The following is a 57,671-nucleotide window of genomic DNA, read 5'->3' as shown; positions in this document are numbered from 1 at the left end:
TTTTTCTGGCGTTCACCAGCATGCCGAAGTAGCCGCCTTCACTTACCTGTACCAAAACGCCATTTTCTTCATTGACTGCCATAGCTTCGCCAGGCACACGATTCGAGCGAAACACTAACCATTTTCCATCCGCCGTCCACTGGGCATGAGTGGGATAAATTTTCGAATCGCCAACCGGTTGACTGGTGAGGAAGGCGATTTTCACTCCGGTTACCGGATCGTTTATCACCTTCCTCTCCGATGGGAATGTGTTACCGATAGACGCTTCAGCTGCAGGGGATAAGAGCGTAAACAGAATAAATATGTTTATCAGGATAAGGGCTTGTTTGGCAGTCACGAAAAGCTCACGTTTTCTTGTTATTAGAATGTAAAGGTGAGCAAAACACAGAGAGAAGACGGAAGCGAGGCATTCCGTCAATTTAGGTTAAATATGAAACTGACAGCCTAAATAGGCTAATCGCTTTCATTTTGCCGGAAGACTGGAAAGCCTTCCGCATCCCAAATAATAATGCGAGCTCGTGCATGGCGATTAGGGTCGGAAAGGGCTGAACCTCGTAACTTTTGATAGTCGAGGCTATGGTAAATCATCAGATCGGTTACGCCGTCTTCAGCTTTAACAAAACTGTTGTGACCTGGTCCGTAGCGGCCTAACTCAGCGCAAGTGGGAAATACAGGTTCCTGTTTTTTTTGCCAGCTAGCAGGGTTTAATAAATCCGCGTTTTCATCTGCCCAGAGTAATCCCATTGCATAGCGATCATCGGTTGCGCTGCACAACAATGGGATTATCTATGGGGGGCATAGCGGCAGCCATAGTTGAGAAGGCGCAGCCAAAAAGTAGGGTGCCCAAGACAGCAGACATAAACGGTGTCATCACTTTCCCTGTTAAATGTCATGTTTTAAAGTAATGTAAACTAGCACGACAGACATGAGCGCACACTATCTCACCGTTATCATTCAGCTGTGAGTTTACGATGTGAAACTTTAGTGGGAAAGAACTTCTATCAGGTTGCCTGGATCGGCGAGAATAAATTCAAAACATTGTCCGTCTTTCAATGTAATTTTCACTGCTTCCTGCGATAGTGGGATTAGGCCACCCCCTCTGGCTGTAGTTCCTTCTACTGAGGTAATATCGGTTTTCGGAAACCGGTAAGGGCCAGGAGCAAAGCTCTGGTTATACGGCGTAAACTGGAAACTATCCTCAGTGATAACCAGCTCACCATCGGCATGCACGACACCTTTTTGTAAGGTAACGGTTAAAGATTTCAGAATTCGGGTCATGGATTTTCTCCCTGTTGCGCAACTGCAATAAAGCTACAAAACAGGCGAGGGTCGGTTAACGGCATTCTGATTTGCAGCGCGACATCAAACAGTACGATATATGTACAGAGGTATCAAGCTGAAGTCTTTTCTGTCCATCGTGCTGCATATGGATCTGAATACCGGTAAAGAGAGGTCATGGCAGGCATAGCGATAACCAGCCAGCAGAGCACAGCGATAAACCTGAGAAGCACTTCATTACTGGATACGCTGAAAATCATATATCCGGAAAACAAATAAGCGGCGGTAAAGGCGATAGTAAGCAACCAGAAAAGGGTACGCCAAAACTGCGGATCCAGAAGGGGCTTATTACGCTTTTCAATTAATTCGATAACTGTCAGCAGGATAGCCACAATCAACGGGCTGTAGCGACTTAAAAAGCCGCCAGCGTCTGCTGTAATTTTGAGCTGGAGATAATATAACGCGGGAATGATAAGTGCGGCACCATAAACCAGCACACCAGTTACATTTACTATACGTGGCATGGCTGTTACACCAGCAGGTTGTTAAACAGCAATCCCGGCATGAAAAAGCCGGAAGCGAACACAACAGAGCCGGTAAGCATAAGCGCAGTCACGCAGAATACAGCCTGGCAGCCGAAAACAGCAGGCCGTGCGCTGGCACTGTGTTTTAACGTGATTATAGCGAGCGTTAAAGCTCCCTGTGCAATACGATAATAATGGTCAAGCCACACCAGCGCTGGTTTAAAGAAAAACAGCAGGAAAGCGAATGCGACTTCTATACCGCCAAACTGCACCAGCATGGCTATTTCCGGTGCGAAAATGCCAATGGCAAGAATGCCCAGTCCCACCGCCAATTTTTGCAACAGCGATAAATCTTCCCAGTTTCTCATAACGTTCCCTCGTAAATAAAAGGCAGCCTGAATCCTATAGTCTGCCCGTTTGCGATTTTATTACAGTAATTGAGTCAAAAATTGTGTCAGCTAAAAATCGGCGCTTAGCGTTGACGCTGCCGATTCTGCTTTTTCATTCGCTTGCTTTGTTCTTCCCGCTTTTCGTTGCGACGCTCTTTACGATCCTGCCGCTCTGGCGTGGCGGACCCCTGTTTGAATTTTTCCTTGCGTTTAGCCTTATCGGCCGCTTTTTTAGCGGCCGCTTCTGCCATCTCAATTTTCTCTTTTTCAAGCATCGCAGGGGTTTCCAGGGTGATGCGCCCCAGTTTACCGGCTTGCAATTCGGTGAGCAGAATTTCGCAAATTTTATGAAGATTCACGCGGCCACCAGCCATGATAGCGCCACGAGTACGCGCTGCTGCTTCCAGAAATTCAATTTCGGTATCGGGTAATTCGTCCAGCTTGAAACGGGCTTTCATTTCTTCCGGATAAGCTTTAATCAAATAATCGGCAGCATAGAAACCCACATCATCAAATTCCATGGCGGTATTTTTTACCGCGCCAGATGCCGCAAGGCGATAAATGGAGTTCGGGTTTTCTTGTTTCGGCCACAGTACGCCAGGGGTATCGAACAGAATAATACCGTTACCCAAATTAATGCGCTGCTGCATTTTGGTTACCGCCGGTTCGTTACCGGTTTTGGCGATAGTGCGGTCTGCCAGAATATTGATCAGCGTCGATTTTCCCACGTTAGGAATACCGGTGATCATGGCGTGAATGGCTTTGCCTGGCCCGGCTTTCTGCGGAAACATGTCTTTCACAATGCTCGCAATATGTTTGGCGTTACCAGGATTATCTGTAGAGGTAGTAATGGTGCGCACACCACGTTCGCTTTCAAGGTGCGCTTGCCATTCGGCCACTAATTCAGGGTCGGCTAAATCAAACTTATTCAGAATTTTTAGCGCAGGTTTATCACCACGGATTTTCGCAATTTCCGGGTTTTCACTGGAATAAGGGATGCGGGCATCCAGTACTTCAATCAGCACATCTACATCACTGAGTGATTCTTTAATTTCTTTAAGGGCCTTGTGCATATGCCCCGGAAACCAGTGTAACGCCACGGTCTTCTTTCCTGTCAATCTTTAATGGCGGTAGTTTACTTTATTGAGAAAAATTTGCTCGGGGAATTCACGCAGCATTCACTTAATGCTTTCTTTATCGCGCTCAGATAACCGGGAAAAGGTGTTTTTCAGCAGAAAACTGATGGTGAAGTATTGTGTTGTTATTATCAGGCTAAAAATGGATTATCAGACGTGACGAAGAAAAAATGAATTAGCCCTGAGCGAAAGAGCTAATTCATTTTTATAAACAACAGCAGCTTAGCTACGCTTTCTCAGCGCCATCACTACTGTCATCTGTACCGTCACTTACACGCATGGCGACCAGTGCCAGTATGAAGTAAGCAAGGGTTAAAGCTATTGCGGTGTAGAAGTAATCCTGCTTCATCACGCTCATTGTGAGCACGTCAGGTGAGGTATAAACCAGTCGCACCGCGCCCATTACCATAAATACGAGAATTGCTCCGGCACCTATGAGTAGCATTTTTGCTGTCCGGGCAGTGTGCAACTGTTCAGGGTCCAGCTCTTCAAACGTTGCTTCGGCACTTTCGGCCAGTCTGTTCAATTCAAAATCAACCAACAGTTTGTCTCGTTCTGCTTGTCGGGTTTCATCAACTGGGTAAGAATCCTTCGCCCCCAACATCCGCGCAATGGGCGGGTATAACACCAGCGCGATAAGGTATTCGGGAAGGAATATGTAATAAAAGCTCATCGCATGGGTAAGTACCATTGCTACAGCAAAAGCAAGCGAGATACCCCAGACAATCAGGGCAGCATAGTTAAGCGGCTGACCCAGATACCGGGACCAGTAACGGGTTAACCCCATCCTGGGTAATATATAGTGCTCTGCAATCGTAATGGCACCAATAGGGCATAAAAGAATTGCACCGTACACCGTGAGTGGCATTACTGACTGTGCGACGAAGGGGAAACAGGCGGCGACAGCAATAACGGCACCAGTAATAGCGGTAACCTTGCTTCTTGAGGTTTTCGGCATTAGTGAATTGGCAGCGAGGCCTGCACGGTATAAACAGGCGTTGGCAGTAGTCCAGCCCGCACAGATTACCGCGAGTAAACCAATGTACCCCAGTGTATGAAACGCCACGTCAGCAGAATCCAGATTCACCAGAGACTTACCGAGGATGATTGCAGCTCCGGCCCCCATCAGCCCCGCGCAAATCCAGCCTAAATAGTGGCCGAGGAACATACCAATACCGGAAAAAACGCCATACCATTTGCGGTGTGCAAAACGGAATGTGGCCATATCAATGAGGCCAAGATGCACCATTGCGCCATTGGCCCACGCAAATGCGGCCACTTCCCACATTGAAATACCGGCTTCGCCTTCGGGGGTTGTGCCCGTCCAGATTGTCTCTTTGGCGATCATAATAAACTCGTCGAAACCTGAAATGCCGCTGCCACCCGTGACATTCAGGCTTAGTGAAGGTAGTGCGATTGCGGCACCACAAACAAAGCAGGTCAGCATCCATGGCGCACAAATCGTAGCGAAATTTGCCATTGCCTCAAAACCGCGAGCGGCAACAAAAACAACAACAGCACTTAATAAAAGGGTAACTACGATAAAAGCAAAGGAGGTGGGGTAAGCTTCGAGCTGTACGGGCAAATCTAACGCAAACCGGACTGCATAGGCTGAGACGGTTATCATTGCAGCCGCAAGGGAGCCGTAAAACAGCAAAATAGCGGTGTTGTATATTTTACTGAAATAAGGACCTGTTATCTGTTCAAGATAGCTGAATAAAGTTCGCCGGGTTTCAACGGCAATGGGGGTGGTTACCAGTGTCCAGCTGATTACCGCCAGCAAATTACCGATTAGCAGCCCCATCAGCAGTTCCATGGTGCCTACGCCCATGGTGACAAAGGTAATACCGATAACAAATTCGGTGGCCGCGATGTGCTCACCACCGAAGAGGCCGGCGAAGTAACGCCATTCCCGTACATAGTGAGCGGCGGGCGGAATAGCGCCTCTGAGATGACCTGGGCGTTTAGGTTTTGCAGTACTGATAGTTTTGGACATAACTTACTTGTACTTTTCCTTGTAGTGGTGACCTTTTATATTTCACTTTACAGCAGAAAAGTTATCCAACGTTTTCATCGACCATGCGATACGGCATAAATCGTTAAGCAGACTAATGCGAACGCAGGAATATTACACTTTTGCTGCACACGAAATCAGGCGTTGTTTTAATTTTGTTAATATACTTCTCTTTGTTACGAATGAAAATACTGTTTCGCTTAGATTTAATTTTGAAATGTATTTGCCGAAATTAGGCGTAGCCCTTAATTGCACAAATCTTCTGTTCTGAATGAACGCTTCACGGTTCATCCGAACACCATAGAAAACCAGAAAGCTAAGGCGAGGTGCGCTAACCTCGCCTTATACTATTATTCAGCCTGAACCAGTTTATTCCGGGCTTTGAGCTTTTCTCGCACGTCGGCAACCGATGATTCCGTTACCGGAATAGCAGCGTTACCCCAGCTATTGCGAATGTAGTTGAGAATATCTGCTATTTCACGGTTATTCATTTTCCAGGCGAAGGACGGCATGCCTGCCGCAGTGGGTTTCATCTCTGTAGATGGGGCGCGAGCCCCTAATAACATGGCATGCAGCAGATTGGTCGGGTCATCATTCAGGATGCTGCCATTATGTATGAAAGAGGGCACCATTCCTTTTATACCTTCACCTTCAACACCATGGCATGCCGCGCAGTTTATCTCATAGGTTAGTTCCCCGCCGGATGTGGTGAGTGACGGTGCGCTTTCAGAAACTGACTTTCCAGAAGGTGGCTTTCCGGAAGGTGCTTGGGCCTGAAGATATGTAACAAGCGAGTCAATATCGTCGCCCCTGAGGTACTGCAAAGAGAATTCGATGGCTTCCGCCATGGGACCTGCCGCTACTGCGTGGCCGTTAGTACCGGTGTGCAGATAAGCAGCTAATTCATCTGCACTGCCACCAACCAGCGTGCCAGGATTTGGTGTGATATCCGGCGCATACCAGTCGCCCATATTGTAGCCTTGAAAATACTGGTCGTTCTGTTCCGCGCCAAGCAGATTTCGCGGTGTATGGCACGTTCCGCAGTGGGCAGGGCCCTCTGCTAAATAAGCACCTCTGTTATACGCCTCAGACTGATTTGGATTATGGGCGAATCCTTCGTTTTCGAAAAACAGCAGGTCCCAGCCAGCCATGGCCAGACGAATATTGAAAGGAAAACTCATTCCTTCGGTTTCGTTAATTTCGTGACGGACAGGTGTAATGGTGGACATATATGCCCAGAGTGCATGCATGTCGTCGTCAGACATTTTGCGGTAGGCAGTAAAAGGCATCGCCGGATAAAGTAACCCGTGTGAGCCAATACCCTGACGTATCGCATTATAAAAATCCCGCTCTGTCATATCACCAATGCCCGTTTGAGGGTCGGGAGTAATATTCGAACTTGTCAGTGAGCCAAAATTTGTGGTGATTTCGTAACCCCCGGCAAAGTCACCGTTTGATTCAGTGTGGCAAGCCACACAATCCCCGGTGCGCATCACATATTCACCCCGGGAAATTAACGCCTTGTCATCGAATACTACATCTTTAAGTGGTGTTGTATCATCAGCCACGTCAGACGCGCTCGTATCCAGCGCGTTATAAAGCAATATTCCCGAAACGGCAGCAATTACCACCATAACAGCGGCTATTCCTTTTAGTTTTGAAGACATATCAGGCCCCTATTAATTTGCCGGTTCGTTGCATATATTGTTCGTGAATAGCTCTGGCCGCTTTCACGGCCAATGCTCCGACAGTAAGAGTAGGGTTGTAGCCACCATTATTCGGAAAGGCTGATGCTCCAACTACAAACACGTTAGGAACGTCCCAGCTTTGCAGATGAGTATTGACTGCTGATGTAGCGGGATCTGCGCCCATTACCGCACCGCCACAGGTATGAGAGCTGCGCTGCATGTAAGGATTCCAGCTGGTATCTGTCTGCTTATTAACCTCAATATGCTGACCACCGGCTTCGACCATAATTTCTCTGGCTTTGTCGGTGACGTGTTTTATCATCTGCGTATCATTTTTATTCCAGTCAAAAGTCACCCTCATTAATGGCTGGCCGTGGCGGTCCTGATAATTTGTGTCGAGGTCCAGGTATGCTCGCTGAACCGGCATCGACGTGCCCTGGCAAAAAATAGTCGCGGAGGTTTGGTAGTGTTGTGAATACGCTTTCTTCCACTCGGAGCCCCAGCGTTTAGTCCCTTTTGGCAATTCATCCATATGCGCAATCGGGCGGCCGTCGGTGCTATAGCCCATGACGCCTGCACCGCCGATAAAGCCAAGTCCACTGTGATCAAAATTGTCCCCGTTGAAGTCATCTATCTGCACGCCGAGCGCACCCGCTCCGATAAACGGATTCATTTTCTCATCAGGGAAAAAAGCCTTAACTGTAGAGCCGGTTTGATAGTTGTAGTTGCGCCCAACCGTGCCTTCCCCGGTTTTTACATCGTAAGGTTTGCCAATTTTTGACAGCAGCATCAACCTCACATTATCCATCTGGTACGCCGTAATACACACCACGTCAGCAGGTTGAAAGCCAACCTCACCATCACGGGTAATGAAGCTTACTCCCCGCGCCATTTTGCCGTCATCATGTTTAACAGCATGAAGGACTTCAGTTTCGGTCAGTAATGTAAAATTCTTTCGGCGCATCAGAACCGGAAGAATACACGCTTGTGGAGACGACTTTGAAAAGTTGCCGCAGCCGTGGAAATCACAGAAACCACAATAGGTGCAGGGCCCCATCGTAACTCCCAGATCATTAGTATAAGCTTCTGACAAATTTCCTGCTGGAACGGTAAAAGGGTGATAGCCCATTTTCTGAGTGGTGCTGCGGAATTTGTCCATCCAGTGAGAATCTTTGAGTGGAGGCGTCGGATAATCCCTTGACCGCGGTCCTTCGAAAATATTGCCGCCGGTTTGTTTAGCGCCATTAATGTTACCCGCTTTACCAGAAGTGCCAGCAATCCGTTCGAATCGATCATAAAATGGCTGCATGTCGTTGTAGGTAACGCCCCAATCCTGCAACTGCAATCCCTGCGTGTACTTTTCACCATAGCGTTCACGGGTCTTTGAAGCGACTTCAAAATCCCACGGCAGGAAGCGCCAGCTCATGCCTGCCCAGTGGGTTCCTGCACCACCTACGTTCCAGCCAAACTGGTACGCTGACCAGTTGCGAACCGGCGCTGCTGTTTGGCTAGGGTTGTTGCGGAATGTTGTTGTCTCAACACTCATTGGCTGAAGTAGTTCTCGCCGGGTGTGCCATTTCAGCTCATCAGGATCGACGGCCGGGGGAAAATCGGTAGAGGTGTCGCGCCAGGCTCCGCGTTCAATACCTACAACACTGAGCCCGGCGCGGGTAAGTTCTTCGGCCATAATGGAACCTGCCCAGCCCATTCCCACGATAACGACATCTGCTTTTGCTCTGTTATTCATGCGATCCTCCAGATTATTCGCCGGGGATCAGGCTTACAGGGATTAACTGCAAATCCTGATTTCGTTTATCAACATACTTTCGATAGTCATACCGGGCGCCCGGAAATCCAATCATCTTCCAGCCTGCCATTGCCTGGTTTCCACCATACACAGGATCAGCAAGATAACTTTCCCTCACGTTCTGTAGCATCAGCTCGAAAAAGGCTTGTCCATGCACACCGTTATCCAGCGAAATTTCACCAGCTTCAAGTTGTGTAAGTACAATATCTAAACGCGCATGCTCCAGTTCTGCGATATCTTTTCCTTCGGTTCTGGCAACATAATTACGCAACGCGCGAATCCCTGATGCGTAGCGTTCTCTCGGCGTAGAGAGAAATTGCGGAGAGCCCATGATGGCTTCTTCGTTTTCAGGCTTTAGTGGCTTATCGAGATAAAGGGCTTTTCCAGCGCCGTAGTCGCCGGCAAGTTGATTATCCAGAAAGCGTAACGCACCTGACTGAGAAGCTGACGGGCCATGTTCATCAGCGGGGATAAGGCGGTCGAACACAGCTGCGAGAGCGTTTCTGTCACCTTCATCAGTGAGTACATGCCAGCGCGAGGTATCAGCGGGGTGGGGAAGGTGATCGCTACTTTGCTGGGTTTTATCAGGAAAACTTTTGAGTTCTTTCGCATTAGCGCTGGACAGTGATACTACAGCCGCAACTTTCCCCATAGAGAGGAGTGCGTCCCGACGATCCATAATGTCTCCTTACGGACAAAAGGCCAAGTCACTGCAGTGCAACCAGTCGCGACGCAGAGATTCAGCACAAAGTCTGGTGTGAAAATAGAGTAGATAGCGGGAAGGCTGCAATTTTCGCAAAGGGAAATTTGAGTTTATCCCGCCTATCAGGGTGGTTTTGAAACTTTTATGTCAAATTGGAGGTTTTGGATTTTTTATTTCATGCACTTGCAGTCAACTAACAGATTTTGTAGATGAATAACTAATCCTGTGTTGCTGCTGCCTGGTTAGGATGATGCAGCAGCTTTTACAGTGGCAGGCTGTTTTTGCTTTCTGAACGGGTCGGTGTAGTAAAGTGCAATCCATATCACAACACCCGCCAGTGAAAGCGCGATGGCAACATAGCCACAAGCCGCCCAGCCCAAACGTGTGCCTGTTACCGCCATACCGGCGAGCCAAGGGCCAATTGCATTGGCAACGTTGAATGCGGCCTGATTTGCAGCACCGGCCAGAGACTGGGCGTTGCCGGCAACATCCATTAAACGGGTTTGCAGTGGTACTGTCATACCGCCACCAAAACCTACCAGAAATAGCGCTAGCCCCATCAGCAGGCCATTATGTACAGATACCGCATACACGCCGCCGGCGATGCCCAGTACCAATTGAAAGCCTAATGCGGCAATAAGTAATCGCCCACCGGCAACTTTACCCGCAAGATAATTACCCAGCGTGATCCCGAGTCCATAACACAACAGAATAATGTTGACGCCCCATTCCGGGTTACCGATGTTTTCCAGATAAGTAGCACTGGCAAATGAATAAACGGAGAACATGCCACCAAAACCGATGGCACTCATTAGCAGTACCAGAAGCACATTTTTGTTTTTCAGTGCCCCCAGTTCTGTCAGCGGATTAGCGTCTCTGTTCCAGCCTCTGTAAGGTGCTGTCTTCCAGACCATAATGAAGGTTATCGCCGCCAGCGCAGTGATCAGATAAAACCCGCTTCGCCAGCCCAGGTATTGTCCAATCGCGTTAATAACAGGTACACCGATTACGTTTGCGATGGCTAATCCCAATAAAATATGACTGACAGCTTCTGCCCTTTTTGCTCGTCCGGCAATGTCGGCAGCAAACAACATAGCAATGCCAAAGTAGGCGCCGTGGGGTAGCCCGCTGATGAAGCGCGCAAGGTTCATGAAGGTAATGTCTGTGGCGAAAGCCGTTAAAAGATTGCCACAGGTGTAAGCCAGCATCAGTGCCACCAGCATATATTTTCGTGGAAAACGGGAACAGAAAACGGTGATTAGCGGTGCACCAACCACAACACCAAGGGCATAGGCACTGATTGCTGTGCCAGCTACATCCTCAGAAATATTGAAATCATTAGCGAAGTAGGGGAGCAAGCCCATTGCAGCAAATTCGCTGGCACCAATGGCGAATCCGCCAAATGCGAGCCAGAAAGTAACTGCGAGCAGACTGTATTCTTTTTTATGCGACATAAATAAATTCCGTGAAAATGGTCACGACAGACCTTGCGAAATAATGAAAGCTGGCGGCATCGTCAACGCTAATAAAACAAGCACTGACTGCAGTCAGAAGCAGGCTTACTCTCACACATACCCGTTAATGCGACAGAATACGATTTTTTTGGAATTATTATTTTAGAGTACGTGTTTTCGAAAAGTAATTTTCATATGTCGTCGTTACGACGAGCGCAGAAAATAGTTCAGATTTAACCTGAAAAAGAATTTTATTAGCAAATTCATAACAACAGGTGATGCTAATGAACCGTTAGGTTAGTCTTTAGCTTGGTTTTCTGATTTAGATTGCTTAATCTGCTCAATCAAAGGCACCAGATCATTCACGTTAAGGGGTTTGACAAGATGGTGATGAAAACCAGATTCTTTGGAGCGTTGAATGTGGTCTGGCTGACCCCATCCCGTTTGTGCCACAAATGTCGCATTTTTCAGCGTAGGTATTTTTTGAAGCGCGATGCATAAATCATAGCCATTCATACCCGGCATACCAATATCCAGTAAAAATAAATCCGGCGTCAGCTGTTCTACCGCTGCCAGCGCTGAAGGACCATCTTCAACAACGATGACATCGCAACCCTTGGCTTCGAGTATCCATCCCATCGTGATAGCGGCGTCCTGATTATCGTCAGCAATAAGCACAGAAAGCGAGGATTCAGCAGCATCCGGTGACTTCGTATCAAAAACCGGAGAATGGGGGGCGATTTGATTATCAGCAGCTACCTGCGGAAAGGAGACGGTAAAACAGGTTCCGTTGCTGTCACTCTGTACCGTAATATCACCGTCGTGGAGCTCCACAAGTCGCTTAACCAATGTCAGACCAATTCCCAGCCCGCCCTGAGAGCGCTCCAGCACACCTACAATCTGTGAAAACATATCAAATATATCAGGTAGCTTTTCCTGCGGGATACCAACGCCGTTGTCGCTGATTTTCACAACTATGGTACTGCCGGTTGCAATTACCTCAATTTTAATTTTACCGCCATCCGGGGTGTATTTTGCCGCATTGTTAAGAATGTTAGTGAATATCTGCGCGAGCCGGATGTGGTCTCCATAAACCCACGCCCCGTCAGGGAGACTAACAGTAACGGTATGCTGGTTTTCATCGATCAATGGCTGGGCTGTTTCGATGGCATCCTGAACAGCTTCACAGATATTTAATGAAGCCCGGTTCAAACGAATTTTCCCACGGGTAATGCGGGAGACATCCATCAAATCATCAACCAGGCGCACCATTTGTAAAACCTGACGTTCGACCAGTCTGAACGCTTCCTGTTTCTGGTTTGATGAAAAAGAATCCGTCCGGATAATTTCCAGTGAATTGCGGATTGGCGCGAGCGGATTTCGAAGTTCGTGTGCCAGCGTTGCCAGAAATTCATCTTTACGTCTGTCGGCTTCCTGCAGCGCGTTCAGTGCATTCTGTTCTGCCGTGATGTCTACGCCAACGCCAGGGAAACTAACAGCCTCGCCGTTATCGTCATAGATAGCTTTGCCACGAAACGCCCCCCACCGGATACTGCCGTCTTGCTGTAAGACTCGATAGCGGTGATCGTAGAACTTGCCGTTGGTAATACTTTCCTGAATCCTCTTATTAACGTCATCGATATCATCCGGATGGATAGATTCCTGTGGACGCTCAATCGGTACGCCTTGCTCAGCCTCTTCAGGTGTCAGGTTGAAAATTTCACCCAAACGCTGGTCACAAACAAAGAGGTTATTTTTGATATCCCAGTTCCAGATACCAAAACTGTGTGATGCCTCAAGAGCCAGGCGCTGTCGTGACTCTGCCTCCCTTGCTATTTTTTCTGCCTCATAGCGCTCTGTAATATCCCGGGTTGAACCAGTAATCGCTTCCACATTGCAGTCGGCATCAAATACAGGGACAAATTTATATTCATACACCCGTAGACCATGCATACCATGATAGGGCACATCACCTCTCAGTGGCTTTTTCGTCGTGATAACCTGTTTAATCTCACGCATGTGCATGTCAGCTTGCCACTTTTCATAATTTAACTCATACAGGCTTTTGCCAATGGCTTGTTCCCACGTTATTCCCCAGATATCCAGTAACGCATTGTTCACGTAGGTGAAACGTCCTTCAAGATCAAAGGTATAAACGGGATCAGGGTTATGGGAGAGGGCTGCTTCATAAAGACGCTGTTGTTTGAGAAGACATGCTAACGCCTCGCTAGAGACTTGAAGTTGGCTTTCAGCACTGTGTGGTGTTAGTAATTCTAGAATACGACTAACCGGGAGTTCTGCACTTGAGTTTTTCAAGTATTTCTCGACTTTTCTGCAGCTTAGAACTCTATCCTAGTGCAGAACGCAATAGTGTGCGACATATTTCATCACTTATTTAGCCGTGAACCTGAGATTTCTGGTAAGGAACAAATCTGCTTAGCAGCAGTACCAGTGCAAGCAGCAGTACCAGTGCAAGCAGCGGAATTAGCAGTAAAAGCGCAGTGGACAGGCTAGAATGCTCAGCAACTACGCCGATACTCGCAGGTCCTAAAAGCACTCCGGAAAATCCGAGAGTGGATACGGCGGGCACGGCGGTACTCTGGGGCATGGCAGTCTGGTTAGCAATGGCGGTGAACATCACCGGCACCACATTTGCTGCACCTAGGCCAATCAAGAAATAGCCCGCAATTGATGTAACTGAATAAGGCATCGCCAGCAGTATTACAAGACCAATTGCGGAAGTCAGCGTGCCTGCAATCACCACACGAACCCCGCCAAATTTCGACACCACGGTATCACCAGTGAACCTGCCGGCGGTCATCGCAATGGAAAAGGCGGCAAACCCGAGGCCACCAAGATTGATTGGCAACGACCGGTATTCAGTGAGGAACAGACTGCTCCAGTCGAGCACAGCGCCTTCTGCAAGAAAGAAACAAAAACAAATGGTACCGATGGCTAACACGGCGCCTCGCGGTAACGCGAAAGCCGGGCCAGTTTGTTGCTCGCTTTTAAGCCTGCAAGGACGATGATGCTGGCTGATTTATCCGGCGAAGTTCTGTCGGCATCATACTATGTAGTACTACCTTTAAAAAATTCTATAACTCTCGTATCTTAATGTTGCGGAAATAAATGGGGGAGGTCCATTCTTGCAGCACAATATGGCCTTTGCTTGTCGCACCGAATTGCGGCAGTTCTTTAAAACGGGATTGCGCCAGCCAATTTTTCCATTCACTACTTTTGAAGTCGACTGAAGCGGTGAGGGTACCATTCAGGTAGAACTCAACTTTGCCGTTGTTCTGTTTGATCACCGAGTGATTCCATTGACCGTCGCTGTGCACTTTTGCCGTTGTCAGTGGAGAGGTGTATCCAAAAATATCCCCGGAACGCTTAGCCGGGTCGTCGTTATCTTTATGAGCAGTGCCTAATAGCTGGTACTCAGGGCCAGTTTGCCAGGCAATTTGATGTTCCGGCGTTTCCTGCACATTAATAAACACACCGCTATTACCATTAACCGGTGATTTCCATTCAAACTGTAGCTCGTAGTTTTCAAATACTTTGTCGGTTGCCAAATCACCGTGTTGAACATCGCTGGCTTTCAGGTTCACGGTTAATACGCCGTAGTGTACTTCCCAGGCGGATTTTGCATCAGGATGCTGAAACGGGTGCCAGCCATTTGTTGTATTGCCATCGAATAACAGCTGCCAACCTTGCGCTTCTTCAGCTGGGGTAAGGGCATTTATTTCGCCAAAGGCATTAAAGCTGGAAGCAGAAAGTGTGAGGGTTACTGCTATGCCAAACCAAGAAGCACGGGACATCATATTGTTACCTTAATCAAATTTTTAACAAGAATGCCACAATTAGTAAAACCAGGCTATTAGGGTAAGCTCAATTGTCGATTGTTAAAGTGCAATGGATTTTCCACAAAGTACTGGCGCTTTTTCGCAATACTCTTGAAGTATTTCAACTAAATCTCGTGAAAGTTTGGGCAAGGGGTTAAACGGCCAAAGCGCTGAGATGGGGCGGGTGAATAGCACATCCGATAAATAGCAGACCCTGGTTTCGGATCCTGAACCCAAATGTTGGATCTCTGTCATTGGCAGAAGCGCTGCTCCATGCCCAGCCGCTACAAATTTCCTGGCCAAGGTGATGTCGCCAACATAAGAAACCTGGCCATATTCCGCTAAAGCCGAATCAACAGCTGTCAGGCCAGCAAGTTGAGCCGAAGTATAGGGCAGAAACAAATGCTGCTTCTTGTGTGTTGCTGAGCCTACAACGCGTACTGCAATACTACCAAGCCGTTTGTGGAAATATGCGGAGTCGGTCAGTTCACCCACTCTTATGGCCAAATCAAACTGTTTTTGACTCAGCAAGTGATTTGCATTGCCTGGCTCGATGTTAAAAGTGACTTTCGGATGGGTTTTATGAAAGTCACTGAGCGTTGAAAACAGTTCGTCGACCATTAGGTTCTGCGGGCAAAGCATCGTCAAAGAGTGGGATGTTTGATCACTGCTTCGTGTCACGCCATCGCGGATAACTTGCAGGCTGGTGGCATAATCATTGTGCAACTGCAAACCGAAAGCGGTTAATTGAATGCCCCGCGCTGAGCGTTTCATCAACGGCTTGCCCAGTTTGTTTTCCAGTGCTGTGATACGTTTTGACAATGTTGAAGGGGAGAGTTTGAGATCCTCCGCTGCCTTTGCAAAACTGCCTCTTTCTACTATTTCTGCAAATAACAGTAAATCGTCCAGCACAGTAAATCCTTCATGTTTAGCTTTCCCAAATCGATATTCTATGGTGATTCGGCTTACGTACAATTGCAATGAATTCACAAAGGAGAATCACTATGGAACGTTTAGTTTTTACCGGCATTTTTTCATTTTGTTTGTCGGGCATGATGTCAGGCTGGGTCACTTACATTAATCTCGGGCTCAGTGCTACGTTTTTGCATTCCTGGTCGCTGGCATTTGTTAACGCATGGCCCGCGGCGTTTGTGGCGGCGTGGCTGATTAATCCGCTGGTGCGTGTCTTAACGGCCAAAATCATGAGAGGTGCATCATGAAATCTGCTGAAAGCAAACTGCACATCGTGGCAAGAATAACGCCCAAACCAGAATGTTATGCTGAAGGGCTGTTAGCTATTCGTGGAATATTAGCCCCAACCTGGAAAGAACCGGGGTGCATTCAATTTGACGTTTTCGAAGACCGGGAAAATGGCGAATATGTACTGATAGAAATATTTGAAAGTGAAGCGGCATTGCAATTTCACTATCAACAAACATACACAAAGCAGGTATTCGAGCTGTATGAGCGCATTCTCGATAAGCCCCCTGCGGTGTCCCGGCTAGTCCCTGTCGAGCCGGCTTAGTATGCTGAATTCGGACGATTTAAACGAGTTATTGTTACAGCGAGATAGCTAAGTTCTTCTCACCGAACGAGCGAGGGTTTTTGAAGGCACTTCGCCAAACAACTTCTGATAATCCCGGCCGAACTGTCCGGGATGCCAGAATCCCCTTTGAATTGCGATGTCTGAAATTTTGGCGCCTGTTTTTGCGTTAAGCAGGTCACGGTGCACCTGGTTAAGGCGACTCGTTTTTATAAACTGAAGGGGGCTCATCCCAAGTTGCGATTCAAAGCTGTATTGCAACGTACGCCGACTCACATGAGCAGCTTCACAGAGTTCTGTTATAGTCATGGCTTTGTCAGGGTTTGCTTCGATATAGGCTTTTACGGTTTCAATCACTCGCTTTCGTTGCTCGTAGCTCCGCGGGGCTGATTTGTCGTAGTGGGGAATGGTCAGTACTTCCAGCAGCGTCTGAATGAATCTTTCGGTTTGTATTGCTACAGGGATTGAGTGATTATCTTTCTGGACCTGCAACGCGAGCAACAGGTCAATATGCTGAGAAAGGCGCAGCTCCTGATCCTGTGTAAGACAGACCTTCGCTTGTTCAGCCGATATATCCGGCACTGTAACTCCGAGTGTTTCCGCAGCCTTTCGCAGTGTCGAGGTTGATATCACCACACCATAAATCTGAAATTCATCCGGTGTAACCAGTTCAAAATCAACCGCACCCGGCTGACACATGAGTTGATTATCACTAACTTCAAGTCCATTGATGCGGGGAAGGAGGTCCTGCGAAGAACGTACCGGCAGACCAAGCCAGATGGCATCCGCTCTTACTTTGCATTGCTGTCGAAGTGACTGGCTGGTGGTTTCCTTGAACACCTGAAGATCCTCAAACGGTAATTCCTCGATGACGCCCGAAAAAGCCCCCGCACTGATCTGATCATAGCGCTGCTGCCAGTTGACCAGATTTTCTGCCTGTTCTTGTGCATCCCTGGCCGTGTAGATGCACTTAGATGGTGCGACGTGATCGTTATCTGACGGCTTCATCGGCTTAAAACCTCATTGGAGTACGCATTTTCCCTGTTGTCTCACTTCTAACATCCTGATAGGTAGTGATTTTTAAAATATTGCCAAAATTTGATATTGGCGTGGTACAGCTCTCGCTGCATTCAGTATTAAGAATTAGAACAAAATCTGTGTGTCAGGTGCAAGCCAATAATTTTCATTGGTCCATCTTTCGTTACAGTAAGGAGAATATGACGTGTACCGTTATACCCTTGGTGATCATACATTCACCTTCAAAAATCTGGCTGAACTGATGGCAAAAGCCACCCCGGCACGTTCCGGCGATCGACTCGCTGGCGTTATTGCCCGTTCGGCGGAAGAGCGTGTTATTGCTCAGATGTGCCTGGCAGAGGTACCGCTAAAGCAGTTTCTGAACGACGCGCTGGTGCCATATGAAGAAGACGAAGTGACTCGGCTCATCATTGACACTCATGATGCTGAAGCTTTTGCACCGATTTCACACTTGACGGTGGGGGACTTTAGGAACTGGCTGTTAAGCGATGAAGCCACAACAGAAGTGCTGAGCGATGTTCGAGCGGGGATCACGCCGGAAATGGCCGCGGCGGTAAGCAAAATAATGCGCAACCAGGACCTGATACTGGTGGCCAAGAAATGCCGTGTGCTCACGGCGTTTCGTAATCAAATTGGCTTGCCTGGTCATATGTCAACGCGGTTGCAACCCAATCACCCTACCGACGATGTTAACGGTATAGCCGCCAGTATGCTTGATGGCTTACTTTACGGGAATGGTGATGCGGTGATTGGCGTCAATCCGGCCACAGACAATGTGACGCAGGCCATTAAGCTGATGAAACTGATGGATGATGTCATTCAGAGTTATCAAATCCCCACGCAGTCCTGTGTACTTACTCACGTTACTAATACCATTGAGTGTATTGAGCAGGGCGCCCCAGTTGATCTGGTTTTCCAGTCCATTGGTGGAACAGAGGGCACTAACAGCAGCTTCGGGTTTAATTTAAATACGCTGGCAGAAGCTCAGCAGGCAGCGCACTCGCTAAACCGTGGCACTCTCGGCAACAACGTGATGTATTTTGAAACCGGGCAGGGAAGTTCACTGTCGGCCGATGCGCATCACGGCCTGGATCAGCAAACCTGCGAAGCACGTGCTTACGCGGTAGCCCGCCATTTTGATCCGCTATTGGTGAATACGGTGGTGGGGTTTATCGGCCCTGAATACCTGTTCGACGGCAAGGAAATCATCCGGGCGGGTCTGGAAGACCATTTCTGCGGCAAGTTACTCGGCGTGCCTATGGGTTGCGACGTGTGTTACACCAATCATGCTGAGGCTGATCAGAACGATATGGATAACCTGCTTACCTTACTGGGTGTCGCGGGATGTCATTTTGTGATGGGTATACCCGGCTCCGACGACATTATGCTGAATTATCAGACTACTTCATTCCACGATGCGCTGTATGCCCGTCGCGTGCTGGGGCTCAAGCCTTCACCACAATTCGCAGAGTGGCTGGAGAAAATGCAGATTATGAAAAATGCCGGTCAGGCAATTCTGGCAGACAGTATGCCAGATGCCTTTCGCCATTCTCTTGCCGCACCTTCACGTAAGTCCGGAGGCCGTTGATGAAAAAGCCTAATTTTATTACTGAGAATCCGTGGCAGCAACTTCGCAGCTTTACTGATGCCCGCATTGGCCTGGGACGCGCAGGTGTGAGCCTGCCTACCGAACAATTACTTGCGTTTCAGCTCTCTCACGCTCAGGCGCGGGATGCAGTGCACTTTCCGCTGGATCTCGATGCCCTTGAGCAAGCATTTATCGATGAGGGATTCGATGCTCCCATCCGCCTGCATTCCCAGGCTGAAGACAGAATGGCCTATTTGCAACGCCCGGATTTAGGGCGATTGCTTAATGAAGATTCGGCTGAGCGATTACGTCAGTGTTTCGACTCACCGGCACCGTCTTTCGATCTTGCATTGGTGGTTGTCGACGGGCTGTCCTCCACCGCGGTGGCGCAGAACACACTACCATTTATTTCTGCGCTGTGTGAGCAGCTGGATAACAGTAAAGACGATTGGACCCTGGCTCCGCTCACCGTTGTTGAACAAGGCCGGGTTGCCATTGGTGATGAGGTCGGTGAACTACTGAACGCCTCTATCGTGTTGGTGCTGGTGGGAGAGCGCCCCGGCCTGAGCTCGCCCGACAGCCTCGGTTTGTACATGACCTGGGGGCCGCGCAAAGGGCTTAACGATGCTATGCGTAACTGTATTTCAAATGTGCGCCCGGCGGGCCTCAAACCGGTAGATGCCGCGCGCAAAGCGTTTTATCTGCTTGATGAATCCAGGCAGCGAAAGCTATCTGGCGTAAAGCTTAAAGATCGCAGCGAGGATGATGTGCTTGAACTTGATTCAACATCCCGTTCATTTCTCATCCGCCCGCTCGAAGACAAATCAGAACAACAATAATTGGGGAACCATATGTCTGAACAACTCAATCAGGAATATCTAGCAAAACGCCAGCTAAAACGAGGCACCGCAGGTTGGATCCTGCTGGCAGGCCTGGGTGTGTCATACGTCATTTCCGGTGATTTTGCAGGTTGGAATTTTGGTATCGCTGAAGCGGGCTGGGGCGGCTTTGCCATTGCCGGCGTGTTGATGGCGTTGATGTATTTTACGCTGGTGCTATCGCTGGCAGAAATGTCTGCAGCCATACCTGCCGCGGGTGGCGGTTACAGTTTTGCCCGTCAGGCAATGGGGCCGGTGGGTGGCTACCTTACTGGATTGGCTGTACTTATCGAGTACGCGCTGGCACCGGCCGCTATTGTGATTTTCATTGGTGCAGCGGTAGAGGAGCTACTTGGGTTTAACGGCCCTTGGGTTTACGCCATTTTCTATCTCGCTTTTATTGGTATTCACCTTGCGGGTGTGGGCGAAGCCCTGAAAGTGATGATGGTGATTAGTGGCCTTGCGGTTTTTGCCATCATTGCCACCGGCATCGCACTGGTGGGTAGCTTCGATACGACTAATCTGTTCGATATAGCCGTGACGGGGGCGGCCGGAGCAACGGAATTTATGCCACTTGGATGGTACGGTGTTTGGGCGGCGTTGCCGTTTGCCATGTGGCTGTTTCTGGCGGTAGAAGGGGTACCGCTGGCTGCTGAAGAAGCGAAGAACCCCGCGAAAGATGTTCCTAAGGGCATTATCGGTGCAATGATCTTTCTGCTGTTTACTGCATTACTGGTGGTCTTTCTGTTAGCTGGCGCAGCGGGTGCAGAAGCTATAGGAGGCAGTGCCGTGCCGTTGGTCGACGCGCTGAAAGCAACCGGGAACAGTACCCTCGCGACTGTAGTGAATGTACTCGGTCTTGCTGGCCTAATCGCATCGTTTTTCTCTATTATTTATGGCTACAGTCGCCTTGTATTTGCTTTATCCAGAGCCGGGTATTTACCGCAAAGCCTGTCGGTGACCAGTGAACGCAAAGTGCCGTCGCGAGCATTAATAGTGCCTGGTATATTTGGTTTTCTGGTTTCACTCACCGGCGAGGGAGACTTAATCCTTGCCATGGCGGTTGTTGGCGCAACAGTATCCTATGCACTAATGGCGCTAAGTCATATTTTGCTACGGGTAAAACAGCCTGAATTGGCTCGACCTTACAAAACGCCGGGAGGCATTGTGACGTCGGCTATCGCGCTATTACTTTCCATAGTGGCATTGACCGGGGTGTATGCCTTTGATCCTCGCGCATTTAATTACACGCTCATCCTGTTTGTTGTGGGCAGCCTGTATTTTTTCCTCTACAGCAAAAACCGACTGGTGGCGAAAACACCGGAGGAGGAATTCAACATGCTGGCGCAGGCCGAATCCGACCTAGAGGCATCTTAGGGTATTGCATTAATCTTAATGCTTTCTAAGAGAACGCGATAAAGAACCGGTCAGTACTTTGCGAGTACTGACCGTCTTTTTACTGCTGATTTGAAAATGTTATCCGGGCTGGTTTTCTTTATACTGGTTTTAACTTCTGCATTGTAACGGACTGATTTTGTTTAATACGAATAACGAGATGGAAAGCGCACGTCAGTTTTCCCGTTTTGATTTGGACGACCCACTGTCAACCTGCTCATCACACCCGATTGTACTAGAACAGCAAAACTGGCTGACCTGCGAGCATTATCTCCAGGCTAAGACACTACGAAGCGACAGTCAGGCCATTACCGTAGCGACAATGGCTACTGGCGAGCGAGCTTTCGCGTATGGCAAAGCCTGGTATCGTCTGAAAATAGCAGAATACAAAACACTAGCTCCGGTGCTGATAAGGCGAGCCTTTTACACCAAAGTACAAATGTATGAAGAGGTGCGGGAGGCGTTAATGGCTTCCGAAGACAAGCTGATCGTGGAAACGTCACAATACGATTATTTCTGGGGAATTGGCCGCGACCAACGAGGATTAAATCACATGGGTAAAGCCTGGATGGATATTCGCTATAAACTTCGAGAGTCTGAGGTATAGCTCGACTTGAAGAAGGTAAAGAAAAAGGCGACCAACTCTGTCGTTTCAGTTTGTGTCACAGCTCGCCCGCGAGCGACTTAAATTTTTTGTTATACGTTTTTACACTTACTTTCTTCAGAGCTACCGCTTGCTTTCAGCTTGATGCTGGATACTGATGGCTTGCTGTTGGCAATTGCTAAGTATGCCTCTGAAATTAGTAGCGGCCCAGCATCGACTACAGCAGTTTATTGTGTTCTACCAAATTGAACAAAACATCCAATTAACCATGCTTTTTGTTTTTTCTAGCATTAGCCAGTAGAGAAATAGCTAATGCATAGGTAAAAAAGAAAAGTGAGTAACCAATACATAGACCGAAGATTCCAGCGATATTGCTTTCAGCCGAAATGTTATAAATCAAATAAACAGATATTGGCAATGCATAAGCCGTAGATTGCATATTTTTTGTGTAAGAGACCAGTTTATTTTGTATGTAAGGTACTGCTGATACCACAATAGGAATAAGCAACAACCCAGCGAACAAAATATCCATTTTAATGCCTGAGTTCATAATAAAATCCATTTAAAAATAAGAGCATAACGCGGCGTTAAGGGGCAGCAACGCGCTACCACCAAACCTCAATATACCACTTTAAACACAATTGCCAAGATTTAAGCCAAAGTTGCCACGCGTTGACTGTCCCTCTTGAACGCTTTGTAATGTGAATTTTTCACACGCCCAAAAGAGGCAAATGTTTACGCTGCTGATAGGTTAAAGCTAACTCTAAACAGGACTTGATTGCTGCTTCTGGTAACACTTGCGATAACGACAGAACTATTGCTCGGTTTCCCTGAAACACTAGTTCTTCACCATGCAATTCTCTAAATGTATCGACTAACTTAGTTTGGCAATTAAAGAACAGGTAATAATTATTAGGAGATTTCAGCTTCCAGTCCATTCTTAGCGGACTGCCTGTTTTTACACTATAGCTGGGTTCACCCCACTTTAGAGTTTCATCGACTTCACCCAGCTCCAAATCAGATGCGATTTGAAAGACTATATTTCTTAGCTCCTCTAGCCTAAAACGAGCATTTTCCGGATATTCAGCGAAGCGTTCTTTGACTACCTTGTTCACTGGAACCTCCTGTTCACATAACATCTTCTTATAGAGAATTCACAGTAACACGTAGTCTTACTCATCCTTGAATTCCCGACATGATTATCTGGATAACTATACCTCACACATGACTATGTGCCAGTTTCTGATATTTTATTTGAGTGTTTCTGCAATTTACTCCTTTCAACCGTAATTCACTTATCAGCCCTACATCCATTCAAAAACAACGATACTGCGCTTTCAACGTAGTGGGCTTTTTCATCTTCAGACAAAATAACTTCTTCACCCAGCACCGAGCGCAGGTGCATAGTGCCCTTGAACAAACTGACAAGCTGTTCTGCCGCAATTTTACAGTCGTTAATTTCCAGATAACCGTGCTGGTTCAACTTTCTTAGATAATCTTCAACCCGGCGCAAGTTTCGCTCTGGCGCGGTTTGCATGAAAATTTCTCTCAGTTGGGGGTATCGGGCTGATTCTGAAATCAAAAGCCGGTGAATCGCGCCGACATAAGGCGAGGTGAGAACATTAATAAACGCGATGCCCAGTGCATTGAGTACCTTTTCAGGCTCTTGATCGTCGGCATCAAGTGGTAATACCGAGTCAGTTAAATTTTCCGTTGCCCGTTCAATGATGGCTTTAAATAAGCCTTCTTTATTTCCGAACATTCTATAGAGGGTGGCTAGGGAACCGCCTGCCTTCGACATAATTTCCTGCAGGCTGGTGGCTTCATAACCGTTCTCAATGAAGGAGGCTTCCGCTGCGTCCAGAATTTTATTCCGGCGCTGTAGCCCTTTTTCCCGGGGCGTGTAGGAGTCGTCAGGCAAGTTTTCTGATTTTGGCATAACTGCTATGGAATACCTTTATTAATTTCGAAACGGGAGTCTATCAAATAAGTAATCAACGACCTATCACCGAAGTCTGGTCGCCAATAAAAATGTAGTGTAATATACGTTACACTTTTTAGTTGCAGATGTAGAGAAGAAAATGCCGTCAGTTAAAACACTCATTTTGTCACTTGCCGGGTTAATCGCCGTTTCGTTTATCGCAAACGAAGCGTGGTACTGGTATGAAGACGGACGCTTTATCGAGGAAACTGATAATGCTTACGTTAAGGCTGACAGCATCGCCATTCGTCCGGAAATATCGGCGCGCATAAAAGCTGTGTTGGTACATGAAAACCAGCACGTAAAAGCGGGAACCGTGATGATCCAGTTAGATGAAGGGGATTATCTGGCGCAGGTAAGTGAAGCGGAGGCGCAGCTAGCAGTGGGGCGTGCGGCAATTGCGAATGCGAAAGCCCAGATAAACCTGCAGGACAAAACCATTGCAGAAGCACAGGCCAGTATCGATGCGGCCAACGCTGAACTGAATCGCAGCGAGTTGGAACTGAACCGGTTTAAAGTGCTGGAGAAGCAATCGTTTGATTCCAGACAGCAGGTACAGAATGCGGAAGCTGCCATGTTGGTGGCAAAAGCACAGGTCGATCAGGCCATTGCCAGCAAAGCGGCAGCAGAGCAAATGATTGACGTGTTGAATGTGCAGTTTGATAGCGCAAAGGCGCAGCTGAATGTGCTTGTGGCACAGCGAGACTATGCACGTAATCAGTTGGAGAAAACCCGTATTGTGGCACCGGTTGACGGCATTGTTGGCAATCTCGGCGCCCGGGTTGGCAGTGCGGCGCAGCCTGCCCAAACTTTACTTTATGTGGTTCCGCTGCCGGACGTCTACGTGGTTGCCAATTTTAAAGAAACACAAATCGGTAATATGTCAGCAGGACAGCCCGTTACCTTGCACGTAGATGCTGCGCCAGATATTCAGTTTACCGGTGTTGTTGAATCCCTCGCGCCAGCGTCGGGCACAGAATTCAGTTTGTTACCTGCTGATAACGCCACCGGCAATTTCAATAAGATTGTTCAGCGCGTGCCGGTACGTATACGTGTGACCGGGCCAGAAGCATCGTTGCCATTGCTACGCCCCGGATTATCAGTGGTACCAGGGGTAGATACCCGGACATTTCACAAGCAAATTTCCTATTTGACGGAAAGTGATACACCTTACAACAGTTCGCTTACCTCATTGCAGTAACAGAGCGGATTTATGTCTACACAACAGGGTTTGCCAGATTTTAAACATCGGCTCGGATTCTTTGCTGCCATTCTCGGCATGTTTATGGCCATTCTCGATATTCAGATTGTGGCCAGTTCGCTGAATGAAATTCAGGCTGGCGTGTCGGCCACGCCAGATGAAATTTCCTGGGTACAAACCGCGTATCTCATTGCCGAAGTGGTAATGATCCCGCTTAGCGGCATGCTCACCCGTTGGCTTTCAACCCGGCTTACCTTTGTGATCAGCTGTAGCGCTTTTACATTGGCAAGCCTGGGGTGCGCCATGGCACAAACTATCGATCAGTTGATTGTGCTACGCGCGATTCAGGGGTTTGTTGGTGGTGCTATGATCCCCATTGCCTATGCGTTGAGTTTTCGCCTGTGGCCGCCACGGATGATGGGAGTGATACAGGCGCTCATCGGCATGATTGCTACTACCGCGCCGTCTATTGGTCCGACTCTGGGGGGTTACATTACTATCTCGCTCAGTTGGCACTGGCTATTCCTGATGAATATCGTTCCCGGTATCGTGGCGGCGGTGCTGGTGTGGATGTATCTTGATATCGACAAACCGGATTTCTCGTTGTTTAAAAAGATAGATTTCATGGGGCTCGGTTTTATGGCGCTGTTTCTGGGCTCGCTAGAATTTGTCCTTGAAGAAGGACCGGGTGAAGACTGGTTTGCTAGCCATGAAATTATCTTTATGAGCACGCTATGTGTGTTGGGAGCCATCGCATTTTTCTGGCGTACCCTCACGGTAGAGATGCCCATCGTTGACCTTAAAGTATTCCGTAATCGTAACTTTGCCCTTGGCACCTGGTTGGGCTTTTTGGTTGGGGTGGCGCTGTATGGTCTGGTTTATCTGATGCCCATGTTTTTCGGTACGGTGCGACAGTTTAATAGCCTTCAAATTGGCGAAATTATGTTTGTCACCGGGGCGACCATGTTCCTCAGCGCGCCGGTTATGGGTAAGCTGTCTGATAAAATTGACCCAAGGCTACTGTTAACTTATGGCCTGTTTATGGTCGGCCTGGGCGCTATACTCAACAGCACACTAACGGCGGATGCGGGCTTTGATGCTTTCTTCTTGCCGCAAATTGTGCGCGGTGCCGGTTTACTGGTGTGCATATTAACGGTGACACGTATCGCCATGGGAACACTTCCGCAGCATGAAATCAGCAATGCGTCTGGGTTGTTCAACGTAATGCGAAATCTTGGTGGTGCGGTAGGGTTGGCAACCATGGATACCATCCGCGATGTTCGCTTCGATTATCATTGGGAGCAGTTGATTGGTGCCATAAACTCTACACGGGACGTGGTGGTCGATACACTTTATCAGTCTCAAATGCAGTTTACCGGCATGGTAAGCGATCCTGCGGCGGCTGCGGTTAAACAACTGGCACAGCGGGTTTCAACACAGGCTTATGTGTTGTCGTTTAACGACCTGTTTCTGTGGTTAGGCATTGTTTATATTCTGGCAATTCCACTGATGTTATTTATTCGGAAACCTGCACCGGGTAAAGCGCCTGCTGAGCATTAACAACGAAGTTGAAAAGTAAGCCTGATTTTCAGGCTTACGCTTTTACCCAAACCTAACCCGATGCTTCCTATCCCGATACCAGTGATAACCATGGCGGCAGGCCCAGAAGGGACAAATGACCAGCAGGTTAATCAAAATCGCAGTAGCCAGACTAAACACAATGGCGGTTGGGGTAAGCGGTATAGACGGGGCGAAATTATCTAGCACCCGAACAAGGGTGTCCTGACGGCTAGGCGCAAACATGTAGCTGGCCTGCTGGAAATAATTGCCGTTGTTCAGTTTGGTGAGGCCTTCATCGGCTTCCGCCAGTCGTACCAATAAATCGGATTTATTGGCGGCATCTTCCCGTACTACTGCGTCGGCATTCTGTTTCAAACTGTCAATCAGCGCGTCTACCGACGGGTAGTTGAACTGTCTGGCAAGAACTTCTAATTCAGCTACTTGCTCACGGGTGGCATCGAAGTATCCGGCGAGGTACTGACGGTAGTGATCGGCAAGAATAGGCACCTGCAGCGCGGTAATAAACAGCGCTGCAAATAATAACTTGTCAATAACCCGTGCCAGTACATGCATAGTTTGTCCTTACAGGCTGGCGAGAGTGTCATATATGCCGTCGGTCAGCCGCTTTAATTGAGATTCACTGATTATGTACGGTGGCATGATGTAAACCAGTTTACCGAAGGGGCGGATCCAGATCCCTTTTTCGACGAATGACTTCTGCAGATGCGCCATGTTTACCGGCTGTTTGGTTTCCACCACGCCGATGGCACCCAGCACGCGCACATCTGCCACGGCGGGTAGTTCCTTACAACGAGGCAGGCTGGCTTGCAGTTGCTTTTCGATACCAGCAACCTGCTGTTGCCAGTGTCCTTCATTGATCAACGTCAGGCTGGCATTCGCTACCGCACAGGCCAGCGGGTTACCCATGTAAGTGGGCCCGTGCATGAACACGCCCGGTTCACCCTGACATACGCCCTGTGCAACATCTTCTGAGCACATTGTGGCCGCCAGCGTCATATAGCCGCCAGTGAGCGCTTTGCCCACGCACATGATATCCGGGCTGATATGGGCATGGTCGCAGCCGAACAATTTGCCGGTGCGGCCAAACCCGGTGGCAATTTCATCGCAGATCAGAAGCACATCGTAAGCATCGCAGAGTTGTCGGCAGCGCTTGAGGTATTCGGGATGATAAATACGCATGCCGCCTGCACCCTGAACAACAGGTTCAATAATCAGCGCGGCGAGTTCATTATGATGACGCTCAAACAATTCCTGCAGCGGCAGAATGTCGTCTTCACTAAAGGTTTGATCGAAACGGGTTTGCGGAGCCGGGGCGAATACCTGTTTACTCAGCACACCGGAGAATAAACTGTGCATGCCGTTTACCGGATCGCACACCGACATGGCAGCAAAGGTATCGCCATGATAGCCATTACGCGGAGTAAGAATGCGGTGTTTTTCCGGACGACCCTGACAGGCCCAGTATTGCAGGGCCATTTTAAGCGCCACCTCTACCGACACTGAGCCTGAATCAGCGAGAAACACCCGATTCATGCCATCCGGTGCCATATCCAGCAATTGCCGGCACAAAGACACCGCCGGGTCGTGGGTGAGACCCCCAAACATGACATGGGAGAATTTGTCGATTTGCGCTTTGGCAGCGTCATTCAATGCTGGGTGGTTATAGCCATGAATGGCAGCCCACCAGCTCGACATGCCATCGATTAACGTCTCGCCGCTGGCAAGCTGGATTTCCACCCCGCTAGCGCCGGTCACTTCAAAGCAGGGGAGTGGGGAGATGGCAGAGGTATAAGGGTGCCAGATATGCTGGCGATCAAATTCAATATTGCTCAAAATGTAGCCATTGGTAAAGGTTTTAAATTGGTCAGAGTTGACAACTCGATTGCTGCGAATAGACTAAGCCAGCATTTCTCATTAGTAAAGGATAGGGCATGGCCATCGCGTCGACCGCACCACACACTCAGACAGACATTCGCCACGACTGGACCCGTAAGGAAGTTCTGGCACTTTTCGCATTACCATTTAATGATCTGCTGTTTAAAGCCCAGACCGTACATCGTCAGCATTTCGATCCGAACGAGGTTCAGGTGAGCACGCTGCTATCGATTAAAACCGGCGCGTGCCCGGAAGACTGTAAATACTGCCCGCAAAGCGCACGCTATGATACCGGTCTGGAGAAAGAACGTCTGCTCGAAATTGAAAAAGTTATCGAGCGCGCCAAAGAGGCCAAAGCCACTGGCTCCACCCGTTTCTGTATGGGTGCAGCTTGGCGTAACCCTCGCGACCGCGATATGCCGTATGTAACCCAGATGGTGTCTGAGGTGAAAAAGCTTGGGTTGGAAACATGTATGACATTGGGCATGCTTACCCGTGAGCAGGCCATCGCACTGAAGCAGGCAGGTCTGGATTACTACAACCACAACCTGGATACCTCGCCGGAATTCTATGGCGACATCATTACCACACGCACCTACGACGACCGCTTAAATACGCTGCAGAATGTGCGCGATGCCGGTATGAACGTATGTTCTGGTGGCATTGTTGGCATGGGCGAGTCTGCCGACGATCGTGCAAGCCTGCTGATGCAACTGGCTAATTTGCCAGAACAGCCACAAAGTGTACCTATTAATATGCTGGTGAAAGTAGAAGGTACACCGCTGGATAAAGTGGACGACTTAGAGCCGTTCGAATTTATCCGCACCATCGCTGTAGCGCGAATCATGATGCCAGCGTCACACGTACGTTTGTCTGCCGGTCGTGAGAATATGAATGAGCAAATGCAGGCCCTGTGCTTTATGGCCGGTGCAAACTCAATTTTCTATGGCTGTAAACTGCTGACTACGTCAAACCCGGATACCCACGAAGACGTACTCTTGTTCCGTAAGCTGGGTATTAATGCCGAGCGTACCCGCGAATTCTCTGATGAAGCCCATGAACAGGCACTTCAGGAAGAGATCGCATCGCAGTCGGCACCGGCAGATTTATTCTATGATGCCACTGCACCGAAGACCGCAGCGAAAACCCCGGCAGCCACGGAGGCCTGATGGCATTTGAATATATTGATACCGCGCTGAAAGAGAAGCAGGAAGCGGGGTATCTGCGTCGTCGTCATATTGTTGAATATGAAAAAGACGGCGTGATTTGCGTGAACGGTGAGCACTACTTGAACTTCGCCAGCAACGACTACCTTGGCATGCGGCAGCACCCCGGCGTGCTGCAAAGCTGGGTAGAAGGATTGGCGCAGTTTGGTGGTGGCAGCGGTGCATCGCCACTGGTCACCGGTTACACCCAAGCCCATGCAGCGCTGGAAGGTTATCTGGAAGAGCACCTGCAGCGTGAAGCGGTGTTGCTGTTTAACTCCGGTTTTGCGGCGAATCAGGCGATTTGTCAGGCCCTTTTTTCCAATAGTGGCAATGTCATTGCCGACAAATATATGCACGCATCCTTCATTGATGGCGTGCTGGCAAGCAAGGCGTCTTTCAAACGTTTTCGTCATAACGACACTGCGCATCTGCAGACGCTGCTGGATAGCTGTGAGGGCGATACCCTGGTTGCAAGTGAAGGGGTTTTCAGCATGGACGGTGACAGTGCGCCAGTGGACACGCTGGTAAAACAGTGTGCCGACAAAGGCGCCTGGCTGATGCTGGACGATGCACACGGTTTCGGTGTGCTGGGAGATAATGGTTTCGGCACAGCAGAACTTCACCAGTTATCCCAGCAGGATGTGCCTGTGCTCATGGGCACCTTCGGTAAAGCCGTTGGTACGGCGGGCGCGTTTGTGGCTGGCAGTCAGGCATTTATCGATTATCTGGTTAACACCGCCCGTCACTATATTTATTCCACGGCAATGCCGGCTTCTCAGGCCATTGCGACCTTATATTCACTCACAGTCATCGCTGGCGGTGAAGAGCGAAGCAAACTCGCCGAAAATATCAGCCATTTCCGCACCGTGGCGGCAAAGCAGGGGCTAACCCTGACTGAATCGCAAAGTGCCATACAGCCGGTAATTTGTGGCGACCCACATAAAGCGCTGGCATTGTCTGATGCGTTAAAACGGCGGGGCATTTGGGTACCTGCTATTCGCTATCCCACCGTGCCGAAAGGGTCCGACCGTTTACGCATTACGCTGAGCGCTTCGCACAGTGAAAAAGATATTGATGTGCTGGTGGATGCGTTAATGCTGGCCATGGAGTCGGTGTGAGCAGTCAACACGTTGTAGCCACGCATTTGGACAAGCACGTTGAAACGCAAACAGGTGTTGGAAAGCAGGCCATTGCTACCCGGTTCAGTCGTGCCGCATCTACATACAATGAGGTTGCTGATATTCAGGCCCAGATTGCTGGCGATGCTCGTGAAGCCTTACTTTTGCAATTAGCAGGCACCAACCGAAATTCCCCTGATGTTGGCAGCGTTCTTGATATTGGCTGTGGCACTGGCCGTGAGAGTGCGCGGTTGGCGGCGAGTGGTTTAGCGGTAACCGGCCTCGATATCGCCCCCGCTATGCTGGAAAAAGCCCGCCAGGATTATCCCACCATTATGTTTTGTGAAGGCGATGCCGATGCGTTGCCTTTTGAAGCCGGTGAGTTTGGCGGCGTGTTTTCTTCCATGGCATTACAGTGGAGCGAGTCACCACAACAGGCTATTGCAGAAGTGGCGAGAGTGCTGAGAACCGGTGGTCGCGGCCAACTTGCTATTATGGTGGCGGGTTCGTTTCAAGAGCTGGCACAAGCGCGTAGCGATGCTGGATTAACCGCCAGCGTCAATACACTGCCCAGTGCGCTGGTGTGGGAAAAAGCCGCGGGGCTGGCAGGACTCAGAACGGTACATTCTGAAGTGACAACCTACACAGATTGCTTCGATAATATTCGCGCGCTGCTGCGGTCCATTACCAAAGCCGGTGCAGGACTATCTCTGAATAACCGCGACACTTCTCCAATGACCCGCGCTCAGTTGCAAGCGCTGGATGCTGCTTTTTCAAGGAATGCTGACGGCCAGCTTTCACTGACCTATCACGTTCTTCATCTTTCTCTGGAAAAATAAATGATCACGTCTTATTTCATTACCGGCACAGATACTGAGGTCGGTAAAACCTTTGTGTCTTCATTGTTGCTGAAGGCCGCTGCCGCAGCGGGTTTACAATCTGTCGGCTACAAGCCCGTGTCTGCTGGCTGTGAGCTGGTGGATGGCGAAATGAGCAACGAAGATGCGCGCTCGCTGCATGCCGCTTCGTCACTGCCGGTTTCGCTTAGCGAAGTGAATCCCATTGCGCTAATGCCACCCATCGCACCACATATTGCTGCGGCTCAGGTTGACCAAACGATTACCTCGGAAGCCCTGATTGCTGGATTTACCCATTTACAAGATAAACAACCGGATGTTCTGCTCATGGAAGGTGCGGGCGGCTGGCGCTTACCTCTTGGTAATGACTTGTGGATGCCTGATGTGGTGAAAACTCTGAAGCTGGATGTGATTGTGGTGGTGGGCATGCGTCTTGGCTGCCTTAATCATGCCATGCTTACCTGTGAAGCGATTCAGCACGATGGACTCAACATCAGAGGCTGGATTGCCAATCAGCTGAGCCCAGACATGCCGGTGTACCAGGAAAATCTGGCTACCCTCAAAGCCGCTATGCCAGCACCTATGCTGGCGGAAATCCCTTACGGTGCCGGTGACGACACCGTAGCGGCATTACACTCACTGGTGCATGAACTGAGATAAATCATCACCGTCATTAATCAGGGTTTTATCTTTATCTACAAAGATAAAGCCGCCGTGCTCGCCTTTAAACATCAGCTTGCCGCCCGACAATACCAGCGCCGTGCCTTCACGTATAGCCAGCACCGGTGTATCTGGGTTCAGCGTAGTGAATTCAGCCAGTCGCTGATCACGGGTTTCACCGTTAAAGCCCGGCGGATGATAATCGGAATAGTGCGGATTCAACTGGCAGGGAAGTAATGCTAGTGCATTAAACGACGGCGGTTCAATAATGGGCATATCGTTGGTCGTGCGAATAGTGGCCCCGCAGATGTTCGAACCTGCACTCCAGCCAATATACGGTGTGCCCGCGTTAATGGCCGTACAAATGGTTTCAATCAGACCATAGCGATACAGACAGCTCAGCAGATTAAAGGTGTTACCGCCCCCCACCAGAATCGCTGTGCGGTTTTTCTGCGCTTCCATCACTGCCTGCTCTGGGTGATCAAAGGTATGCAGGCCGGTCACGTTAAAGTCTGGCAGCGCCGCCTGCACTTTATCGGTGTATTCATCAAAACTCATGGTCACACCGGCGTATGGAACGAACAGCACGTCGCGCACTTCGCCTAAGTGGTCGAGCATAAAGGGTTTTGCGTGTTCAAGGTAATCTTCATTCCCTACCCGGGAACTGCTCAGCATTAGTACATGGGCAGACATGGTTACTCCTTGCTTGTCATTATTGGCCGCACATCATACGTGATGATGATGCAGAAGTTTACCCCAGTTATGGCGAAGTGGATTTTAAGCCGAAGAACAGGCGGGTTAGCCGGGTTCTGCGCACGAGTTCATAGCCTATGGCGCAACCTGCTATTGTGGCGGAAATTAACAGGATGAATTCTACTGCATCGTTAAGGGCCAGCGGGCGCAGCCACATGGCAAAAATAATAATGAGTGTCTGGTGAAAAATATACCAGGGCAATACCGCCTTGTTGGCGTAAGTTAATAGTCCAGACGGACGATTAAGATAGCGGCCGCCGAATCCGAGTATCGCAAAAAGCCAGGCATAACGATTAATAAAGTAGACAACTGAATAAGCCCCCTGTACCCAGTCAGACCAGGCGTTATCCGTCATGGGCAATAAACCGTGATGATCCGTCAGCACGAACAGGTAGCCTCCCATCGCAATACAGAGCAGCGTATAGCGATTATCGATACATTGTTGCCACCAGTTACGATGCATTATCAACATGAAGCCAACGCATAGCGCGAGCAGATATTTACTGTGCGAATACCAGTCGTTAATCAGGTCGTGAGTAGTGGGAAAATAATGGCCGTAACACAGCCAGGTTGCGGTCTGCAAAATGACAATAAGAGTGAAAATCTGCCATAAATTTAGTCGCGCCATGATGGGTGATTGTGCCAGCGCTTTCAGACCGCCCCCTACGGCAAGCATAACGATGGTATAGGTCCACAAATAAGGCAGATACCACAGGTGATTCCAGGTTAACAGGCCGATGTCACTTTGCAATTCAGGGAAAAAGTCGGCTGGCGCGTTAATATAGAGCCGCCAGAAAGTAAGATAATTTTGCTGATAACCGCCGCTGAGTTGCAGCTGGTAAAACAGCTGTGGCGGAACAATGATATACATAGCAAATATCAGCGGGATGATCAGACGTTTGGTTCGCAATCCTGCTAGCGTAAGCGGCCGGTACTTTTCTTGTATCAGTGCCAGCGTTATACCACTGATCATAAATAGCAGACACATGCGCCACTGGTTCACCAGCAACATTACATCCTGTAACCCAGCATAAGTCGCCGGGCTTTTGATGTGCCAGCCCCAGTCTTCCACGTAGTACATCCCAGTGTGATATAGAATCAACACCAGAAAAGCCAGGGTTCGCAGCGCATCGATGTCAAAGCGACGGCCAGTTTGTATTTGAGTCATACCTGCTCCTCAGGGTAAAGTCAGGGTTATAAAATGCGTAATTTATGACTGTCAGCCAATCGCCAGATGCCGGAAGGAAAGGCCTGAGGGATAAGCGGTGGCTATGAGGGATAAGATTTTTAACAATGACTTTTGAGCGCTTCAACAACCACAGGACGTGGTGGTTAATGCTGATATTAGCCGCCTATTTACTGATCCCCAATACGATTAATGCACTGTCGGTGTGGACCGAACACAACCGTGCCGGTGCAGCTGATATTGCGCTGTGGGAACCCTTCACCTGGGAATACACCAGTGCGCTGGCCGTTTTTATGGTCGCGCCGCTGCTGATTTACTGGTTCAGTATGATGCCTCCCAGGTTCACTGGGATCTCACGGCAACTGGTGCTTCATTTTATTGCTTCGCTGGTATTTTCACTGCTGCATGTTTTATTGATGGTAGGATTCCGCGAGCTGGTTTACGGATGGCAAAACGGGGATTATCAGTTTGGTCGTTTCTGGTCAGAGTTTTTTTATGAATATCGTAAGGACGTGTGGGGCTACATCAACTTTTTCGTTATCTTCCAGATTTATCAGTTTATCTATAGCCGCCTGAAGGGAGAGGCTAATTTAATAAGCAACGAATCCACGCCTGAAATTGAAAAACAAGAAGCGGAAAGCAAAATACCTGAGCATCTGTTGGTCAAAAAGTTAGACAAAGAGTTTCTGGTAAAGGTCAGCGATATTGAGTGGATGGAATCAGCAGGCAATTACGTGAATCTTCACAGTGAAGGGCGGATTTATCCACTGCGCGGCACTTTAGCCCGCACCGTTGAAAAATTGCAACAAGCTGGGTTCAGCCGAATACATCGCAGCTATGCTGTGAAACATCACGCTATCGACAATATCAGTTACCTGCAAAGTGGCGATGGTGAGATTACCCTGAAAAACGGCCACAAACTGATGTTATCACGACGCTATAAAGATGCGTTTAAGCAACAATTCAGAGCATCATAACGAAAAATAAGGACAGCAAATTTTGGACAAAGTGAAGTGGGGCATTATTGGTGTAGGTGACGTATGCGAAGTGAAAAGCGCCCCCGCCATGCAGTTGATTGAAAATAGTGAGCTGGTCGCTGTGATGCGTCGCACTGGCGAACTCGCGCAGGATTATGCGCAGCGTCACAATGTACCCAAATGGTACGACGATGCCGACGCATTGATTAACGACCCCGATATCAATGCGATTTATATCGCCACACCTCCGAATGGTCATTTGTCTTATGCCTTAAAAGCAGCTGCAGCGGGAAAACCTGTGTACGTGGAAAAGCCTATGGCGCGAACTTATCAGGAATGTGAGGCAATGATTGCTGCTTGTAAACAGGCAGACCTGCCATTGTTCGTGGCTTACTATCGCCGCTATTTGCCGAATTTTCTGCAGCTGAAAAAATGGTTGGATAATGGGGAAATCGGCGACGTGCGACAGGTACATGTGAGCCTAATGCAGTCGGTGCGCCCAAAGGTACTCAATAACATCGATAAACCCTGGCGGGTAAACCCTGAGGTTGCCGGAGGCGGCTATTTTTATGATTTAGCGTCTCACCAACTCGATCTGCTGGATTTCCTGCTCGGCCCCATTGCAACAGCCAGCGGTCTGAGCGCCAATCAGGGCGGGTTGTATAATGCGGAAGACAGCGTTACTGCCTGCTGGCAGTTTGATAATGGTGTGCTCGGCAGTGGTAACTGGTGTTTCAGTGCCGCCCAAAGTGCCGAGTGTGATCGCGTTCAGATCAACGGCAGTGAAGGGGTGATTGAATTCCCTGTGTTTGGAAAAGGCGTGGTGACCTTGCACAAAACTGGCAGTGAACCATTAGTACTCGAGTTCGAACTTCCTAAGCACATCCAGCAGCCGCTAATCACCGCCATTGTTGGCAATTTAATTAACGGTACTGAATGCGATTCAACCGGTGAGTCCGCAGCACGAACTAACCGGGTGATGGAGCAGATTGTTAAGCAATAGGCTTTTGCGTTAAGCGCTTAATCATCATCCCGTGGCGGTGGGCGTCTGTCACCGCCGCCCATGTTGTTTGGGCGGCAAGCCAGTTCATCACTGTCTGCATCGGGCGGTGGCGCCATGCACACGCCTTCTACGGTTTCACCCTCCCGGCCGGACATCGCACAGCTATCCTGTTCGCTAGCCGTGGCACAGGCATCATAAGCTTCCTGCGGGATTTGTGGTTGTTTACGATTCTCTGCTGCCTGTGCTAGTGCGGCCGCTGTGGCAGTAACAAGAAGCACGCTAACTATCAGTTTCTTTCTGAGCATAAGAAATTCCGTGAAAATAAAATCAACGTTTCGACTCATTGCGTGAGCGGAGGTTTATTGATTTGCAGAACCTTTACGCACCTTTATTTCTCGGGCTTTGTGCTTTCATCAAACGAAATAGCGGCGATTATGCTATTGGTAATCACTTCAGGCGCACTCCAACCGCCGCCATTAATACCATCGCTGTTGCTCAGCACAACAACAAAGGTTTTGCTGTCTGGCAGATAAGCACTATGGCTGGAATAGCCCATGGTCGAGCCATTCATTCTCAGCGCGCGCTTCCCACCCACTTTTTCTATTGAGTAATTGTATGAACCAGGAACCTGGGAACCGTCATTTAGCGCAATAGGACGGGTGAGAGCGGAAAGCTGTTCTGCGTTAAGAAGTTTTCCCTGCATTAATGCAGAATTAAAAGTATTCAGGTCGTCTACTGTCGAGAGTAAATCGGCTGCACCAAACGCCCAGCGCCAGTTTAGAAAATCGTGTTGTCGTGGTGTGTCGCCATCAAATGTATATCCGGTGGCCTTACCTTTGACAATCTGAAAGCTCGCCTGGTGGGTGTGTTGCATGTTTAGCGGGCGAAAGATCATCTTCTGAAGTGCCTCTTCGTATGGCATATCAGATGCTTTTTCAATGATAGAGGCGAGCATGCTGTAACCAACATTACTATAAATAACATGTTGACCCGGTTCGTATTCCCATCGGCCATTTTTAAATTCCTGGATCAGGCTGTCGAGGGTTGTATCATCATTGATTCGCGTAGCAAGAAATTCAGGTTCATTGATTGGGTCGAAAAGGCCCGATGTATGGGAAAGCAGATGCGCAATTGTTACTGGTGACTTTTGTGATGTGATCCCCGGAATATAGCGTCTAACCGGGTCGTTTCGGTTCAGTTTCCCCTGTTGCTCCAGCAGTAAAATCCCAGTGGAAGTAAACAGCTTGGTCAGTGAGCCAATTTCGAAAACCGTGTTGGTGTTAACTGGCACACCAAGTTCAATGTTGGCTAAGCCAACCGCTTTTTTACAAACTACGATATTGTTCTGCGTTACTAAAAACACAAACCCAGGAGCGTTATGCTTTGCATACTGCGCGGCGGCTTTTTCTACACCAGGTAAAGCGCATGCGAGTAGCTTGGCGCTGAATACAACCGTGACAATCACACTTAATTTCATTACCCTCATTTTTGTTTTCCTTATTGGTGAATAACGTCGGCGGTTATCCCATCACAGTGAATGAACAGCGATATTGGAACACTGTTTTTTCTCTGATGTTTTTATGATGTGCCTATTTATCAACGGTTTATTTTATTGAGGTTGTGTGGAAAGGTTTTATTTACAGGGAGTATGCGTAGACCCGACTCGAGGCGAAATTTCGTCTGGCGATGAGGTCTGTACGGTTGAACCTAAAGCCATGGCGGTACTGGTTTACCTTGCAGAGCATGCTCATACCGTGGTGTCGCAAGAGGCTTTGTATAATGCGGTATGGCCACGTGGTGTATTCAATCCGGGGGTTTTACAGCGCTGTATTGCCCAGTTAAGAAAAGCGCTTTCTGACGATGCCAAAAATCCCGTATTCATTAAAACGCATCCCAAACGGGGTTATTCCCTGGAAGCTACCCCTGAACGGAAAATGACGTCTAGCTCCAAGCCCTGGCTGCCGATTTTTGTTGTTGCCGTCGCTGTACTTTTGTTAACTATTGGCTTCGTGGGGAAGCCTACAGAGCCCACTTTTACTGGCCGACTCACGGCCATCACATCATCCGATAGCTATGATTTCTATCCGGCATACACCCAAGATGAAAAGTCCCTTGCGTTTATCAGGCAGTCGGAACGTGGCTCGCAAATCGTGGTGATTGATTGTCAGACGGGTAAAGAAATGCTTTCGCTGACCAAAAACCTCAATTATCAGGGATTGGCCTGGGCGGCAGATGGCTTAACACTGTATTACCTAGTCCGAGACGACTCGGGGGACAGAATTGGTAAGGTGGACATCACAACCGGACAGGCGATGCCGCTGTATCAGCACGCTAAATCGATGTCTGTGTGGCGAATATTTCCTGCCGGAAATGTGATGTATTTTATGGCCGAAAGTGTGCCATTAAATCGTCCTCCGGAAACAGCGTTATATGAGCTAGATTTGGTGACGAAGGCGACATCCCCAATACTGCGAAGTTCGGATAGTTTTACCCCTTATCGCTTTGCACTGACGAACGACAACAAACGATTTGCAATTGCTGGCGAGAGCGAGAGAAACACCATTGAATTTAGGATATTTGAGGTAGATAGAGGCAAACTTAGCGAGCCCTTTGCCTCGTTGCCATTAGGCTTTACTGAAATCAACTGGTACGACAAATCTCAGCTTGTGGTACATCATCTCAATAAGTTGTATTTGCTCTCACTGGATGGTGAATTTACAAAACTACCCATCGACAGCTTTATGCGAATTTTTAATCCTGTAGCAGCACCACAATCTGGCAATATCGCCATGACAGTGACTGAACAGGACCGCGACCTGGTTCTCATAGATATGGATAGCCAGCGTGAGCAGCGGGTAATAAATTCAACGGGCGAGGATCACTTAGGTCGTATTTCTGCAAACGGGAGGCTGCTGGCATATGTATCTGCCCGCAGTGGTGTGCAACAGGTGATGATTGCAGCCAACGGCAAGACCTTACAGGTTTTCCCCAATCCGGAAAACCTGCCGGTGAATAGGGCACCGGTTTGGGATAAAAGCGGCAGACGACTCGCATTTGCACAAGGGCAGAACCTGCTTGTATTTGATACAAAAACCCAAGCATTACAAACAATAGCGATGCCAGACTGGTTCACTTCCGTACTTGACTGGTATGAAGACGCCGAACGCTTACTGTTAGCCACCAAAAAGAATAATCAATCCTGGTTCGAAGTTTTCGATTTGCAGAGCCAAACGTCCCAACGTATCACTGAAACTGGCGTTAATTATTACGCCAGGCTGGACCGCAATGATGCTCTGGTTTTCAGCGTCGATGACACCGTATATTGGGGAGAAAACCGTTATCAGCATCCTACTTTTGCCCAAAGTCATGGGCGGTATTTTCCGTCAGGGAATACATTGATTTATCAGGCGGGTGATAGGGTTTATGCTTTTGACGGACAACGTGTGAGTACGCTACTTGCTACATTGCCCGATGACGCACAGCAGTTGATTGATGCGAATGCAAACCAACTGCTATTTGAGTCTCCGGTTACGGCGCGAGCAAGAATAGTTAAGTTAGACTAGCAAAGGTGCGTAACTTCAACCAATCTAAAAACCTTGTGCCACCATGGCATCAGCGAGGCGTCTGAAGGCGGCAATGTTGGCCCCTTTAGCATAATGAATGAAGTCGCCGTCTTTACCTTCTTCCACACACTGTTGGTGGATGTGCTGCATGATGGATTGTAATTCGTTGTCTAAGGTTTCCCAGGAATCTCTGCTGAATGTGGCGTTTTGTGCCATTTCAAGGCCAGAAAGTGCCACCCCGCCAGCGTTAGAGGCCTTGCCCGGTACAAATGGAATGCGGGCGTCAGCAAAAACTCTCTGGGCTTCGCTGGTACAGGGCATATTGGCGCCTTCGAGCACGTATTTCACACCGTTGTCTTTCAGTTGTGTCGCATCATTTTCATCGAGTTCATTTTGCGTGGCGCAAGGTAAACAGATATCCATGGTCTGTCCCCATGGCTTCTTGTTCTCCTGCCAAACAGCGTCTGCGCCGCATTCATCTGCCAGAGCGGTAAGCACATTGTTGTAGCTAGCGTTGTTTTCAATTGCCCAGTGAATATCACTTTCGCTAAAACCGTCCTTTTTAATCAAGCAGCCGCGACTGTTCGACAAGCTTACAACAATCGCATTTTTGCTCACCGCTTTAAGCGCAGCATGCAGCGCCACATTACCCGCACCACTAACACCAACACGTTTGCCCTCTAGTTGCTCATCGTGCTCAGCCAATACGGCTTCAAGCATGTAAATCAGGCCGAAACCTGTCGCCTCGGTGCGCACATAGCTGCCGCCGAAGGAAATGTCCTTGCCAGTTAGGGTGCCTTCAAACTGATTATGGATACGCCGATATTCACCGTAAAGAAAGCCAATTTCCCTGCTACTTACATTGATATCTCCCGCTGGTACGTCGGTATGCGAGCCAATGTGGCGTTGTAGCTCGCCCATAAACGCTTGGCAGAACCGCATAATTTCGTTAGTACTGCGACCTTTTGGGTTAAAGTCTGAGCCTCCTTTTGCGCCACCCATGGGAAGACCTGTAAGGGCGTTTTTAAATGTTTGTTCGAAGGCAAGAAATTTTAAAATAGATTCATTCACGGTGGGGTGAAAGCGTAATCCACCTTTGTATGGACCAATCAGCCCGTTGTGTTGAACACGCCAGCCACGATGGATCTCTATCTCGTTGTTATCATTCATCCATTGCACGCTAAATTGAATGATTCGCTCGGGTACGCACAGCCGTCTCACCACATCGCACTTTTTATAATCGTCGTGCACATTTGCCACAGGCATGATGTCGTTCACGATTTCATCAACAGCCTGTAGATATTCGGTTTGTTCTGCATACTGACCGTTCAGCCATTCGAGTAATTGGTCTTGATTAGATGTGTGACTCATATCACCTCTTTACGATTTTTTATCCATGAAAATGTTTTGCTTCCCCTTTGAAGCTTTAGCGTTTCTACCTTCTGGATGAGTGACCTGATCATTAATTTCCTGTCATCAACCGTACAGTCTTGCGTACAGAAGTCGGTGAGGAGGTGAACCAGGAGTCGGCCATTGCGTACCAAAATTGAACCTTCCTTTATCATGCAGAAAATCACAGGAGGCATTATGACTAAAACGGTACTGGTTACCGGCGGCAACCGAGGCATTGGTTTGGAAATTGTTCGTGGTTTTGCTAAACAAGGCTATAAGGTGCTACTCGGCTGTCGACGAGAGGAAGATGGCGAAGACGTCAAAAAAGACATCGTCGGTAAGGATATTCAGGTTGTAGAATTAGATTTAAGCAATACTGCCTCGGTAAAAGAACATATGAACCGTGCCATGGCGGTGTATGGCAATATCGATGTGTTAGTGAATAATGCTGGCATTATGGAAGATGGTGCGTGGGAGGAGCTTGACCCTGCGGCGATAGCGCAGTCGATGCAGGTGCATGTAAATGGCCCGTTTGCACTTATTCAACAAGTGCTGCCCGGTATGTTAGAAAACAATTTCGGCCGCATTGTTAACGTGTCTTCAGGTTACGGTGCATTTTCTGAAAACATGCAGGGGCCGCTCGCCTATGCAGTGAGTAAGGCGGCGCTTAATGCACTTACGCTCAACTTAGCGAATCACATCGACAGTGATAAAAACGTAAAAATAAACGCCATGTGTCCAGGTTGGGTGCATACTCGTATGGGCGGAAGTAGTGCACCGCGAACACCAGAAAAAGGGGCTGAAACGGCTATCTGGTTAGGGCAACTTGAAGAAAACGGACCTCATGGCCAATTCTTCCGTGATAAAGAAGCACTCGAGTGGTAAAGCTAACTGGCATATTTGCTTATACTCAAGGCAGGTCTGCATTTCGAAAAAAAGCTAAACGGCGTTTATGCCACGTGTAAAATGTGGCACCCTAAGAGGCTGTTTGAAGTAGTTTTCCTGCCTGTGGCGGTTGTTGTCCGCGGTAGCGCCCGATAAGTTGAAAAAGTGAAATGAGTAATAAAACCAATAAACCCTCTGTGTTGTTCGTTTGTCTGGGCAATATTTGTCGTTCTCCTACCGCCGAGGCGGTATTCCGTCACAAGGCTAAATTGGCGGGATTAGACATGGTCATCGATTCAGCCGGTACCCATGGTTATCATATTGGCAAGGCGCCGGATAAGCGTTCAATTGCGACGGGAGAGGAACGTGGTTACTCGTTTAAAGGCTTAAAGTGTCGTCGAGTGGAAGAGTCGGATTTCGAACAATACGACTACATCATGGCCATGGACGAGAGCAACTACGAAAACCTTATGGAAATTAGCAATGGGGTTAATCAAGACCGCATCCACTATTTCCTCGACTTTGCGCCGGGTGACGACAAAGAAGTGCCCGATCCTTATTATGGCGGCAAGAAAGGGTTTGAGTTAGTACTTGACCTTATAGAAAAGGCCTCCGACGGTTTTATTGCTCATCTCAGAAAATAACGATGGTTTGTTGCTGGTGCCACTTTGGTTACATCGAGGGCACCGCACAGCACCGACAACGATCAGGCCAAAAAACTCCACGATTTTTGCATAATGAAGCCTATAGTCGCGGTTTAAATGTGATAGACTCCGCGCAGGTGTTCACTATAAAGCCGAAATGTGGTCAAAAGCTTGCGTTTCGCAATAAAGTACGGTCAGGTTCAACAGTGCATTTCGCATCCTTTCCTGATGAACCGCATACACAAATCCTGCAACACCCACACGGAAAGTGATTTTTCTGGTATCACGGAATCGATATCAACAAGTCGTCCATGGGACATCAATCTGTACGGGCCATCGCTGTCAATTAATGAGGAGAAAGCGTGAGTAACTGGCAACCCGACAGCTGGAGATCTAAGCCGATTCTGCAGCAACCTGAATATGATAATCAGGAACAAGTTAATCAAGTTGAGCAAACACTGAGCAAGTACCCGCCACTGGTTTTTGCCGCTGAAGCACGTGAACTGCGTCGTCAGCTGGGCGAAGTGTGCGAAGGGAAAGGCTTTTTACTGCAGGGCGGTGATTGCGCTGAATCTTTTGATGAATTTAACGCACCCAAAATCCGCGATACCTTTAAGGTAATGCTGCAAATGGCTATCGTAATGACCTTTGCCGGTCGTTGCCCAGTCACTAAGATTGCTCGTATGGCAGGCCAGTATGCAAAGCCACGTTCGTCTGACTACGAAACGATTAATGGCGTGACGTTGCCAAGCTACCGTGGCGACATCATCAACAGCTTTGAATTCACCGAGGCGGCCCGTCGCCCTGATCCGAACCGTTTATTAGATGCCTATCACCGCAGTGCATCTACGCTGAATCTGCTGCGTGCGTTTGCGCAAGGTGGTTTGGCAGATCTGAACGAAGTAAACCGCTGGAACATGACGTTCCTCGAAAACAACCCGCTGAAAGAGCGTTACCAGGATATTGCTGACCGTATTCAGGATTCTCTTGAATTCATGAAAACCATTGGTCTGAATTCACTGAACACACCTTCACTGCATGAAACCAGCCTGTTTACTTCTCACGAAGCACTGCTGCTGAACTATGAGCAGGCGCTGACTCGCATCGATACTCTGACAGGCAAGCCGTACAACTGTTCTGCACACATGGTGTGGATTGGTGAGCGGACCCGTCAGCTGGATCACGCACACGTAGAATTCTTCCGCGGCATCAATAACCCTATTGGTGTAAAAGTGGGTCCTACAATGGACGAAGACGAGCTTATCAAATTGATTGATGTGCTGAACCCGAACAACGATGCGGGCCGTCTGACACTGATCACCCGTATGGGCGCTGATAAGCTGGAAGCAAACCTGCCGCGTCTGCTGCGTCGTGTTAAAGCTGAAGGCCGTAAAGTAGTATGGAGTTCAGATCCGATGCACGGTAACACGTTCTCGGCATCAAGCGGTTATAAGACCCGTAACTTCGATGCGATCTTAAGCGAGATTCGTCAATTCTTCGCAGCTCACGAAGCTGAAGGTACCCACGCTGGTGGTGTTCACCTGGAGATGACAGGCCAGCACGTTACTGAATGTACTGGTGGCGCTTATCAGATTTCAGATGAAGATCTGAAACAAGCCTACAAAACTCAGTGTGATCCGCGTTTGAACGCCGATCAGGTTCTGGAAATGGCGTTCCTGGTTGCAGACCATTTACGCAAAGGCGCGTAAGCCTATTTAGTTCTCGCTGGTGGCAAACGTCGCCAGCGCTTCTTCTCTTTCTTCCTCAGTTAAAATACCGGTAAAAATCGTTGTTCGACGCAACGTATTCCAACGCGGTTCATCACTTAGCAACTGTTTTCTGAAAGCCTCAGGTTGGCCTTTTAATTCAAGCACACTGTGCCACAGCAAATAGCTACCATAACGCAGCAACTTCTGCTTGTAGCGTGCCTCTAACGTTAATTCTGCTTGCGTGATGAGTGCCGGGTTAGCGAGCAGTTTATTAGCGATAAAACCGTGTATGTGCAGTATGCGCTGGTCGATATCCGCATCTCGCTGTTTTCTGGATCGTGAATACATCTTGCTACTTCTTTAATCTGCTGTATGGTTATACAGTGTTATTCTAAAACCAAACCCGGAGAAAATACAATGGCAGAAGATGTTAAGAAAGCGCATGATAAAGAGGTGCAAGGCAAATTTGACGTTAATCTTAATCCGCTGGATGTACACATGCCTGCCTCTGAATCCTTAAAGCCAGGGCGGATGACCATAGATAAAAACTTTCACGGGCCGCTATCGGCAACCAGTAAAGGTGAAATGTTGTCGGTAATGACTGCTGTACCGGGATCTGCCGGATATGTTGCCATGGAAGTTGTCAGCGGCACGCTCGATGGGAAAACCGGCACCTTTGCGCTGCAGCATTTTGGCGTAATGGATAACGGCAAAGACAGCCTTATTCTGAAAGTGGTACCGGACTCGGGCACTGATGAGCTGGCCGGGCTGTCAGGTGATATGGAAATCATCCGCGACGGTGGTGAGCATAGCTATGTGTTTACGTATTCACTGTAAGTGGTTTCCATTCGAGCCGTTAATTCTTATTTGAGCTGGTAACTGACATTGATGCGCTGAGCGGTTCCTTGAAGCTGTGCCTATAGCCAGCATCGTGTCGGCAGGAAATTCATATTTGAACGTTTTTCAACTTAAGAGCCCGGTAATGCCGTGCATTCATGGTTTGCATTGACGAAATCTTTGCCCGCTGATTAGCATGCCTTATGAGTTTGGAATATTTCTATTTCGAAAAGACGTTCAGAGGATAAAGTGCATGCGCAGATTTTTCATTCAGTTATTGTTTCTGTGGATGGCTGGTCTGATCGTCACTGTGAAGGCGCAGGAAATGACAGGTTATTACAACGTCCGGGATTTTGGTGCGGCAGGTGATGGTGTCAGCCGTGACACCAACGCAATTAATGCGGCTATTCGTGCTGCCAGCGAAAATGGCGGCGGCACCGTTTATTTTCCGCCTGGTACTTATGCCAGCTTCAGCGTTGAATTGAAAAGTCAGGTAAACCTGCACATCAGTAATAGGGCTGTGCTGCTGGCAGCTACGCCTGCCGATGAAACCGAAGGTTATACAAAACCTGAGCCCAATCTATGGGGCGACAAATACAAATATCAGGATTTCGGCCACAGTCATTTCAGAAACAGTTTGCTGTGGGGCGAGAATATTCACGATGTGACAATTACCGGCAGTGGACTGATTGATGGTAAAGGGTTGTGGAAAGGGCTCTATCCGCCACTCGGTCCTGCGCCTTCGGTGAATCCGGGTAATAAAGCTATCGCAATCAAAGGTGGTAGGAATATCACGTTTCGGGATTTCAGCATTTATCGCGGCGGTCATTTCGGTATCCTCGTCACAGCCATCAACAATCTCACCATCGACAATCTGCGAATTGACACCAATCGCGACGGTATTGATATTGATGTTTGCAAGAATGTGCGTATTACCAATGTGGTTGTAAATAGCCCCAATGACGATGCCATCGTGCTTAAGAGCTCCTACGTGATGGGTGAGGCTATTGCTACAGAAAATGTCACCATAAGTAATAGCATCGTAAGTGGTTATGCCATGGGCACCATGCTGGATGGTACTTATCAGCCAATGACCGGTTCGGCTCCCGATGAAGACGGGCCTACTGGACGTATCAAGCTAGGTACCGAGTCTAATGGTGGCTTTAAACGCATCACTATAAGTAACGTTGTTTTTGACCACAGCCGTGGTTTGGCTCTGGAAACGGTAGACGGCGGCATTATTGAAGATGTTGTGGCGACGGGTCTGGTGATGAATGAAGTGAGTAATGCGCCAATATTCATTTACAACGGTGCCCGCATGCGGGGCCCTGAAAATACGCCGGTTGGGGCAATTCGCCGGGTGTTTGTTAGTGATGTTACGGTTAGTCATTCTGACGGACGTTTTCCGGTAATTATACAAGGTCTACCCGAGTCGCCGGTGTCTCAGGTTACGCTGAAAAATATGTATTTGAATATGGGGGGAGGGATCTCTCAGCAAGATGTGCTTACGCAATCGCCTACTCTCGTGAGTAATTTCTTTGCCCTAGAAGAAGACGCGCCGCGAAAGTCAGCCTTTGACGTACCCGTTCGCCGTGAGGCTTACCCTGAACCTAGCATGTTCGGCCTATTACCCGCATCAGGCGTGTATATGCGTTATGCCCGAGATATCACGCTGGAGAACATTAATATGCAACTGGAAGCCCCAGACTCACGCTCTGAATTGGTGTTTGATTCTGTCAGCGATATAGAGCTTCGTAACCTGACATTGCCTGACAGTGAAAAGGCTGAGGAGATAACGGTGATTAACAGTGACAATATTGAAGTGTCATCCTCAAATGGAATGCTGCAGAGTTTGTCTGCCAGTAAGGCAGAAAGTTTCAGTGGATTTTGAGGCCGTTAAATCCGGGAAGCTGTCTTTATCACGGGTACGTTAAAGAGAATCTTTACTGTGTTTGTTTTGCCGCATTAATACCGAATTCTAGACGTGGGTTTGCAAAAATATAATTGAATCAAATAGCTAAGTTTTATACTCTTCCGAGGATTGGATGTTTAGGTGTCGCGTTTTTAAGTAAAACACATGCCTGAAGTAATGGACTAATTGAAGTAGTAGTTATGAAAACTTTTTTGGTTGAGTGGTTAAGCCTCGGTATTTTCTGGGGACTTGCGGTTTATTTTTGTTTTATCGGCTCGGAAGTCGGTCTTAAATATTGGAAACGCAAGCTTGTCATCGGAACTCCTTTTTTTCTGATTTTCTATTTTCTCGTTCACGCTTACGGCGTACCTCGCTACTTCGTTTACGATCAGGTGACGCCGAAAACCCTGGATGGAGAAGTGTATTATCCTGCCGTAAAGAATCATCTTCTATTTCAGGGCACGTCATATAAAGACTACGGTATTATTAGTGAAAACCTCGACACGTTTAAGGCTAGTGAAGAGTACTTCTCCGCATTTGGCGTTCAGCCGCTGAAAGAATATCCCTCGGTGAAGGGAGTGAAACGTTGGTTTAATGAACTGCTGCTTGTTGGCTACTTTGTGCTGTGGTGGCTGTTTCTCAATAAATTTCATAATGCCAGTGCGGCAAGTGAGCTGTACAAGGTCGCTCGAAAGGGCTCGCGACTGGAGCACTATCAAAGCTATCTGAACGCATCTTATTCTATTCGCTTTTTTCAGCCCCTGAAGCGACGTATCGTTAAGCGAGATATGGGAAAAATTCGCGAGGTTTACCTTCAAGCCTTGCAGCGGGTACTCCTGCAGTTGATGACAAAGGCCCATGAAAATAACAGGCCGCTGTTAACGTATTTACATCAACAGCTAGGGAGTTCTCCGGAAGCGTTTCCCAGCGTGATGGTGAAGGCGACTGTTGACGACCATTCCACCTTTGAAGCTGCAGAAAAAATTGAGAAACCGGCTGATATAAAAAGAAACTTTTATATGCCGACTAATGAGAAGCTATCTTCCGCCCTGACAGCACGAGTTGTCGGAACACTCAATCAATTTCTACCTGAGAAACTGCTCAAAACTGGTGAGGAGGCAATTACGCATCCAACTGCGGCCTTGTCCTGTGAGCTTAATGCGGCACTATATAATCTCGCGACTTTTGACTCAGGTAAGTCTGTATCGCTCGTTAAAATTTATAGTAGCCAGAACATTGCTCCTAATAGTCAGGGGCTTCATCTAGGGAGAACCGCTTTTGGGTTTCCTCAAAAGCTATACCCGGATAACAAGGGCAGGAGTCAGTCATACTGCGTAAACCTTCTTGCTCAGAAGGTGGTGAATAACGTCTTCTTCACCGATTTAAAACAGGTTGGTGAAAACAACGAACAGGCGAAAGCCGTGCTTAAGCAAAAGCAGGAAGCGCTGCAGAAGCTTCAGCAATCGCTGTTCGATACCATCATCAAAGAGTGCAAATCCACCGTAAAGGGTGCCGCGCTAGCCGAAGGGGTGAGTCAGGCCATAGAGCGTAACCAGGCACTGTTTGACAGTGTGATGGCAGACACGCATCAGCTTATTGCTGACCATGCTGAGTTATTTGCCGATATCGTCGCAGAAGAAGTGGCTGCTGGTTTGCTTGAAGGACTTGCGGAGGCGGCCAGTGAATAATTGGATGAAAGGGGCGGTAGTTTGCCTTGTATTAACGGTGCTGATGTCTTGTGCAAAAGTAACCAAACTGAAGGACATAGCCCAGGAAGAAGGTGTGGCAACGGCAACGGGGTGGGGCGTGGACACGTTGTTGCAGTACCTTGATGTCGATTACCTGTTTACAAAAATGGAGGAAAATCGGGTTCATAGTGCAACAAGCGGAAAAGGCGTTTCTCTGACCTTGGTTAATTGGCAGTCAAACGTGGTTATTCACGCGAAACCGGTAGACACAGTCGGCGCGAAGCGTCGGATTTTTGCTAGTAACTACCTTAAGCCCGGCACCTATATTTTTACCTCCGCCATTGGCAGTGCGTCGAAAACGCTTACGCTGAACAAAGACACCCGTTTTGACTTTTTTGAACTGGCCAAGGCGCTAAAGGCGGATGTCAGTAAAGGTCGCGGTAGGCTAACGCTTAACATTACCCCGAAAGATGCCCGAATAGTTCTTTACGGCACGCCGGAGAAATACCACAAAGGCATTAAGCTGCCCGAAGGCAAATACACAGTTAAAGTTACCAGCCCCGGTTATGAAGACGAGGCGGTGAGCCTTACGATTAAAGACGACCAGCTCACCACCGAAACAATCAACCTTAAACGCCGACAGGTATCAAAAACGCCGCAATCGGGCCAGCCGGAAGTGGAAAGAATCGTTGTAACGGGTTCTAAGAATGGCAATTGGAAAGAGGTGGAGATTGGAACCGGAGAACTAGTTATTACTCCGCAGCGTGATGACATTGCTTTTACCATCGTCGCCTCGTCCGGTGATGTGTATCAGAACTCACCTTCACTTGAGTTACCCATAGGTGATTATCGTGTAACGGCGAAAATGGTTGCTACCGGTGAGATACTGGAAACAAAGTCAGTACGTATTCTTGGTGAACAGCGACACACCGTGAACTTCTCTGTTCCCGAGCCAGCGATTGACACAGAGTTGCCGGTGATACTCATGTTTAAGACCAGTCAGCTTAATCGTCAGCGGGTAGAGATCACGCTAACAACGGCTAATGGCGATACAATTCGACATCGTGAACGTATGGGCCGTAACGGTCTTGAAATCGAGTTGAAACTCATGACTGGCGAGTATGAAGCAGAGCTTGTTGCAAAAGGCGTAGAATACGATCTAGGCACAATTCGAATAGCCAGCGACAAGAGTAATAAATTTCAGTTTTTACTCGATTAACAGAATTAGTCTTCCAGCAGTGGCTCTGCCACTGCTTCTAATCCATTGAGCTTGATCTCGTACATAAGCGCCAATTGTTCGCCCAATTTGCCTTGGGGAAAGCCTTGCTTGTGAAACCACACCAGATAGGGCTCTGGTAAATAAAACAGCTTTCTACCTGCATATTTGCCAAAGGGCATTTGCGCGTTTACTGCGGTTTTTAAAAACGCCGGGTCCATTAGTTTTCCTGCTTTTGTTGAAGTGTCCACAGGCGGGCATATTCGCCTTTCTGCGCGAGCAATGCGTGATGGGACCCTTGCTCAGCCAGTTCACCATTTTTCAGTACCAGGATGTTATCCGCATCGGTAATTGTGGAAAGGCGGTGAGCAATCATCACACTGGTATGATTCGATGCCAGTGCAGACAGCGCTTGCATGATGGCCTGTTCGGAACCGCTATCGAGTGAGGATGTGGCTTCGTCGAACACCATTATCGGAGGATTTTTAAGTACCGCCCTGGCGATGGCGACACGTTGTTTTTCGCCACCAGATAATTTTAAACCTCGTTCGCCTACGCGGGTATCGCCCTTTTCCGGTAACTGTTCGATAAATTGTGAAAGATGAGCTGTGTCTATTGCGCTTTCAATGGTTGATTCGTCGGCACTCGGATCGCCGTAGCGAATATTTTCCATCAGCGTATCGTTAAACAGTACGGTATCCTGAGGCACAATGCCCAGGTGTTTGCGCAAAGATTGCTGGGTTATGTGGCGAATGTTCTGACCATCTATGGAGATGTCACCCGAAGTGGCATCGTAAAAGCGGAACAGTAACTTAATCAGCGTTGATTTGCCTGCTCCGCTCGCACCCACGATAGCGACTTTCTGACCGGGCAAAATCGTGAAACTAATGTCTTTAAGGATTGGTCGGTCTTCACGGTAGCAAAAACTCACCTGCTCAAAACAAATTTCACCTTTATCTACGCTCAACTCGATAGCATTTTCCGCATCTTTCACAGACGACGAAGTATCCAAAAGCGAAAACATCTTATCTATATTGGCCATAGAGCCGCGGATTTCCCGGTAAACAAATCCTAAGAAGTTCAATGGCATAAAAATTTGCATGGTGAACGCGTTTATCAGCACGAAGTCACCAATGGTCATGTCACCCGACGCCACGCCATAAGCGGCGTTTGCCAGCATAGCGGTCATGGCAGCGGCGATAATAAATGCTTGCCCACTATTCAGTGCAAACAACGACAGGCGGTTTTTACGACGAGCCACCTCCCATTCGGCAAGATTACTGTCGTAGCGTGATGCCTCGTAACCTTCATTGTTGAAATATTTAACCGTTTCAAAATTCAGCAGGCTGTCTACTGCGCGGGTGTGGGTGGTAGAGTCGGCTTTGTTCATGGCATGAACGTAACGGGTTCGCCAGTTGGTGGCTTTCATTGAATACCACACGTAGGCCACCACGGAAGAAAGGATGATCCCGGCGAAAGAGAAGCCATATTGTGCGAACAACAGGCCAACCACAATAGCGATTTCAAGCAGTGTGGGGCCAATATTGAACACCATAAAACGCATCAGAAAACTGATACCGCTGGTGCCGCGCTCGATATCGCGAGACAACCCGCCTGTCTGTCGGTTCAGGTGAAAATTTAAATCCATCTGATGTAAATGCTCAAAGACTCTCAAGCCCATTCTGCGCATGGCTCGTTCGGTCACCCGGCCAAACAGGGTATCGCGAATTTCGCCGATGATGGTGTTCAATAGTCGCAGGGTGCCGTAGGCAATGATCAGTGAAAGTGGTACTGCAACAAGACCCGTTGCGGTATCTTCAGTATTCAGGCCATCGACGGTGTATTTAAGTACGTAAGGTAGGCCAATTCCGGCAAGCTTGGCTAAGACCAGGCAGGCGAGGGCAATAAAGACACGGGTTTTGAATTCCAGCAAGTAAGGCCAAAGTTGTTTTATTACATGCCAGCGCACGGGTGTGTCGGGAGAAACGTCGGAACGTGAAGGTCTCATCTTGAAATTTTTGTGAACGACAGCATGTCTACAGGGTATCTCAAAGCGTTGCTCGCTCAAAGTTTAACGTTGGTTGACATGAGTGGGGTATAAAGCCACGCATAATCCATGATAAAGTGAATTTATAGTAGTTTTATCTTACCTATTTGTCCCACAGAGGTGATTTCTTTGTTACAGGATAGCTTTGGTCGGCGGTTTCATTATCTTCGCCTGTCGATTACAGAAGCATGCAATTTCAAATGTCAGTATTGCCTTCCGGACGGTTATCATGGCCCATCGGACGATACTTTTTTGACGTTGCCCGAGATTGATACTCTGGTAAAAGGGTTTGCCGGTCTCGGCACATCTAAAATCCGTATTACAGGCGGTGAGCCAAGCCTGCGTCGCGACTTCATAGACGTTATTCGCTTGTGTAGAGAAACCGAAGGTATTACGAAAGTTGCCACCACCACCCACGGCGGTCGTATGGCCCGCGACGCTGCAGCATGGAAAAACGCTGGGCTCGATCAAGTTAATGTAAGTATTGATAGCCTGGACCCGCGTCAGTTTGCCGATATTACTGGTCAGAACAAACTAACCCAGGTCCTTCAGGGCGTAGACAAAGCCATTGAGGTGGGCCTGGACGTTAAGGTGAATGCGATTTATTTGAAGCATTTTGCCGGTAAGCAACTACAAGAATTTAAAGATTGGCTTAAACATATGCCTGTCACATTACGCTTTATCGAGTTAATGGAAACCGGCGATCATCCACATTTTTTTGCCGATCAGCATTTGTCAGGCTTACCATTAAAGAGCCAACTTCTCGCTGAAGGTTGGATGCCGGTAATTCGTGGTAAAGATGCGGGACCCGCGCAGGAATTTCACCACCCGGATTACGCCGGGCGGATCGGGCTTATTATGCCTTACAGCAAAGATTTCTGTGCTACCTGTAACCGTTTACGTGTCGCCGCTAACGGAAAATTGCATCTTTGTTTGTTCAGTGAACATGGCATCGATATTCGCCCTCATCTGCAAAATGCTGACGTGAATGCGCTGATGGCACATTTACAGCAGTTGTTAATGCAAAAACACGCTACACACTATCTTCAAGACGGAAATACCGGCGCCACATCTCATCTCGCCATGTTGGGCGGGTGATAACGTACTGCGATACTAATCGAAATTACTTATGGTGGCCTTAACCCGCTGGTAGCGCTTGTCCTGTTCTTCCGATAACGTCGCCGCTTCTAAGGTTTCCATACACTTAAAAATGATTTGTTTATTTTCTGGTGTGTGGCGGGCAGTGTTGTCTCGAATTTCTGCGGCAGTGGTTTGTAGCAGGTTAAGTGCAATCGCTGCATTCTTGGGCATCACCGTGAAGGCCTGACGGAAAGTGGTGAGCGCTTTGTCTAATTCGCCACGCTGGAACTGGGTGACAGCAATATTGTTGAGCATTTTAGGGCTGTCAGCGATTTCCCTCTTTTCTTGTTTCTGTTGTTTCAAGTAATGCATAAACAACTCACTTTGTTCATCGCTGGTATTACATCGACGTTCAATCTCGTCCAGAATCGCTAACGCATGATCTTGCAAACCAACTTCATGAAATGCCTTCGCCCGATCCATGAGTGCATCCATATTTTCCTGCTCCCACTCACTACCATCGAGCTGGCTCAACAAGTTTCTGGCTTTATCTGTTTCATCCTGAAGGTAGTATATTCGCGCATCGATGACTTTAAGTTCGTTATCAACGGCCGCTTTAGGGAAAGCTTCTTTCATCTGGCGAATAAAATCATGGGTTTGCTTCACCAGTTTTGCTGTTTCACTAGCGTCTGCCGTCATGGCGAAATCAATACCGGCGCGTGCTACGTTCAGGTAGTTTTCAGGCTTATCATGGAAAGAATTCTTTGCGTATCTCACAACCCGCTTCGCAGCATCAAACTGGGCAGGGTAGTCACGGGTGATTTTTGATAAATCTACCGCTTGTTGGTGACGGCCCACGTTACTCGGGGATATGTGGGCAGCAATGTTCACAGATTCTAGCGCATCATCGAATTCCTGTTGCTTGATTTGCAGCGCAGTAAGTAAGTCGTAAGCACTAAGCATGGCGTCGGGTTGAAACGCCAATCGCAGAATCAATCGTTCAGCTTCATCATCTTTATCCAATTGCAAATAGCAGCGCACTAAACCTAACTGTGCCCAGGTAAAATTTTGCACGTTGATAATGGCTTGATAAAAATCCTCAGCCTCTTCTACACGGTTACACAGTAATAAAAGCTCGCCTTTGGTGCGAAGCGCTAGAGGAAAAAATTCTGCGTTTTTCGGTTCAGTGAGGAAACGTTCAAGCTCAGATAGCGCGCCGTTAAAGTCACTTTGGTCCATCAACGCGTAAATGTCTTTTAACACTTGTTTGCGGGTTAATACCCGCGTGAGCCTTTTATCCAGCTCGCTTACAGAAAAAGGTTTTGCGAGGAATTCGTCAGGCTGCAATTCAACAATAGAGTGGACAATTTCCGCCGTTGTGTCGGCTGAAATGAATACGAAAGCGGTAGTAAGGGGCAGAATTTTATGTGCTTTTAACTGTTCATACAGGAAGTAACCTTCCTTTTCTTCACGTAAATCATAGGCGCATACAACCAGTTCAAAGTGCTCGCTTTTAATTAGCTTCAACGCTTCATCGGCGTGATCGATATAGCTAATTTGCTGAAAGCCTAGCTCTTCCATGGTGTATTTCAGATAGCCTTTCGCAAGAATTTGATCGTCGACGATTAAAACGCGAATAGCCCGGGCCAGTTTGGTATTCATTATAGGTGTTACTACCTGTCCAAAGTAAAGCAAAGTTCTATCGGTTTATCGGCAGAAACCCGCAAAACTATTAGGAAAATCAACTGCAATAGTGTTTTTAAACCATATCACGGTTTTATTCGAAAAGAGAAGAAATAGCGTTTTTGAAGGTGGAGCAGAGAAGTGGTGGACGCTACTGGACTTGAACCAGTGACCCTCGCCTTGTAAGGGCGATGCTCTCCCAACTGAGCTAAGCGTCCAGATTTTTTGCTGCAACAAACTGTAAGTAGATGGTGGACGCTACTGGACTTGAACCAGTGACCCTCGCCTTGTAAGGGCGATGCTCTCCCAACTGAGCTAAGCGTCCGATAATTTGTTGCTAAAAGAAAGAAACTCTCACAGAGATAGTGAGAAAGTGGTGGACGTCTACTGTGTCTCGCAACGAAGTTGTTGAACCAGTGACTCTCGCCGTACCAATTCAAAAGAATTGGTGGACGCTACTGGACTTGAACCAGTGACCCTCGCCTTGTAAGGGCGATGCTCTCCCAACTGAGCTAAGCGTCCTCTTTCTTTTCAAACAGCCCACTGCTTAAAAAGAGTGGTGGACGCTACTGGACTTGAACCAGTGACCCTCGCCTTGTAAGGGCGATGCTCTCCCAACTGAGCTAAGCGTCCGCTGTTTGTTTACTTGTCCGTGCTGGGCAAGTGGGGCGGTATTATAGGGTTGCATGCGAAGGTGTCAACAACAAAATTACGGAAAAATGACTGCTTGCCTGATTTACGATCAATTCGGCCATCCTCGTTGATTATCTCTTCGAAGTTTGACGGAAAATTCATCAGAAATCAGTCTGGCACAGTAAATTCACTCATTGAACCGCTGATATTTCACTGTCACGCGATGGCTGGCTTTTGTAGTGCTGCTTTGGCTGGTAGAATGCAGCCAATTTTTTCATTCATTAATAGATAGAGAAACATAATGTCTGTCGTTACGCGATTTGCTCCTAGCCCTACAGGCTATCTTCACGTTGGTGGTGCACGTACTGCACTTTATTCCTGGTTATATGCAAAAGCCAAAGGTGGCGAGTTTGTTCTTCGTATAGAAGATACCGATCTGGAACGTTCAACGGATGAAGCCAAGCAAGCCATTCTTGATGGTATGCAATGGCTGGGTTTGACCTGGGATAAAGGTCCTTATTACCAGACACAACGTTTTGACCGTTATAAAGAACTTATTCAGCAAATGCTGGATGAAGGTAAAGCCTATAAATGCTTTATGAGTTCAGAAGAACTGGACGCCATTCGTGAAAAGCAAAAAGAGAACGGTGAAAAGCCTCGTTATCCTGGCACCTGGCGTGACCGTACTGATCACCCTGAAGGTCAGCCTTTCGTTATTCGATTCAAAAACCCGCTGGAAGGCTCGGTTGTTATTAATGATCACATCCGCGGCAAAATCGAAATCAGTAATAAAGAGTTGGATGATTTGATCATTCAGCGCTCAGACGGCTCTCCTACTTATAACTTCTGTGTTGTCGTCGATGACTGGGATATGGGCATCACCCACGTTGTGCGTGGTGAAGACCATATTAATAACACACCTCGCCAGATTAATATTCTGGAAGCGCTGGGCGCGCCGGTACCTGAATATGCTCACGTATCAATGATTCTGGGCGATGACGGTAAGAAACTGTCTAAGCGTCATGGCGCTGTGAGTGTGATGCAATACCGCGATGATGGTTACCTTCCGCAGGCTGTACTCAACTACCTGGTGCGTTTGGGGTGGTCTCATGGTGATCAGGAAATCTTCTCACTGGAAGAAATGATTGAATACTTCGATCTTGATGCCATTGGTCAATCGGCTTCTGCTTTTAATACAGAAAAGCTGGTGTGGCTGAACCAGCACTATATGAAAACATTGCCAGCGAGTGAGGTTGCCTCACGCCTTAAATGGCACTTTGACGAAATGAATATCGATTTAGCAACGGGTCCTGCGTTGGAATCGGTGATTGCTATTCAGGCCGACCGGGTAAAAACCTTAAAAGAGTTGGCTGAAATCAGTACCTATTTTTATCAGGACTTTGATGAGTTCGATACCAATGCTGCGAAGAAGCATCTTCGTCCAGTTGCAAAAGAGCCATTAGAAGTGGTTAAAGAAAAACTGCTAGCAGTAGAAGAGTGGAATCCTGAAAATATCGGTGCAGCTATTAATGCCGCGGCGGAATCTCTTAGTGTAGGTATGGGGAAAGTAGGCATGCCGTTGCGTGTAGCGGCGACCGGAAGTGGCAACTCTCCATCGCTGGATGTGACGTTGAATTTGCTCTCAAAAGTCAAAATTGAAGAGAGAATAAACAAAGCGCTTACTTTTATAGCAAACAGAGAAAATTCCTAAAAAAACCGTTGACAGGGCAGTGGGGTATGCCTAGAATGCGCCCCGCTGTCACGGAACAGTCACACGAAAACACAGTGACCATTCCATGTACGGGGCCATAGCTCAGCTGGGAGAGCGCCTGCATGGCATGCAGGAGGTCGGCGGTTCGATCCCGCCTGGCTCCACCAAATTCTTATAGAATTTACAGTAGTCGGAATGTACTTTCCGGTAAGTTCTTAGGTAAGGCAAAGAATAAGGCCGCTCATCTCGCGGGCTCGATTCGCCTTACTGAAAATCTCGGAAGCTTGCTTCCGAAAGAAGATTTTCAGTCCCCTTCGTCTAGAGGCCTAGGACACCGCCCTTTCACGGCGGTAACAGGGGTTCGAATCCCCTAGGGGACGCCATTTATATCGC

The 57,671-nt window shown here is 48.3% G+C and carries 53 protein-coding genes, 6 tRNA genes and 1 pseudogene (1 of these 60 running past the window's edge); 26 read left to right on the top strand and 34 right to left on the bottom strand.

What is annotated here, in order from left to right; genetic code table 11:
• The 15 genes and pseudogenes from ACXAGX_RS07960 to ACXAGX_RS07890 form a co-directional block, all read right to left on the bottom strand.
• Positions 1-337 carry the 5' end (the start) of a hypothetical protein gene (locus ACXAGX_RS07960; protein ID WP_474837639.1) on the bottom strand. The gene continues 1,010 nt to the left of window position 1, outside the view, so the window shows 337 of its 1,347 coding nt (coding positions 1-337); its start codon is at positions 335-337; the stop codon falls past the left edge of the window.
• A gap of 116 nt (positions 338-453) precedes the next feature.
• A pseudogene (locus ACXAGX_RS07955) lies at positions 454-768 on the bottom strand (family 43 glycosylhydrolase); the annotation flags it as partial.
• 213 nt (positions 769-981) lie between these two features.
• Positions 982-1,278 (bottom strand): hypothetical protein, encoded by a 297-nt coding sequence (locus tag ACXAGX_RS07950; RefSeq protein ID WP_474818062.1) that lies wholly within the window; start codon positions 1,276-1,278, stop codon positions 982-984.
• Positions 1,279-1,391: 113 nt separating this feature from the next.
• The gene (locus tag ACXAGX_RS07945; RefSeq protein ID WP_474837637.1) at positions 1,392-1,802 is read right to left on the bottom strand and encodes a hypothetical protein; all 411 of its coding nucleotides are present in this window, start codon (positions 1,800-1,802) and stop codon (positions 1,392-1,394) included.
• A gap of 5 nt (positions 1,803-1,807) precedes the next feature.
• On the bottom strand, positions 1,808-2,170 hold the full coding sequence (locus ACXAGX_RS07940; RefSeq protein WP_474837635.1) for a hypothetical protein: 363 nt from the start codon (positions 2,168-2,170) through the stop codon (positions 1,808-1,810).
• A gap of 104 nt (positions 2,171-2,274) precedes the next feature.
• Positions 2,275-3,291, bottom strand: a complete 1,017-nt coding sequence (gene ylqF / locus ACXAGX_RS07935) for a ribosome biogenesis GTPase YlqF (protein WP_474837633.1) — start codon at positions 3,289-3,291, stop codon at positions 2,275-2,277.
• A gap of 262 nt (positions 3,292-3,553) precedes the next feature.
• Entirely contained in the window at positions 3,554-5,323 is a 1,770-nt protein-coding gene (locus ACXAGX_RS07930; RefSeq protein ID WP_474837631.1) for a purine-cytosine permease family protein, read from the bottom strand.
• Between the two features lie 368 nt (positions 5,324-5,691).
• Positions 5,692-7,008: a c-type cytochrome gene (locus tag ACXAGX_RS07925; protein WP_474837629.1), complete on the bottom strand. Its 1,317-nt coding sequence runs from the start codon at positions 7,006-7,008 to the stop codon at positions 5,692-5,694.
• Position 7,009: 1 nt separating this feature from the next.
• Positions 7,010-8,776 (bottom strand): GMC family oxidoreductase, encoded by a 1,767-nt coding sequence (locus ACXAGX_RS07920; RefSeq protein WP_474837627.1) that lies wholly within the window; start codon positions 8,774-8,776, stop codon positions 7,010-7,012.
• Between the two features lie 13 nt (positions 8,777-8,789).
• Positions 8,790-9,515 (bottom strand): gluconate 2-dehydrogenase subunit 3 family protein, encoded by a 726-nt coding sequence (locus ACXAGX_RS07915; RefSeq protein WP_474837626.1) that lies wholly within the window; start codon positions 9,513-9,515, stop codon positions 8,790-8,792.
• A gap of 266 nt (positions 9,516-9,781) precedes the next feature.
• Positions 9,782-10,993, bottom strand: a complete 1,212-nt coding sequence (locus ACXAGX_RS07910) for an MFS transporter (protein WP_474837624.1) — start codon at positions 10,991-10,993, stop codon at positions 9,782-9,784.
• Between the two features lie 297 nt (positions 10,994-11,290).
• The gene (locus tag ACXAGX_RS07905) at positions 11,291-13,309 is read right to left on the bottom strand and encodes a PAS domain-containing hybrid sensor histidine kinase/response regulator (protein WP_474837622.1); all 2,019 of its coding nucleotides are present in this window, start codon (positions 13,307-13,309) and stop codon (positions 11,291-11,293) included.
• Between the two features lie 79 nt (positions 13,310-13,388).
• Positions 13,389-13,955 (bottom strand): MFS transporter, encoded by a 567-nt coding sequence (locus ACXAGX_RS07900; RefSeq protein WP_474837620.1) that lies wholly within the window; start codon positions 13,953-13,955, stop codon positions 13,389-13,391.
• Positions 13,956-14,088: 133 nt separating this feature from the next.
• Positions 14,089-14,811 (bottom strand): 3-keto-disaccharide hydrolase, encoded by a 723-nt coding sequence (locus ACXAGX_RS07895; protein ID WP_474837618.1) that lies wholly within the window; start codon positions 14,809-14,811, stop codon positions 14,089-14,091.
• A gap of 81 nt (positions 14,812-14,892) precedes the next feature.
• On the bottom strand, positions 14,893-15,744 hold the full coding sequence (locus ACXAGX_RS07890; protein ID WP_474818074.1) for a LysR family transcriptional regulator: 852 nt from the start codon (positions 15,742-15,744) through the stop codon (positions 14,893-14,895).
• Positions 15,745-15,836: 92 nt separating this feature from the next.
• Between ACXAGX_RS07890 and ACXAGX_RS07885 the strand changes: the two genes are divergently transcribed.
• Entirely contained in the window at positions 15,837-16,052 is a 216-nt protein-coding gene (locus ACXAGX_RS07885) for a DUF2798 domain-containing protein (protein ID WP_474818075.1), read from the top strand.
• The gene (locus ACXAGX_RS07880; protein WP_474837616.1) at positions 16,049-16,357 is read left to right on the top strand and encodes a putative quinol monooxygenase; all 309 of its coding nucleotides are present in this window, start codon (positions 16,049-16,051) and stop codon (positions 16,355-16,357) included. Before ACXAGX_RS07885 ends, ACXAGX_RS07880 begins: the two co-directional genes overlap by 4 nt.
• Positions 16,358-16,405: 48 nt before the next feature.
• On the opposite strand, the gene ACXAGX_RS07875 is transcribed toward ACXAGX_RS07880, so the two are convergent.
• Positions 16,406-17,383, bottom strand: a complete 978-nt coding sequence (locus ACXAGX_RS07875; protein ID WP_474818077.1) for a helix-turn-helix domain-containing protein — start codon at positions 17,381-17,383, stop codon at positions 16,406-16,408.
• 214 nt (positions 17,384-17,597) lie between these two features.
• Between ACXAGX_RS07875 and ACXAGX_RS07870 the strand changes: the two genes are divergently transcribed.
• From ACXAGX_RS07870 to ACXAGX_RS07855, 4 genes are all read left to right on the top strand, one after another.
• On the top strand, positions 17,598-19,001 hold the full coding sequence (locus tag ACXAGX_RS07870; RefSeq protein WP_474837614.1) for an ethanolamine ammonia-lyase subunit EutB: 1,404 nt from the start codon (positions 17,598-17,600) through the stop codon (positions 18,999-19,001).
• A complete protein-coding gene (eutC, locus tag ACXAGX_RS07865; RefSeq protein ID WP_474818079.1) occupies positions 19,001-19,840 on the top strand; it encodes an ethanolamine ammonia-lyase subunit EutC in 840 nt (279 codons plus the stop codon). The genes ACXAGX_RS07870 and eutC overlap by 1 nt, the downstream gene beginning before the upstream one ends.
• A 12-nt stretch (positions 19,841-19,852) precedes the next feature.
• Positions 19,853-21,256: an ethanolamine permease gene (eat, locus tag ACXAGX_RS07860; RefSeq protein WP_474818080.1), complete on the top strand. Its 1,404-nt coding sequence runs from the start codon at positions 19,853-19,855 to the stop codon at positions 21,254-21,256.
• A gap of 157 nt (positions 21,257-21,413) precedes the next feature.
• Positions 21,414-21,881: an NADAR family protein gene (locus ACXAGX_RS07855; protein ID WP_474837612.1), complete on the top strand. Its 468-nt coding sequence runs from the start codon at positions 21,414-21,416 to the stop codon at positions 21,879-21,881.
• Positions 21,882-22,140: 259 nt separating this feature from the next.
• Here ACXAGX_RS07855 and ACXAGX_RS07850 read toward each other — a convergent pair whose 3' ends face one another.
• The 3 genes from ACXAGX_RS07850 to ACXAGX_RS07840 form a co-directional block, all read right to left on the bottom strand.
• A complete protein-coding gene (locus tag ACXAGX_RS07850) occupies positions 22,141-22,428 on the bottom strand; it encodes a hypothetical protein (RefSeq protein ID WP_474818082.1) in 288 nt (95 codons plus the stop codon).
• 160 nt (positions 22,429-22,588) lie between these two features.
• Entirely contained in the window at positions 22,589-22,993 is a 405-nt protein-coding gene (locus ACXAGX_RS07845; protein ID WP_474837610.1) for a DUF1801 domain-containing protein, read from the bottom strand.
• A gap of 176 nt (positions 22,994-23,169) precedes the next feature.
• A complete protein-coding gene (locus ACXAGX_RS07840; RefSeq protein WP_474837608.1) occupies positions 23,170-23,817 on the bottom strand; it encodes a TetR/AcrR family transcriptional regulator in 648 nt (215 codons plus the stop codon).
• A 142-nt stretch (positions 23,818-23,959) separates the two neighbouring features.
• On the opposite strand from ACXAGX_RS07840, the gene ACXAGX_RS07835 reads away from it, so the two are divergent.
• The gene (locus ACXAGX_RS07835) at positions 23,960-25,060 is read left to right on the top strand and encodes an HlyD family secretion protein (protein WP_474818085.1); all 1,101 of its coding nucleotides are present in this window, start codon (positions 23,960-23,962) and stop codon (positions 25,058-25,060) included.
• Positions 25,061-25,072: 12 nt separating this feature from the next.
• Positions 25,073-26,620, top strand: coding sequence for a DHA2 family efflux MFS transporter permease subunit (locus ACXAGX_RS07830; RefSeq protein WP_474837606.1), 1,548 nt, complete (start codon positions 25,073-25,075; stop codon positions 26,618-26,620).
• Positions 26,621-26,662: 42 nt separating this feature from the next.
• On the opposite strand, the gene ACXAGX_RS07825 is transcribed toward ACXAGX_RS07830, so the two are convergent.
• Both ACXAGX_RS07825 and bioA read right to left on the bottom strand, forming a co-directional pair.
• Positions 26,663-27,193 (bottom strand): DUF2937 family protein, encoded by a 531-nt coding sequence (locus ACXAGX_RS07825; RefSeq protein ID WP_474837604.1) that lies wholly within the window; start codon positions 27,191-27,193, stop codon positions 26,663-26,665.
• A 9-nt stretch (positions 27,194-27,202) separates the two neighbouring features.
• Positions 27,203-28,474, bottom strand: a complete 1,272-nt coding sequence (gene bioA / locus ACXAGX_RS07820; RefSeq protein WP_474837602.1) for an adenosylmethionine--8-amino-7-oxononanoate transaminase — start codon at positions 28,472-28,474, stop codon at positions 27,203-27,205.
• A gap of 98 nt (positions 28,475-28,572) precedes the next feature.
• Between bioA and bioB the strand changes: the two genes are divergently transcribed.
• From bioB to bioD, 4 genes are read left to right on the top strand one after another with little or no spacing between them, the layout of a single operon-like run.
• Positions 28,573-29,685 carry a biotin synthase BioB gene (gene bioB / locus ACXAGX_RS07815; protein WP_474818089.1) on the top strand — a complete coding sequence of 371 codons (1,113 nt, stop codon included), beginning with the start codon at positions 28,573-28,575 and terminating at the stop codon, positions 29,683-29,685.
• A complete protein-coding gene (bioF, locus tag ACXAGX_RS07810; protein WP_474837600.1) occupies positions 29,685-30,842 on the top strand; it encodes an 8-amino-7-oxononanoate synthase in 1,158 nt (385 codons plus the stop codon). Before bioB ends, bioF begins: the two co-directional genes overlap by 1 nt.
• Positions 30,839-31,681 carry a methyltransferase domain-containing protein gene (locus tag ACXAGX_RS07805; protein WP_474837598.1) on the top strand — a complete coding sequence of 281 codons (843 nt, stop codon included), beginning with the start codon at positions 30,839-30,841 and terminating at the stop codon, positions 31,679-31,681. The genes bioF and ACXAGX_RS07805 overlap by 4 nt, the downstream gene beginning before the upstream one ends.
• Positions 31,682-31,684: 3 nt before the next feature.
• Positions 31,685-32,359: a dethiobiotin synthase gene (gene bioD / locus ACXAGX_RS07800; RefSeq protein ID WP_474838097.1), complete on the top strand. Its 675-nt coding sequence runs from the start codon at positions 31,685-31,687 to the stop codon at positions 32,357-32,359.
• Here the strand turns inward: bioD and pepE are convergent.
• Both pepE and ACXAGX_RS07790 read right to left on the bottom strand, forming a co-directional pair.
• Positions 32,336-33,052: a dipeptidase PepE gene (pepE, locus tag ACXAGX_RS07795; protein ID WP_474837597.1), complete on the bottom strand. Its 717-nt coding sequence runs from the start codon at positions 33,050-33,052 to the stop codon at positions 32,336-32,338. The two genes, bioD and pepE, sit on opposite strands and share 24 nt — an antisense overlap.
• Positions 33,053-33,119: 67 nt before the next feature.
• The gene (locus tag ACXAGX_RS07790; protein ID WP_474837596.1) at positions 33,120-34,280 is read right to left on the bottom strand and encodes an acyltransferase family protein; all 1,161 of its coding nucleotides are present in this window, start codon (positions 34,278-34,280) and stop codon (positions 33,120-33,122) included.
• A 167-nt stretch (positions 34,281-34,447) separates the two neighbouring features.
• Here ACXAGX_RS07790 and ACXAGX_RS07785 point away from each other — a divergent pair, with 167 nt between their 5' ends.
• On the top strand, positions 34,448-35,275 hold the full coding sequence (locus tag ACXAGX_RS07785) for a LytR/AlgR family response regulator transcription factor (RefSeq protein WP_474837595.1): 828 nt from the start codon (positions 34,448-34,450) through the stop codon (positions 35,273-35,275).
• 31 nt (positions 35,276-35,306) lie between these two features.
• Positions 35,307-36,278: a Gfo/Idh/MocA family protein gene (locus ACXAGX_RS07780; protein ID WP_474838095.1), complete on the top strand. Its 972-nt coding sequence runs from the start codon at positions 35,307-35,309 to the stop codon at positions 36,276-36,278.
• A gap of 17 nt (positions 36,279-36,295) precedes the next feature.
• Here the strand turns inward: ACXAGX_RS07780 and ACXAGX_RS07775 are convergent, their stop codons facing one another.
• Both ACXAGX_RS07775 and ACXAGX_RS07770 read right to left on the bottom strand, forming a co-directional pair.
• Entirely contained in the window at positions 36,296-36,583 is a 288-nt protein-coding gene (locus ACXAGX_RS07775; protein WP_474837593.1) for a hypothetical protein, read from the bottom strand.
• A gap of 83 nt (positions 36,584-36,666) precedes the next feature.
• The gene (locus tag ACXAGX_RS07770) at positions 36,667-37,755 is read right to left on the bottom strand and encodes a serine hydrolase domain-containing protein (RefSeq protein ID WP_474837591.1); all 1,089 of its coding nucleotides are present in this window, start codon (positions 37,753-37,755) and stop codon (positions 36,667-36,669) included.
• A 145-nt stretch (positions 37,756-37,900) separates the two neighbouring features.
• On the opposite strand from ACXAGX_RS07770, the gene ACXAGX_RS07765 reads away from it, so the two are divergent.
• Positions 37,901-39,841 carry a winged helix-turn-helix domain-containing protein gene (locus tag ACXAGX_RS07765; protein WP_474837590.1) on the top strand — a complete coding sequence of 647 codons (1,941 nt, stop codon included), beginning with the start codon at positions 37,901-37,903 and terminating at the stop codon, positions 39,839-39,841.
• A gap of 24 nt (positions 39,842-39,865) precedes the next feature.
• Here the strand turns inward: ACXAGX_RS07765 and gdhA are convergent, their stop codons facing one another.
• Positions 39,866-41,212, bottom strand: coding sequence for an NADP-specific glutamate dehydrogenase (gene gdhA / locus ACXAGX_RS07760; protein WP_474837588.1), 1,347 nt, complete (start codon positions 41,210-41,212; stop codon positions 39,866-39,868).
• 216 nt (positions 41,213-41,428) lie between these two features.
• Here gdhA and ACXAGX_RS07755 point away from each other — a divergent pair, with 216 nt between their 5' ends.
• From ACXAGX_RS07755 to ACXAGX_RS07745, 3 genes are all read left to right on the top strand, one after another.
• On the top strand, positions 41,429-42,118 hold the full coding sequence (locus ACXAGX_RS07755) for an SDR family NAD(P)-dependent oxidoreductase (RefSeq protein ID WP_474837586.1): 690 nt from the start codon (positions 41,429-41,431) through the stop codon (positions 42,116-42,118).
• Between the two features lie 170 nt (positions 42,119-42,288).
• Positions 42,289-42,762: a low molecular weight protein-tyrosine-phosphatase gene (locus tag ACXAGX_RS07750; protein ID WP_474837584.1), complete on the top strand. Its 474-nt coding sequence runs from the start codon at positions 42,289-42,291 to the stop codon at positions 42,760-42,762.
• 362 nt (positions 42,763-43,124) lie between these two features.
• Entirely contained in the window at positions 43,125-44,471 is a 1,347-nt protein-coding gene (locus ACXAGX_RS07745) for a class II 3-deoxy-7-phosphoheptulonate synthase (protein ID WP_070126808.1), read from the top strand.
• A gap of 6 nt (positions 44,472-44,477) precedes the next feature.
• Here the strand turns inward: ACXAGX_RS07745 and ACXAGX_RS07740 are convergent, their stop codons facing one another.
• Positions 44,478-44,819: a hypothetical protein gene (locus tag ACXAGX_RS07740; protein ID WP_474837582.1), complete on the bottom strand. Its 342-nt coding sequence runs from the start codon at positions 44,817-44,819 to the stop codon at positions 44,478-44,480.
• Between the two features lie 69 nt (positions 44,820-44,888).
• Here ACXAGX_RS07740 and ACXAGX_RS07735 point away from each other — a divergent pair, with 69 nt between their 5' ends.
• The 4 genes from ACXAGX_RS07735 (at position 44,889) to ACXAGX_RS07720 (ending at position 50,127) form a co-directional block, all read left to right on the top strand.
• Positions 44,889-45,308: a DUF3224 domain-containing protein gene (locus ACXAGX_RS07735; RefSeq protein WP_474837580.1), complete on the top strand. Its 420-nt coding sequence runs from the start codon at positions 44,889-44,891 to the stop codon at positions 45,306-45,308.
• A gap of 253 nt (positions 45,309-45,561) precedes the next feature.
• Positions 45,562-47,199 carry a rhamnogalacturonidase gene (locus ACXAGX_RS07730; RefSeq protein WP_474837578.1) on the top strand — a complete coding sequence of 546 codons (1,638 nt, stop codon included), beginning with the start codon at positions 45,562-45,564 and terminating at the stop codon, positions 47,197-47,199.
• Between the two features lie 221 nt (positions 47,200-47,420).
• The gene (locus ACXAGX_RS07725; protein WP_474837576.1) at positions 47,421-48,908 is read left to right on the top strand and encodes a hypothetical protein; all 1,488 of its coding nucleotides are present in this window, start codon (positions 47,421-47,423) and stop codon (positions 48,906-48,908) included.
• Complete coding sequence (locus ACXAGX_RS07720) at positions 48,901-50,127, top strand: hypothetical protein (protein WP_474837574.1); 1,227 nt, start codon at positions 48,901-48,903, stop codon at positions 50,125-50,127. Before ACXAGX_RS07725 ends, ACXAGX_RS07720 begins: the two co-directional genes overlap by 8 nt.
• A gap of 5 nt (positions 50,128-50,132) precedes the next feature.
• Here ACXAGX_RS07720 and ACXAGX_RS07715 read toward each other — a convergent pair whose 3' ends face one another.
• Together ACXAGX_RS07715 and ACXAGX_RS07710 are read right to left on the bottom strand one after the other, a co-directional pair.
• Positions 50,133-50,345, bottom strand: a complete 213-nt coding sequence (locus tag ACXAGX_RS07715; protein ID WP_119500860.1) for a DUF3820 family protein — start codon at positions 50,343-50,345, stop codon at positions 50,133-50,135.
• Positions 50,345-52,132, bottom strand: a complete 1,788-nt coding sequence (locus tag ACXAGX_RS07710; protein WP_474818112.1) for an ABCB family ABC transporter ATP-binding protein/permease — start codon at positions 52,130-52,132, stop codon at positions 50,345-50,347. Before ACXAGX_RS07710 ends, ACXAGX_RS07715 begins: the two co-directional genes overlap by 1 nt.
• Before the next feature lie 168 nt (positions 52,133-52,300).
• Here ACXAGX_RS07710 and moaA point away from each other — a divergent pair, with 168 nt between their 5' ends.
• Positions 52,301-53,269, top strand: coding sequence for a GTP 3',8-cyclase MoaA (gene moaA, locus ACXAGX_RS07705; RefSeq protein ID WP_474818113.1), 969 nt, complete (start codon positions 52,301-52,303; stop codon positions 53,267-53,269).
• Between the two features lie 15 nt (positions 53,270-53,284).
• On the opposite strand, the gene ACXAGX_RS07700 is transcribed toward moaA, so the two are convergent.
• From ACXAGX_RS07700 to ACXAGX_RS07680, 5 genes are all read right to left on the bottom strand, one after another.
• Positions 53,285-54,913, bottom strand: coding sequence for a response regulator (locus tag ACXAGX_RS07700; RefSeq protein WP_474818114.1), 1,629 nt, complete (start codon positions 54,911-54,913; stop codon positions 53,285-53,287).
• A gap of 163 nt (positions 54,914-55,076) precedes the next feature.
• Positions 55,077-55,152, bottom strand: a tRNA-Val gene (locus tag ACXAGX_RS07695).
• Between the two features lie 31 nt (positions 55,153-55,183).
• Positions 55,184-55,259, bottom strand: a tRNA-Val gene (locus ACXAGX_RS07690).
• Between the two features lie 121 nt (positions 55,260-55,380).
• Positions 55,381-55,456: transfer RNA gene (locus tag ACXAGX_RS07685), tRNA-Val, on the bottom strand.
• Between the two features lie 35 nt (positions 55,457-55,491).
• Positions 55,492-55,567: transfer RNA gene (locus tag ACXAGX_RS07680), tRNA-Val, on the bottom strand.
• 301 nt (positions 55,568-55,868) lie between these two features.
• On the opposite strand from ACXAGX_RS07680, the gene gltX reads away from it, so the two are divergent.
• From gltX to ACXAGX_RS07665, 3 genes are all read left to right on the top strand, one after another.
• A complete protein-coding gene (gltX, locus tag ACXAGX_RS07675) occupies positions 55,869-57,278 on the top strand; it encodes a glutamate--tRNA ligase (protein WP_474837572.1) in 1,410 nt (469 codons plus the stop codon).
• Positions 57,279-57,369: 91 nt separating this feature from the next.
• Positions 57,370-57,445, top strand: a tRNA-Ala gene (locus ACXAGX_RS07670).
• Between the two features lie 140 nt (positions 57,446-57,585).
• Positions 57,586-57,661: transfer RNA gene (locus ACXAGX_RS07665), tRNA-Glu, on the top strand.
• Positions 57,662-57,671 lie beyond the last annotated feature (10 nt).

The organism is Alteromonas sp. ABV4_515 (genome assembly GCF_056160345.1).
This window is presented reverse-complemented; position numbering and strand designations above follow the sequence as displayed.

Coding starts and splice junctions, on each gene's coding strand:
- ACXAGX_RS07950 (WP_474818062.1), bottom strand. CDS start 1,278: ATGACCCGAATTCTGAAATCTTTAACCGTTACCTTACAAAAAGGTGTC.
- ACXAGX_RS07945 (WP_474837637.1), bottom strand. CDS start 1,802: ATGCCACGTATAGTAAATGTAACTGGTGTGCTGGTTTATGGTGCCGCA.
- ACXAGX_RS07940 (WP_474837635.1), bottom strand. CDS start 2,170: ATGAGAAACTGGGAAGATTTATCGCTGTTGCAAAAATTGGCGGTGGGA.
- ACXAGX_RS07930 (WP_474837631.1), bottom strand. CDS start 5,323: ATGTCCAAAACTATCAGTACTGCAAAACCTAAACGCCCAGGTCATCTC.
- ACXAGX_RS07925 (WP_474837629.1), bottom strand. CDS start 7,008: ATGTCTTCAAAACTAAAAGGAATAGCCGCTGTTATGGTGGTAATTGCT.
- ACXAGX_RS07920 (WP_474837627.1), bottom strand. CDS start 8,776: ATGAATAACAGAGCAAAAGCAGATGTCGTTATCGTGGGAATGGGCTGG.
- ACXAGX_RS07915 (WP_474837626.1), bottom strand. CDS start 9,515: ATGGATCGTCGGGACGCACTCCTCTCTATGGGGAAAGTTGCGGCTGTA.
- ACXAGX_RS07910 (WP_474837624.1), bottom strand. CDS start 10,993: ATGTCGCATAAAAAAGAATACAGTCTGCTCGCAGTTACTTTCTGGCTC.
- ACXAGX_RS07895 (WP_474837618.1), bottom strand. CDS start 14,811: ATGATGTCCCGTGCTTCTTGGTTTGGCATAGCAGTAACCCTCACACTT.
- ACXAGX_RS07885 (WP_474818075.1), top strand. CDS start 15,837: ATGGAACGTTTAGTTTTTACCGGCATTTTTTCATTTTGTTTGTCGGGC.
- ACXAGX_RS07880 (WP_474837616.1), top strand. CDS start 16,049: ATGAAATCTGCTGAAAGCAAACTGCACATCGTGGCAAGAATAACGCCC.
- ACXAGX_RS07875 (WP_474818077.1), bottom strand. CDS start 17,383: ATGAAGCCGTCAGATAACGATCACGTCGCACCATCTAAGTGCATCTAC.
- eutC (WP_474818079.1), top strand. CDS start 19,001: ATGAAAAAGCCTAATTTTATTACTGAGAATCCGTGGCAGCAACTTCGC.
- eat (WP_474818080.1), top strand. CDS start 19,853: ATGTCTGAACAACTCAATCAGGAATATCTAGCAAAACGCCAGCTAAAA.
- ACXAGX_RS07850 (WP_474818082.1), bottom strand. CDS start 22,428: ATGAACTCAGGCATTAAAATGGATATTTTGTTCGCTGGGTTGTTGCTT.
- ACXAGX_RS07840 (WP_474837608.1), bottom strand. CDS start 23,817: ATGCCAAAATCAGAAAACTTGCCTGACGACTCCTACACGCCCCGGGAA.
- ACXAGX_RS07835 (WP_474818085.1), top strand. CDS start 23,960: ATGCCGTCAGTTAAAACACTCATTTTGTCACTTGCCGGGTTAATCGCC.
- ACXAGX_RS07830 (WP_474837606.1), top strand. CDS start 25,073: ATGTCTACACAACAGGGTTTGCCAGATTTTAAACATCGGCTCGGATTC.
- ACXAGX_RS07825 (WP_474837604.1), bottom strand. CDS start 27,193: ATGCATGTACTGGCACGGGTTATTGACAAGTTATTATTTGCAGCGCTG.
- bioB (WP_474818089.1), top strand. CDS start 28,573: ATGGCCATCGCGTCGACCGCACCACACACTCAGACAGACATTCGCCAC.
- bioF (WP_474837600.1), top strand. CDS start 29,685: ATGGCATTTGAATATATTGATACCGCGCTGAAAGAGAAGCAGGAAGCG.
- pepE (WP_474837597.1), bottom strand. CDS start 33,052: ATGTCTGCCCATGTACTAATGCTGAGCAGTTCCCGGGTAGGGAATGAA.
- ACXAGX_RS07790 (WP_474837596.1), bottom strand. CDS start 34,280: ATGACTCAAATACAAACTGGCCGTCGCTTTGACATCGATGCGCTGCGA.
- ACXAGX_RS07785 (WP_474837595.1), top strand. CDS start 34,448: ATGCTGATATTAGCCGCCTATTTACTGATCCCCAATACGATTAATGCA.
- ACXAGX_RS07775 (WP_474837593.1), bottom strand. CDS start 36,583: ATGCTCAGAAAGAAACTGATAGTTAGCGTGCTTCTTGTTACTGCCACA.
- ACXAGX_RS07770 (WP_474837591.1), bottom strand. CDS start 37,755: ATGAAATTAAGTGTGATTGTCACGGTTGTATTCAGCGCCAAGCTACTC.
- gdhA (WP_474837588.1), bottom strand. CDS start 41,212: ATGAGTCACACATCTAATCAAGACCAATTACTCGAATGGCTGAACGGT.
- ACXAGX_RS07755 (WP_474837586.1), top strand. CDS start 41,429: ATGACTAAAACGGTACTGGTTACCGGCGGCAACCGAGGCATTGGTTTG.
- ACXAGX_RS07750 (WP_474837584.1), top strand. CDS start 42,289: ATGAGTAATAAAACCAATAAACCCTCTGTGTTGTTCGTTTGTCTGGGC.
- ACXAGX_RS07740 (WP_474837582.1), bottom strand. CDS start 44,819: ATGTATTCACGATCCAGAAAACAGCGAGATGCGGATATCGACCAGCGC.
- ACXAGX_RS07735 (WP_474837580.1), top strand. CDS start 44,889: ATGGCAGAAGATGTTAAGAAAGCGCATGATAAAGAGGTGCAAGGCAAA.
- ACXAGX_RS07730 (WP_474837578.1), top strand. CDS start 45,562: ATGCGCAGATTTTTCATTCAGTTATTGTTTCTGTGGATGGCTGGTCTG.
- ACXAGX_RS07725 (WP_474837576.1), top strand. CDS start 47,421: ATGAAAACTTTTTTGGTTGAGTGGTTAAGCCTCGGTATTTTCTGGGGA.
- ACXAGX_RS07715 (WP_119500860.1), bottom strand. CDS start 50,345: ATGGACCCGGCGTTTTTAAAAACCGCAGTAAACGCGCAAATGCCCTTT.
- ACXAGX_RS07710 (WP_474818112.1), bottom strand. CDS start 52,132: ATGAGACCTTCACGTTCCGACGTTTCTCCCGACACACCCGTGCGCTGG.
- ACXAGX_RS07700 (WP_474818114.1), bottom strand. CDS start 54,913: ATGAATACCAAACTGGCCCGGGCTATTCGCGTTTTAATCGTCGACGAT.
- gltX (WP_474837572.1), top strand. CDS start 55,869: ATGTCTGTCGTTACGCGATTTGCTCCTAGCCCTACAGGCTATCTTCAC.